At 64.0% G+C, this 56,848-nt stretch carries 50 protein-coding genes (1 of these 50 running past the window's edge); 35 read left to right on the forward strand and 15 right to left on the reverse strand.

The genetic code is table 11. The features are described 5' to 3' along the window. The 6 genes from FJ957_RS04295 to FJ957_RS04320 all read left to right on the forward strand — a co-directional run. Window positions 1-637, forward strand: partial view of an autotransporter assembly complex family protein gene (locus FJ957_RS04295; protein ID WP_140828863.1) — the 3' end only. Its footprint begins 1,292 nt before the window's first position; 637 of the gene's 1,929 nt are visible here — the last part of the coding sequence; the start codon falls outside the window, past its left edge; it ends in the stop codon at window positions 635-637. 2 nt (window positions 638-639) lie between these two features. Continuing rightward, window positions 640-6,693, forward strand: coding sequence for a translocation/assembly module TamB domain-containing protein (locus FJ957_RS04300; protein WP_140828865.1), 6,054 nt, complete (start codon window positions 640-642; stop codon window positions 6,691-6,693). 278 nt (window positions 6,694-6,971) lie between these two features. Continuing rightward, the gene (locus FJ957_RS04305; protein WP_140828867.1) at window positions 6,972-8,630 is read left to right on the forward strand and encodes an ABC transporter substrate-binding protein; all 1,659 of its coding nucleotides are present in this window, start codon (window positions 6,972-6,974) and stop codon (window positions 8,628-8,630) included. Between the two features lie 149 nt (window positions 8,631-8,779). Beyond that, window positions 8,780-9,814, forward strand: a complete 1,035-nt coding sequence (locus tag FJ957_RS04310; RefSeq protein ID WP_140646109.1) for an ABC transporter permease — start codon at window positions 8,780-8,782, stop codon at window positions 9,812-9,814. 12 nt (window positions 9,815-9,826) lie between these two features. Then, the gene (locus FJ957_RS04315) at window positions 9,827-10,984 is read left to right on the forward strand and encodes an ABC transporter permease (protein ID WP_140646108.1); all 1,158 of its coding nucleotides are present in this window, start codon (window positions 9,827-9,829) and stop codon (window positions 10,982-10,984) included. 50 nt (window positions 10,985-11,034) lie between these two features. Beyond that, window positions 11,035-13,365: an ABC transporter ATP-binding protein gene (locus tag FJ957_RS04320; RefSeq protein ID WP_140828869.1), complete on the forward strand. Its 2,331-nt coding sequence runs from the start codon at window positions 11,035-11,037 to the stop codon at window positions 13,363-13,365. Window positions 13,366-13,407: 42 nt separating this feature from the next. Here the strand turns inward: FJ957_RS04320 and FJ957_RS04325 are convergent, their stop codons facing one another. Continuing rightward, window positions 13,408-13,998 carry a transglycosylase SLT domain-containing protein gene (locus FJ957_RS04325; RefSeq protein WP_140828871.1) on the reverse strand — a complete coding sequence of 197 codons (591 nt, stop codon included), beginning with the start codon at window positions 13,996-13,998 and terminating at the stop codon, window positions 13,408-13,410. A gap of 211 nt (window positions 13,999-14,209) precedes the next feature. Here FJ957_RS04325 and FJ957_RS04330 point away from each other — a divergent pair, with 211 nt between their 5' ends. Next, window positions 14,210-15,748: a trimethylamine methyltransferase family protein gene (locus tag FJ957_RS04330; protein ID WP_140828873.1), complete on the forward strand. Its 1,539-nt coding sequence runs from the start codon at window positions 14,210-14,212 to the stop codon at window positions 15,746-15,748. A gap of 65 nt (window positions 15,749-15,813) precedes the next feature. Continuing rightward, the gene (locus tag FJ957_RS04335; RefSeq protein ID WP_140828874.1) at window positions 15,814-18,240 is read left to right on the forward strand and encodes an FAD-dependent oxidoreductase; all 2,427 of its coding nucleotides are present in this window, start codon (window positions 15,814-15,816) and stop codon (window positions 18,238-18,240) included. A 52-nt stretch (window positions 18,241-18,292) separates the two neighbouring features. On the opposite strand, the gene FJ957_RS04340 is transcribed toward FJ957_RS04335, so the two are convergent. After that, window positions 18,293-18,682, reverse strand: a complete 390-nt coding sequence (locus tag FJ957_RS04340) for a DoxX family protein (protein WP_140828876.1) — start codon at window positions 18,680-18,682, stop codon at window positions 18,293-18,295. 180 nt (window positions 18,683-18,862) lie between these two features. Between FJ957_RS04340 and FJ957_RS04345 the strand changes: the two genes are divergently transcribed. Further along, window positions 18,863-19,369 carry a hypothetical protein gene (locus FJ957_RS04345; RefSeq protein ID WP_140829552.1) on the forward strand — a complete coding sequence of 169 codons (507 nt, stop codon included), beginning with the start codon at window positions 18,863-18,865 and terminating at the stop codon, window positions 19,367-19,369. 30 nt (window positions 19,370-19,399) lie between these two features. Here the strand turns inward: FJ957_RS04345 and FJ957_RS04350 are convergent, their stop codons facing one another. Beyond that, the gene (locus FJ957_RS04350; protein ID WP_140828878.1) at window positions 19,400-20,176 is read right to left on the reverse strand and encodes a VOC family protein; all 777 of its coding nucleotides are present in this window, start codon (window positions 20,174-20,176) and stop codon (window positions 19,400-19,402) included. A gap of 266 nt (window positions 20,177-20,442) precedes the next feature. On the opposite strand from FJ957_RS04350, the gene FJ957_RS04355 reads away from it, so the two are divergent. From FJ957_RS04355 to FJ957_RS04385, 7 genes are all read left to right on the forward strand, one after another. Continuing rightward, entirely contained in the window at window positions 20,443-21,159 is a 717-nt protein-coding gene (locus FJ957_RS04355; RefSeq protein WP_140828880.1) for a gamma-glutamylcyclotransferase, read from the forward strand. Window positions 21,160-21,272: 113 nt separating this feature from the next. Then, a complete protein-coding gene (locus FJ957_RS04360; protein WP_140828881.1) occupies window positions 21,273-22,637 on the forward strand; it encodes an NAD(P)-dependent oxidoreductase in 1,365 nt (454 codons plus the stop codon). A 2-nt stretch (window positions 22,638-22,639) separates the two neighbouring features. Beyond that, the gene (gene preA / locus FJ957_RS04365) at window positions 22,640-23,953 is read left to right on the forward strand and encodes an NAD-dependent dihydropyrimidine dehydrogenase subunit PreA (RefSeq protein ID WP_140828883.1); all 1,314 of its coding nucleotides are present in this window, start codon (window positions 22,640-22,642) and stop codon (window positions 23,951-23,953) included. A 621-nt stretch (window positions 23,954-24,574) separates the two neighbouring features. After that, window positions 24,575-25,093 (forward strand): Rrf2 family transcriptional regulator, encoded by a 519-nt coding sequence (locus tag FJ957_RS04370; RefSeq protein ID WP_140828885.1) that lies wholly within the window; start codon window positions 24,575-24,577, stop codon window positions 25,091-25,093. Window positions 25,094-25,130: 37 nt separating this feature from the next. Beyond that, window positions 25,131-25,589, forward strand: coding sequence for a carboxymuconolactone decarboxylase family protein (locus FJ957_RS04375; protein WP_140828887.1), 459 nt, complete (start codon window positions 25,131-25,133; stop codon window positions 25,587-25,589). A gap of 63 nt (window positions 25,590-25,652) precedes the next feature. Next, window positions 25,653-26,030 (forward strand): DoxX family protein, encoded by a 378-nt coding sequence (locus FJ957_RS04380; RefSeq protein ID WP_140828889.1) that lies wholly within the window; start codon window positions 25,653-25,655, stop codon window positions 26,028-26,030. 91 nt (window positions 26,031-26,121) lie between these two features. Beyond that, a complete protein-coding gene (locus FJ957_RS04385) occupies window positions 26,122-26,616 on the forward strand; it encodes a DUF3592 domain-containing protein (protein ID WP_140828891.1) in 495 nt (164 codons plus the stop codon). A gap of 12 nt (window positions 26,617-26,628) precedes the next feature. Here FJ957_RS04385 and FJ957_RS04390 read toward each other — a convergent pair whose 3' ends face one another. Then, complete coding sequence (locus tag FJ957_RS04390) at window positions 26,629-27,351, reverse strand: SDR family oxidoreductase (protein ID WP_140828892.1); 723 nt, start codon at window positions 27,349-27,351, stop codon at window positions 26,629-26,631. Next, entirely contained in the window at window positions 27,348-28,193 is an 846-nt protein-coding gene (locus tag FJ957_RS04395) for an SDR family oxidoreductase (protein ID WP_140828894.1), read from the reverse strand. Before FJ957_RS04395 ends, FJ957_RS04390 begins: the two co-directional genes overlap by 4 nt. A gap of 102 nt (window positions 28,194-28,295) precedes the next feature. Here FJ957_RS04395 and FJ957_RS04400 point away from each other — a divergent pair, with 102 nt between their 5' ends. Further along, window positions 28,296-29,168, forward strand: coding sequence for a helix-turn-helix transcriptional regulator (locus FJ957_RS04400; RefSeq protein WP_140828896.1), 873 nt, complete (start codon window positions 28,296-28,298; stop codon window positions 29,166-29,168). 248 nt (window positions 29,169-29,416) lie between these two features. Here the strand turns inward: FJ957_RS04400 and FJ957_RS04405 are convergent, their stop codons facing one another. Next, complete coding sequence (locus tag FJ957_RS04405; protein ID WP_140828898.1) at window positions 29,417-30,046, reverse strand: TetR family transcriptional regulator C-terminal domain-containing protein; 630 nt, start codon at window positions 30,044-30,046, stop codon at window positions 29,417-29,419. A 239-nt stretch (window positions 30,047-30,285) separates the two neighbouring features. Between FJ957_RS04405 and FJ957_RS04410 the strand changes: the two genes are divergently transcribed. Beyond that, a complete protein-coding gene (locus tag FJ957_RS04410) occupies window positions 30,286-31,614 on the forward strand; it encodes an aspartate aminotransferase family protein (protein ID WP_140647603.1) in 1,329 nt (442 codons plus the stop codon). A gap of 428 nt (window positions 31,615-32,042) precedes the next feature. Here FJ957_RS04410 and FJ957_RS04415 read toward each other — a convergent pair whose 3' ends face one another. Then, window positions 32,043-32,681, reverse strand: a complete 639-nt coding sequence (locus FJ957_RS04415; protein ID WP_140784129.1) for a TetR/AcrR family transcriptional regulator — start codon at window positions 32,679-32,681, stop codon at window positions 32,043-32,045. A 120-nt stretch (window positions 32,682-32,801) separates the two neighbouring features. On the opposite strand from FJ957_RS04415, the gene FJ957_RS04420 reads away from it, so the two are divergent. The 3 genes from FJ957_RS04420 to FJ957_RS04430 all read left to right on the forward strand — a co-directional run bounded on the left by FJ957_RS04420 (window position 32,802) and on the right by FJ957_RS04430 (window position 36,048). Next, window positions 32,802-34,052: a Zn-dependent hydrolase gene (locus tag FJ957_RS04420; protein WP_140828900.1), complete on the forward strand. Its 1,251-nt coding sequence runs from the start codon at window positions 32,802-32,804 to the stop codon at window positions 34,050-34,052. A gap of 164 nt (window positions 34,053-34,216) precedes the next feature. Further along, entirely contained in the window at window positions 34,217-35,668 is a 1,452-nt protein-coding gene (gene hydA, locus FJ957_RS04425; protein WP_140828902.1) for a dihydropyrimidinase, read from the forward strand. 2 nt (window positions 35,669-35,670) lie between these two features. Next, on the forward strand, window positions 35,671-36,048 hold the full coding sequence (locus tag FJ957_RS04430) for a hypothetical protein (RefSeq protein ID WP_140828904.1): 378 nt from the start codon (window positions 35,671-35,673) through the stop codon (window positions 36,046-36,048). Between the two features lie 17 nt (window positions 36,049-36,065). Here FJ957_RS04430 and FJ957_RS04435 read toward each other — a convergent pair whose 3' ends face one another. Beyond that, complete coding sequence (locus FJ957_RS04435; protein ID WP_181180494.1) at window positions 36,066-36,476, reverse strand: cupin domain-containing protein; 411 nt, start codon at window positions 36,474-36,476, stop codon at window positions 36,066-36,068. A 113-nt stretch (window positions 36,477-36,589) separates the two neighbouring features. Here FJ957_RS04435 and FJ957_RS04440 point away from each other — a divergent pair, with 113 nt between their 5' ends. From FJ957_RS04440 to FJ957_RS04460, 5 genes are all read left to right on the forward strand, one after another. Continuing rightward, window positions 36,590-37,381: an ABC transporter ATP-binding protein gene (locus tag FJ957_RS04440; protein WP_140828908.1), complete on the forward strand. Its 792-nt coding sequence runs from the start codon at window positions 36,590-36,592 to the stop codon at window positions 37,379-37,381. Between the two features lie 392 nt (window positions 37,382-37,773). Beyond that, window positions 37,774-38,652 carry an ABC transporter permease gene (locus FJ957_RS04445; RefSeq protein WP_140828910.1) on the forward strand — a complete coding sequence of 293 codons (879 nt, stop codon included), beginning with the start codon at window positions 37,774-37,776 and terminating at the stop codon, window positions 38,650-38,652. Beyond that, complete coding sequence (locus FJ957_RS04450; protein ID WP_140828912.1) at window positions 38,649-39,803, forward strand: ABC transporter permease; 1,155 nt, start codon at window positions 38,649-38,651, stop codon at window positions 39,801-39,803. Before FJ957_RS04445 ends, FJ957_RS04450 begins: the two co-directional genes overlap by 4 nt. 39 nt (window positions 39,804-39,842) lie before the next feature. Continuing rightward, entirely contained in the window at window positions 39,843-40,814 is a 972-nt protein-coding gene (locus tag FJ957_RS04455; protein WP_140828914.1) for an ABC transporter substrate-binding protein, read from the forward strand. 168 nt (window positions 40,815-40,982) lie between these two features. Continuing rightward, window positions 40,983-41,420 (forward strand): CHRD domain-containing protein, encoded by a 438-nt coding sequence (locus tag FJ957_RS04460; protein WP_140706426.1) that lies wholly within the window; start codon window positions 40,983-40,985, stop codon window positions 41,418-41,420. Between the two features lie 67 nt (window positions 41,421-41,487). Here the strand turns inward: FJ957_RS04460 and FJ957_RS04465 are convergent, their stop codons facing one another. From FJ957_RS04465 to FJ957_RS04475, 3 genes are all read right to left on the reverse strand, one after another. Then, complete coding sequence (locus tag FJ957_RS04465; RefSeq protein ID WP_140828915.1) at window positions 41,488-43,137, reverse strand: thiamine pyrophosphate-binding protein; 1,650 nt, start codon at window positions 43,135-43,137, stop codon at window positions 41,488-41,490. Next, on the reverse strand, window positions 43,134-44,306 hold the full coding sequence (locus tag FJ957_RS04470; protein WP_140828916.1) for a CaiB/BaiF CoA-transferase family protein: 1,173 nt from the start codon (window positions 44,304-44,306) through the stop codon (window positions 43,134-43,136). The genes FJ957_RS04465 and FJ957_RS04470 overlap by 4 nt, the downstream gene beginning before the upstream one ends. An 81-nt stretch (window positions 44,307-44,387) precedes the next feature. Continuing rightward, on the reverse strand, window positions 44,388-45,320 hold the full coding sequence (locus FJ957_RS04475; protein WP_140828917.1) for an alpha/beta hydrolase: 933 nt from the start codon (window positions 45,318-45,320) through the stop codon (window positions 44,388-44,390). 246 nt (window positions 45,321-45,566) lie between these two features. Between FJ957_RS04475 and FJ957_RS04480 the strand changes: the two genes are divergently transcribed. The 5 genes from FJ957_RS04480 to FJ957_RS04505 all read left to right on the forward strand — a co-directional run bounded on the left by FJ957_RS04480 (window position 45,567) and on the right by FJ957_RS04505 (window position 51,123). Further along, complete coding sequence (locus FJ957_RS04480; protein ID WP_140828918.1) at window positions 45,567-46,580, forward strand: ribonuclease; 1,014 nt, start codon at window positions 45,567-45,569, stop codon at window positions 46,578-46,580. Between the two features lie 396 nt (window positions 46,581-46,976). Then, window positions 46,977-48,626, forward strand: coding sequence for an energy-dependent translational throttle protein EttA (gene ettA / locus FJ957_RS04490; RefSeq protein ID WP_140828919.1), 1,650 nt, complete (start codon window positions 46,977-46,979; stop codon window positions 48,624-48,626). 40 nt (window positions 48,627-48,666) lie between these two features. Further along, window positions 48,667-49,434, forward strand: a complete 768-nt coding sequence (gene tam / locus FJ957_RS04495; RefSeq protein ID WP_140828920.1) for a trans-aconitate 2-methyltransferase — start codon at window positions 48,667-48,669, stop codon at window positions 49,432-49,434. Window positions 49,435-49,542: 108 nt separating this feature from the next. After that, window positions 49,543-49,878, forward strand: a complete 336-nt coding sequence (locus tag FJ957_RS04500) for a hypothetical protein (protein WP_140647584.1) — start codon at window positions 49,543-49,545, stop codon at window positions 49,876-49,878. Between the two features lie 123 nt (window positions 49,879-50,001). Beyond that, on the forward strand, window positions 50,002-51,123 hold the full coding sequence (locus FJ957_RS04505) for a beta-ketoacyl-ACP synthase III (RefSeq protein WP_140828921.1): 1,122 nt from the start codon (window positions 50,002-50,004) through the stop codon (window positions 51,121-51,123). A gap of 143 nt (window positions 51,124-51,266) precedes the next feature. Here FJ957_RS04505 and FJ957_RS04510 read toward each other — a convergent pair whose 3' ends face one another. Continuing rightward, window positions 51,267-51,833, reverse strand: a complete 567-nt coding sequence (locus tag FJ957_RS04510; protein WP_140828924.1) for an isoprenylcysteine carboxylmethyltransferase family protein — start codon at window positions 51,831-51,833, stop codon at window positions 51,267-51,269. Here FJ957_RS04510 and FJ957_RS04515 point away from each other — a divergent pair. Further along, window positions 51,819-52,049: a hypothetical protein gene (locus FJ957_RS04515; protein WP_140828927.1), complete on the forward strand. Its 231-nt coding sequence runs from the start codon at window positions 51,819-51,821 to the stop codon at window positions 52,047-52,049. The two genes, FJ957_RS04510 and FJ957_RS04515, sit on opposite strands and share 15 nt — an antisense overlap. Then, window positions 52,016-52,645: an MOSC domain-containing protein gene (locus FJ957_RS04520; RefSeq protein ID WP_140828929.1), complete on the forward strand. Its 630-nt coding sequence runs from the start codon at window positions 52,016-52,018 to the stop codon at window positions 52,643-52,645. Before FJ957_RS04515 ends, FJ957_RS04520 begins: the two co-directional genes overlap by 34 nt. A gap of 169 nt (window positions 52,646-52,814) precedes the next feature. On the opposite strand, the gene FJ957_RS04525 is transcribed toward FJ957_RS04520, so the two are convergent. The 3 genes from FJ957_RS04525 to tsaA form a co-directional block, all read right to left on the reverse strand. Beyond that, complete coding sequence (locus FJ957_RS04525; protein WP_140828931.1) at window positions 52,815-53,654, reverse strand: SDR family oxidoreductase; 840 nt, start codon at window positions 53,652-53,654, stop codon at window positions 52,815-52,817. A 145-nt stretch (window positions 53,655-53,799) separates the two neighbouring features. Next, a complete protein-coding gene (locus tag FJ957_RS04530; protein WP_140828934.1) occupies window positions 53,800-54,114 on the reverse strand; it encodes a DUF2293 domain-containing protein in 315 nt (104 codons plus the stop codon). Continuing rightward, complete coding sequence (tsaA, locus tag FJ957_RS04535; RefSeq protein WP_140828936.1) at window positions 54,111-54,617, reverse strand: tRNA (N6-threonylcarbamoyladenosine(37)-N6)-methyltransferase TrmO; 507 nt, start codon at window positions 54,615-54,617, stop codon at window positions 54,111-54,113. Before tsaA ends, FJ957_RS04530 begins: the two co-directional genes overlap by 4 nt. Window positions 54,618-54,756: 139 nt before the next feature. Between tsaA and FJ957_RS04540 the strand changes: the two genes are divergently transcribed. Both FJ957_RS04540 and metF read left to right on the forward strand, forming a co-directional pair. After that, window positions 54,757-55,764 (forward strand): metalloregulator ArsR/SmtB family transcription factor, encoded by a 1,008-nt coding sequence (locus FJ957_RS04540; RefSeq protein ID WP_140647576.1) that lies wholly within the window; start codon window positions 54,757-54,759, stop codon window positions 55,762-55,764. After that, window positions 55,764-56,681: a methylenetetrahydrofolate reductase [NAD(P)H] gene (gene metF, locus FJ957_RS04545; protein WP_140828938.1), complete on the forward strand. Its 918-nt coding sequence runs from the start codon at window positions 55,764-55,766 to the stop codon at window positions 56,679-56,681. The genes FJ957_RS04540 and metF overlap by 1 nt, the downstream gene beginning before the upstream one ends. Window positions 56,682-56,848: the final 167 nt, after the last annotated feature.

Raw genomic sequence — 56,848 nt, forward strand, 5'->3', positions numbered from 1 at the left:
TTATTCGAAGATCACCGACGCCTTCGGCAAGCATACCTATCTGATCGCCAGCGTGCCGTTGCAATATGTCTATGACAGCCGCGACAACAAGCTGAACCCGACCAGGGGGTTCCGCTTCCTCGCGTATGCCGAGCCGAGCTACGACATATTGAACGGCGCGACCTTCCTGAAGCTGAAGGGCGAGGGCTACACCTACCAGTCGCTCGACACGGCGAGCAGGTTCGTGCTCGCCGAACGCGCGACGCTCGGCTCGATCGTCGGCACCGGGCTGCAGAACGTGCCCGCCGACCGGCGCTTCTATTCCGGCGGCGGCGGCTCGGTGCGCGGCTATTCCTACCAGGGCATCGGCCCGAAGGATATCGACGGCCAGCCGATCGGCGGTCTCTCCTTCTTCGAAACCTCGGTCGAGATGCGCATCGGCGTCACCGACACGATCGGCATTGTCCCGTTCGTCGATGCCGGCACGGTCTCGACCAAATCCTTCCCGGATTTCTCGGATGTGAAGGTCGGCGCCGGCGTCGGCCTGCGCTACATCACGCCGTTCGGGCCGCTGCGCATCGACGCGGCCGTGCCGCTCAACCGCGATCCGGGCGATCCGCATTTCGGTATCTATGCCGGCATCGGTCAGGCGTTCTGACGATGAAGATTTTCCGGCGCATCCTCCGCATCTTCTTCTACACGGTGCTGATCCTGCTGGTGGTGGCGATCGGCGCGCTTGTCGTTCTGACCGGAACCGAAGGTGGCCGCCAGAACCTCGCCGGCCTGATTTCGAAGGTGGCTTCGAACGAGGACCGCAAGGTGACGGTCGCGGGTATCGAAGGCATCTGGTCGGGCGCATTGAGGGTCGACCATGTGGTGCTGGAAGACCGCGCCGGGCCCTGGATGGTGGCGCGCAAGGTGGCGCTCGACTGGTCGCCGACGGCGCTGCTTTCGTGGAATTTCAATGCCGATCGCTTTGCCGCCGAGCGCATCGAACTGGCGCGGCTGCCACAGCCAAGCCAGCATCCATCACAGGGCGGCTCGACGAGCCTGCCAGTTTCGATCGACGTCAAGCAGATCGACCTGCCGGAGATCGCGCTGGGACAGGAGCTTGCCGGCAGCGGCATCGCCGAACTGGCCGCCAAGGGCTCGCTCAAGGCGGATCCATCGCCGCTGGCGATCGAAAGCGTGCTGAACGTAAGCCGTCACGACGGCAGAGAGGGCAATGTCGACGCCAAAATCCATTTTGCGCCGGCCGACAACAAGCTCGACCTCGATCTCAAGGCTTCGGAGCCGGCGGGCGGCATTATCGCCAACCTGCTCAAGCTGCCGGATGCGCCGCCCGTCAACATCGTGGTTTCCGGCAGCGGACCTTTGGCCAACTGGAGCGGCGTCGGCACCTTCATGGTCGACGGCCAGATCATCAGCCAGTTGACCGGCCGGCACCAACTCACCGACAAGGGCCACCGCATCGAGGCCAAGGGCGACGGCCAGTTCGAAGGGTTCCTGCCGGAGAAGATAAAGGCGCTGTTTGCCGGCAAGACGAGCTTCGACCTCGCCGGAACGGCGACCACGTCGGGCGGGGTCGATATCGAACGCGCTACCATAGAGAGCGATGCGGTGCATGGCGCCGCGACCGGCAATGTCGATCCGAAGGGCGCCAGCGACCTCTCCGTCGATCTCTCCGCCAAGGACAAGCCGGTCACTATCGATGTCGGCAACAGCGCTGCACCGATCCTGGTCGCGGTCGAAAAGGCAACGGTGCGCGCCTTTGGCGACGGCAAGGCGCCGATGGTCGATATCGGTACGTCGCTTGCCTCGGTGGCCGTCGGCGGGACCCAGCTCAACAACATTACGGGCGAGATCCATTCCGACGGCTTCGATATCGAAAACCGCAGCGGCCCGGTCAGCATCAAGCTCGCGGCCGCCGGCCTGAAGACGGACGTCGCGACGCTGGCGCCGCTGGTGACCGGCAAGCTCACCGCGGATCTCTCCGGCACGATCAGCCGCGAGACCGTGACCATCGAGAAAGGCACCTTGCGTAGCGATGCGCTCAACGCCGCGCTGACGGCGGGCGTGTCGCTCGCCGATTTGTCGATGACGCTGAAGATGAATGCCGACGCCGTCTCGAAGGCATTGCCGCCGCAGATCAGCTCGCTGCTCGGCGAGCGGGTGAAGTTTTCGGCGACCGCGACCCGCGACCCGCAGGGCGCGTTCGCCGCCAACTCGCTGGAGATCAGCTCCGGCTCGCTCAGCGCCAGCGGCACCGGCAGCATGCAGGGCTCGGACATCCAGGCCAGCGTCAGGGGCACGTTGGGCGACGTCTCGCCGCTGTCGTCGCTCGCCGGCACGCCGCTTGCCGGCGGGGTCAACTTCGCGCTGAGCGCGAGCGGTCCGCGTTTGGCGCCGGATTTCACGGTGTCGGCCGACAGCGCCAGCCTGACGGCCGCTGGCCGGACGGTGAAGGACATCAAGCTCTCGGCCAAAGGCAAGGCCGACATCGCCAATCCGTCGGCCGACATCTCGCTGACCGGCAGCGCCGAGGGGCAGGCGCTCGATATCGAGGCCTCGCTGGTGACCGCCGACGGCAATCGCTCGATCAAGGGGCTGAGCCTGGCGCTTGGCGACAACAAGGTTTCGGGCGATCTCGCGCTCGACGACAAGTTCCTGCCGCTCGGCACTTTGACGCTTGCCGTGCCCGACATCGGGCCGCTTGCCGCCCTGGCCAATCAGACCGCGACCGGCGACATCAACGGCACGATCGCCTTTGCCAAGGAGGGCGAGGCCCCGACCGTTACCATCAATGCGGCCAGCACGTCGATCGCGCGCGGCGAGCTGGCGGCAAAGACGATCACCGTCAACGCGCTGATCGCCAACTACCTGAAGGGGCCCGCGATCTCGGGCACGATCAAGGCCGACAGCGTGACCTCCGGCAGCACCGTCATCAGCGGCATCGGCATCGATTTGAAGCGCGACGGCGACTGGACGAACTTTACCGGCGGCGCCACGGCGTCCGGCATTCCGGCCACAGCCACCGGGCGGGTGAAGATCGCCAACGGCACGACGAGCGTTGAAATCGCTTCCGGCGAGGCGACGGTGCGTGGCATCAAGGCGGCCATCGCCGAACCATCCAGCCTTTCCATCGCTGACGGCGTGACCTCCATCGAGAAGCTCGCCCTCAATCTCGGCGGCGGTTCGGCGACCGTTTCCGGCAGCGCCGGTCAGACCCTGGACTTGACGGCAAGCCTCGCCGACCTGCCGGTGGCGCTCGCCAATGATTTCGTGCCCGGCCTCGACGGGGCGGGAACGGTGGAGGGCACGGCGCACGTCACGGGTCCGTCGTCCAGCCCCGACGTTCAGTTCAATGCCAAGGTGGCGGGCGCCGAAACCAGCCAGACCCGCCAGGCCGGGCTCGGGCCGCTGGATCTGGACGCTGCCGGCAGCTATACGCTGGCGGGCGGCGTGGCCCTGGACCACGCCACGCTTTCGGGCCAGGGGATTTCGGGCAAGGCCGCCGGCACCTTGAACCCCAACGGCGCCAGCGATTTCTCCCTCGACCTTACCTCATCCGGACCCAGCCTGCCGTTGACGGTCGGCAGCGCCCAAAGCCCGGTCAAGATCGCGGTCCAGTCCTTGTCGGCAAGGATGGCGGGCGAGAGCACGCAAGCGCGGCTCGATGTGTCCGCGATCCTGCCTTCCATTGCCGCCAGCCAGGCGAAGGTGGACGGTCTCACCCTGGTGCTGCATTCGGATGCCTTCGACCTCAAGGGGCGGGCAGGTCCGGTCTCCGGCACGGTATCGGTGGACAGGATCGGCCTCGACAATCCCATGATCGCGCCGCTGATCGCCGGCAAGGTCACGGCCAAGGTCAATGGCCGCTTGACTACCGATGCCGTCGCCGTCAACAGCGGCTCCTTGAAAAGCGACGCGCTCAACAGCCAGGTCGCGGGACGGATATCGCTGGGCGACGGCGCGGTCGACCTCAATCTGAAGGCCGATGTCGCTTCTTCGGCCCTGCCGGCGGCGGTGCGCGGCATGCTTGGCGAGAGCGCTGCGTTGAGCGCCTCGCTGAAGCGCGATGCCAATGGCAATGTCAATGTCGACGGGCTGAAGCTGAATTCGGGCGCGCTCACCGCCGATGGCCAGGCGAGCCTTGCCGACAGCAAGCTGGCCGCCGGGATCAGAGGCGCGTTGAACGACGTTTCAGGGCTCTCGAAAGACGCCAAGGGCGCCATTGCCTTTGCCCTGAATGCGCAAGGCCCGGTCACCGCGCCCGACCTGTCGATGACGGTGAGCAGCGACCGGCTTTCGGTGGCGGCGCGCGAGATCACCGGGCTGAAGCTGACGGCCACCGGCAAGGCCGACGCCGCCAATCCGGCGGCCAATGTACAGCTCACCGGCAACGTCGCCGGACAGAACCTCGAAGGCAGCGCGGTGCTCGCCACGACCAATGGCAGCCGCGCCATCAACGGGCTTCTGCTGTCGCTCGGTCCGAACAAGATCTCCGGCGACCTCATCCTCGACGATGCCTTCGTGCCGGTCGGCACCGTTTCGCTCGACCTGCCCGATGTCGGGCCGCTCGCCGCGCTGGCCCTGGAAAAGGCCGAGGGCAATGTGCGTGGCACGATCGCTTTCACCAAGGCGGCCAACGGACCCAACGTCGCGGTCAAGGCGAACACCTCGGAGATCAAGCGCGGCGATCTCTCGGCCAGGAATGTCGCCATCGACGCGCAGATCGCGAACTATATGGCAGCACCCGTCATTGCCGGCACGGTGCACGCCGAGAGCGTGACGTCCGGCGGGACCGCCATCACCGGCATCGATGTCGATCTCAAGCGCGACGGCGACTGGACCGGCTTCTCGGGTGGCGCCACCGTCAAGAATATCCCTGCGAAGGCGGCCGGGCGGGTGAAGGTCGCCAACGGCACGACGACCATCGAGCTCGCATCCGGCCTGGCGACGGTGCAGGGTATCAAGGCGGCGATCGCGCAGACCTCGACCGTGACCATCGCCAACGGGGTGACGACGCTCGACCGGCTGGTGCTCAACCTCGGCGGCGGCACGGCGATGGTGACGGGCAAGGTCGCGCAGGCGCTCGACATAAATGCCAACCTGGCGAGGGTGCCGATCTCGCTCGCCAACAGTTTTTCGCCGGGTCTCGACGCGGCCGGCTCGATCTCGGGCGCGGTCAAGGTCACCGGTGCCCCGGCGTCCCCCTCGGTCGCCTTCAACATCGATGCTTCCGGCGTGCAGACCTCGCAGACACGTAACGCCGGCCTCGGCGGCATGAATGTGTCGTCGTCGGGAACCTTCGCCGGCAACAAGCTCGCCTTCGACGCCAACATCAGCGACGGCGCCGGCCTCGGCCTTAAGGGTGGCGGCACGGTTGCGACGGCAGGCACGCCCACCTTGGCGCTCGACTTCAACGGCAAGGTGCCTTTTTCCTTCCTTGCCGCCAAGCTCGCCGCTCAAGGTCTGGCGCTCAACGGCACCGCCAATGTCGATGTGCAGGTGCGTGGCCCTGCATCCGCGCCGGTGATCAGCGGCAAAGTCACGACATCCGGCTCGCGCCTTATCGATGCCCGCTCCGGCCTGGCGGTCAACGATATCGCCGCCGACGTCGCGATTGGCGGCGGCGTCGCCAGGATCAACCGCTTGACCGGAAAGCTGTCGACGCGCGGCAACCTGTCGGCGAGCGGCACGGTGGGCATCACGCCGGCGCAAGGTTTTCCGGCCGATCTGTCGGTCAAGCTCACCGACGGCCGCTACACCGACGGCCGGGTGGTGACCGCCAATCTTGGCGGCGACCTGACCGTCAAGGGCCCGCTCGTCTCGGCGCCGGTGATCGCCGGCACGATCAACCTGGCGAGGACGGTCATCACCGTCCCGGAAAAGCTGCCGGGCTCGCTTTCGGCGCTGGATGTCAAGCACAAGAACGCGCCGGCTTCGGTGCGCGCGCAGGACAAGGCGCTGCGTCCGGCGACGTCCAGCGGCAGCAGCAACGGCGGCAGCGGCCTGACGCTCGACGTGACGGTCAACGCGCCGAACCAGATCTTCATCCAGGGCAGGGGCGTCGATGCCGAACTCGGCGGCTCGCTGAAGTTGACGGGCTCTGCCTCGGCGCCGCAGGCAGTCGGCACTTTCACCTTGCAGCGCGGACGGCTGATCATCCTCTCCAAGCGGCTGACCTTCACCGAGGGCACGATCGGGTTCCAGGGTTCGCTGGTGCCCTATCTCAACATGACGGCGACCACGACGACGAGCAGCGCCACGGTCACGATTCTCGTGTCGGGCGAGGCGACCAATCCGAAGTTCACCTTCTCCTCGGTGCCGGCGCTGCCCCAGGACGAGGTGATGGCGCAGCTCATCTTCGGCCAATCCATGTCCAAACTGTCGCCGCTGCAGATCGCGCAGCTTGCGAGCGCCGCCGCGCAGCTGGCTGGCGTCGGCGGCTCGACGTCGTTGCTCGAGAACCTGCAAAGCGCCATCGGCGTCGACGATCTCGACGTGACGACGGACGAAAAGGGCGGCACAGCGGTTTCGGCCGGCAAGTACCTCAACGACCGCACTTATGTGACCATACAGAAGGGCGACAAGCCGGGCTCCGGCAAGGCCACGATCGACCTCAATGTCGGCCGCGGCGTGAAACTGCGCGGCGAGGCCAACGACGCCGGCGAAGCAAAGGGCGGCGTCTTCTACGAACGCGAATATTGACGCTGCGCGGCCCTTCCAAGCCGAACCGAAGCGGCCGCTCGCCGCGGCCACAGAGCCCCTATCCTCATAAAATGTATTGATTTAATCGCCCGCGACGAATTTTTGGAAAATCCGCCTCACGCTAACAAATTTGCGTCAAGACTGTCGCTATCGCGCGAACCGTATTGCAACCAAAGATGCACATTCCCTAACATGTTCCCACTTCACACCGTGTTTTGACATCACGGCCTGGATGCGGAATGTTACACAAGGCGGAAAGCCAACAATGGGAGTAAGTCATGGCAATCTACAAGAGCAATGGTGACCGTGTTCCGGATCACATCCTGAAAATGGCCGAAGAAGCCAAATCGGGCGGCGTGGACCGCCGCGAGTTTCTGGCTTTGGCAAGCGTCTTCGGCGCATCGACGGCAATGGCCTATGGCATGCTCGGCCTCGCCGCGCCTACCCCGGCCCGGGCCGAGGACGTGCAGGGCAAGAAGGGCGGCGTGATCAAGGTCGCGATGTCGGTCAAGGATCCGAAGGATCCGCGCACCGCCGACTGGTCCGAAATCTCCAATGCCGAGCGCCAGGCGCTCGAGCCGCTGGTGAAATACACCAAGGAATATACCTTCGCGCCGTACCTGCTGGCGAGCTGGGACATCAATGACGACGCCACGGAATACACGCTGCATGTGCGGCCGGGCGTCGAGTGGAACAATGGCGACAAGTTCACCGCCGACGACGTGATCTACAATTTCAACCGCTGGGCCGATAAGGGCGCGGAAGGCAATTCGATGCCTGGCCGCCTCGGCAGCCTCGTCGACGACACGACCAAGAAGCTGCGCGACGGCTCCGTCGTCAAGGTCGACGACATGACGGTCAAGCTCAAGCTGTCCAAGCCCGACATCGCCATCATCCCGAACCTGTGCGATTACCCGGCGCTGGTCGTGCACAAGACCTTCGACGAGAAGGGCGCCAACTTCAAGAACTGCCCGATCGGCACCGGTCCGTTCGAGCTGGTCTCCTACGATGTCGGCCAGAAGGTGGTCTACAAGCGCCGCGAGACCGGCAAGTGGTGGCAGGGCGAGGCCTTCCTCGACGGCGTCGAGTTCATCGATTACGGCACCGATCCGGCGGCGACCGTCTCGGCTTTCGAGTCGGGCGAAGTTCAGACCAACCACGAAACCACCGCCGACTACATCAAGATCATCGCGGATGTCGGAGCGCCGGTTTCGGAAGTCGTGACGGCAGCCACGGTTGTGTCTCGCTTCAATGTCACCAAGAAGCCCTATGACGACCAGAAGGTTCGTCAGGCGATGTTGCTTGCCGTCGACAATGCCACCGTGCTGCAGCTCGGCTACGGCAATGCCGGCACGCCGGCCGAAAACCACCATGTCGCGCCGATCCATCCGGAGTATGTCAAGCTGCCAGAGGTCAAGCGCGACATCGCCAAGGCCAAGCAGATGCTGACGGAAGCCGGCGCGATCGATTTCGAGCACGAGCTGATCAGCAACGACGAGGACTACCACAAGAACACCACGGACGCGATCGCGGCCCAGCTGCGCGAGGCCGGCATCAAGGTGAAGCGCACCGTGCTGCCGAGCTCGACCTTCTGGAACGACTGGACGAAGTATCCGTTCTCGGAAACCAACTGGAATATGCGTCCGCTGGGCATCCAGGTCATCGCCATCGCCTACCGCACCGGCGAAGCCTGGAACGAGACCGCTTATGCCAACCCGGACTTCGACAAGAAGGTGAACGAGGCGCTCGGCATCGCCGATGCGGAGAAGCGCAAGGTTGTGATGAAGGACATCGAGCAGATGCTGCAGGATTCCGGCATCATCATCCAGCCTTACTGGCGCAAGCTCTACATCAACATCAAGCCCGAGGTGAAGAACCACTCGATGCACCCCACCTACGAGCACGACTTCGGCAAGGTCTGGCTCGACCAGGCGTGATCCATGGCGCGATGAATACGAGGAGCCGCGGCCCCTCGTATCTCAAGCTTCGTCGCCGCTGCATCTCCTGCGGCGGTGGCGGGGCCTCATCCGCTTTTCGAAACAGGGTTGAACCTATCTGACCCCAACCCGGCCGGCAGGGGGCGCGCATGTTCTCATTCATCGCCAGACGCATCGGCACCATACTGCTCACGATGCTGTGCCTGACGCTGGTCGTGTTCTTTCTCGTCAATCTCGAGCCCAATCTCAAGAAACTGGCGATCAGCCAGACCGAGATGCACACGCCCGCCGATCAGCTTGAAAGCTGGCTGGTCAACCATGGCTACCGGCAGAATTTCTTCGTGCGCTACGGCCAGTGGCTGGGCGTCCTGCCGAAGCATCCGATCACCGATCCGGCGACCGGCAAGACGACGCAACGCTTCTCCTTCTGCAACGACCCGATCGAGCCGACATTCTCCGGCGTTCTGCAGGGCGATTTCGGTTGCTCGACCAAGTTCAAGACGACGGTCGGGGCCAAGCTTTTCCCGGCCCTCGGCGCCACCGGATTGCTGATGTTCTGGGTGCTGGCGGTGATGGTGCCGATCTCGCTGCTGATCGGCATTCTCGCCGGCATGCGCGAAGGCTCGCGAACCGACCGTGTGCTGTCCGTGGCCTCAATCGCCTCGACGGCGACGCCCGAATATGTGTCGGGCGTGATCTTCACGGTCATCTTCGCCTCCTGGCTAGGCTGGCTGAACGGTTCGGCCGCGTCCGCCAGCCAAGGCATCACCTTCTACAATTTCACGCTGCCGGTGATCACGCTGGCGATCTATGGCATCGGCTATATCGCGCGCATGACACGCGCCTCGATGGTCGAGGTGATGACGCAGCAATATATCCGCACCGCCCGGCTGAAGGGCCTGTCCTTCAGCAGCGTGGTCATCAAGCATGCGTTGCGCAACGCGCTGATCGCACCCTTCACCGTCATCATGCTGCAGTTCCCGTGGCTGCTGACCGGCGTCGTCATCGTCGAGGTGATGTTCCGCTACCAGGGTTTTGGCTACACGCTGGTCGAAGCCGCCGGCAACAACGACATCGATCTGCTGCTCGGCTGCTCGCTGGTCTCGGTGTTCATCGTGCTGATCACGCAGCTCATTTCCGATGTCGGCTACGCGTTTCTCAATCCGCGTATCAGGGTTCAGTAGAGGGCAGGGCCGATGCAAACCGAATATATCAGCGCCTTCGACGTGGTTATCGGCGTGCTCTGGCGGTTCTGGCCGGTGTGGGTCGGGCTCATCCTGGTGATGGGCGCCAGCTTTACCTACAAGAAGCGGCTCGGTCTCTACGGCCAGCTCTTCGACAGCGGCGTCGGCATCGCCGGCGTCTTCATCTGCCTGTTCTGGCTGTTCACGGCGATCTTCGCCTCGACCATCTCGCCCTTCGACCCGTTGGCGCAGATCTCGGTGATGAAGGACACGCTGCCCGGCGCGATCGAGCCGGCATCGAAGCTCGTCTATTACTTCGGTGGCGACAAGCTTGCCCGCGACGTGTTCTCGCGCATGGTCTATGGCAGCCAGATCGTGCTGATCATCGCACCGGCCGCCACCGGCTTCGCGCTGATGGTCGGCATCACGCTCGGCCTGCCGGCCGGTTACTATGGCGGCAAGATCGACACGCTCTTGTCGTTCCTTGCCAATCTGGTGCTGGCCTTCCCGGTGATCCTTCTGTTCTACCTGCTGGTGACGCCGGGCATCATGGACACGCCGATCCCCTATGCGATGGCGGGATTGTTCTTCCTGTTCCCGATCATCTTCTTCAGCGTCCTGTTTTGGACGCGGTTCAAAAACCGGCCGGATCGGCTCTATATCCTGCTTGGCATCACGCTGGTCGTCGGCGGCTGGATCTATGCGGGCCTCGTCTTCGACAAGGATCCGTTCCACATCGTCCACATCGATCCGAACCAGCTCAACATCTTCGTGGCGGTGGTGTTCGCTTCCAGCCCCGGCGTGTTCCGCATCGTGCGCGGTCTGACCATGGACATCAAGACGCGCGACTATGTTGCGGCGGCGCAGACGCGCGGTGAATCGCCCTGGTACATCATGCTGTGGGAGATCCTGCCCAATGCGCGCGGTCCGCTGATCGTCGATGCCTGCCTGCGTATCGGCTACACGACGATCCTGCTCGGAACGCTCGGCTATTTCGGCCTGGGCCTGGCACCGGAAAGCCCCGACTGGGGCACCGCGATCAAGGACGCCAGCCGCCTCTTGCGTTCCTTCATCCACCCGGCGCTGCCGCCGACGATCGCGCTGATGTCGTTCGTGCTGGGGCTGAACCTGTTGGCGGATTCGCTGCGTGAACAGTCGATGAAGGATTGATGGCGGGGCTTTCGGCCCCATCTTCCAAGAACCAAGGATTGGAGCGACCCATGAACGAGGCAGTTCGAGATCCAGGCAAGCCGACCAATGGGCCGATCATCGAGATCGAGAACCTCTCGATCTCCTTCTTCACCCGCAAGGGCGAGATCCCGGCCGTGATGGATTTTTCCTGCACGGTCATGCCCGGCGAGGCGATGGGCATCGTCGGCGAGTCCGGCTGCGGCAAGTCGACCGTGTCGCTCGGCATCATGCGCGACCTTTCCAACATCGGAAAGATCGTCGGCGGCAAGATCAAGTTCCAGGGCAAGGATATGGGCGAGCTCTCCGAGGAGGAGCTACGCTCCATCCGCGGCAACAAGATCGCCATGATCTACCAGGAGCCGATGGCGAGCCTCAATCCGGCGATGAAGATCGGCCAGCAGCTGATGGAAGTGCCGCTGATCCACGACAAGGTGTCGAAGGAAGAGGCGCATAGCCGCGCGCTGGAGATGGTGCGGGCGGTGAGGCTGCCCGATCCCGAGCGCATGATGCGCTCCTATCCGCACCAGCTGTCGGGCGGCCAGCAGCAGCGCATCGTCATCGCCATGGCGCTGCTTTCCAAGCCGGCGCTCTTGCTGCTCGACGAGCCGACGACGGCGCTCGACGTCACCGTCGAGGCCGGCATCGTCGAACTGGTCAAGGGGCTGGGTGAGAAGTTCGGCACATCGATGATCTTCGTGTCGCACAATCTCGGCCTCATCCTCGAGACCTGCGACAAGATCACGGTGATGTATTCGGGCGAGGCGGTCGAGACCGGCAAGATCAAGGACGTGTTCGACCGGATGCGCCATCCCTATACGCAAGGGCTGTTCCGCTCGATCCCGCTGCCAGGCGCGGACAAGAACTCGCGGCCGTTGATTTCCATTCCCGGCCAGTTGCCACTGCCGCATGAGCGGCCGAAGGGCTGCAATTTCGGTCCGCGTTGCCACCATTTCGTCGAGGGCGTCTGCAACGCCGCGGAAATCCCGATGGTCCCGGTCGACGGCCATGAGGGGCATTTCTCTCGCTGCGTGCGGTTCAACGAGATCGACTGGGAAGCGCTGCCGCCCGGCGCCAAGAAGGTCAACGAAAAGGTCGAGCCCGGCGCGCCGGTGCTCAAGATCGACGATCTCAAGAAATACTACAGGGTTGGCGGCAGCGAGGTGTTCGGCTCCAGCGAAGGCCGCGTCGTCAAGGCCAACGAGACGATCTCGTTCACCGCGCGCGAATCCGAGACGGTTGCGATCGTCGGCGAATCCGGCTGCGGCAAGTCGACACTCGCCAAGGTGCTTCTGGGGCTGGAGACCGCCAGTTCCGGCACGGTGACGCTGGGCAACAAGGAGATCCAGTCGACCGGCATCGAGAGACGCAATGTCGAGACCGTGTCTTCGATCCAGATGGTGTTCCAGAACCCGTTCGACACGCTTAACCCCAGCCACAGCGTCGGCTCGCAGATCATCCGAACGCTGGAGAAGTTCAAGGTCGGCAAGAATGTCGCCGAGCGGCGCCAGCGCATGCTGGAGCTGCTCGACCTTGTGAAGCTGCCGCGCGCCTTCGAGACCCGCAAGCCACGCCAGCTGTCGGGCGGCCAGAAGCAGCGCATCGGCGTCGCGCGCGCCTTTGCCGGCGACGCCAAGGTGGTGGTGGCCGACGAACCGGTCTCGGCGCTCGATGTCTCGGTGCAGGCGGCGGTGACCGAACTGCTGATGGATATCCAGCGCAAGAACAAGACGACGATGCTGTTCATCAGCCATGATCTGTCGGTGGTGCGCTACATCGCCGACCGCGTCGTCGTCATGTATCTCGGCTATATCGTCGAGCAAGGCACGACCGACCAGATCTTCTCGCCGCCTTACCATCCCTATACCGAGGCGCTGCTCTCGGCGATCCCGATCGCCGACACGAGCGTGGTCAAGAAGCACATCGTGCTCGAAGGCGACATCCCGTCGGCCATGAACCCGCCGACCGGCTGCCCGTTCCAGACGCGCTGCGGTTACAAGAAGCTGGTGCCGGACAATCTGTGCGAGACCAAGGTGCCGCCGGTCAAGAACCTCGGCGACGGCCATATGAGCCTGTGCTGGCTTTCGGACGACGTGCTGGCGAAGATGGAGCCGGTCATCAAGTTCGACAAGGACCATGCCGCCCATGAAGGCGTGCCGGATGATGCGCACGGCACTGGCCCGGGTTTTACAGGAACGGCGCCGAACCGCCCACGAGGCAAAACGGGCAGCGCGGAAGCCGACCAGATCGGGGAGGCCGTGGAGCAGGGCGAGGCCGGCATGCGAGCCCGTCGCCACGAAGTCCGCGACGAGACATCGGAAACCGGTGTTTCAAAGCCCAAGGACACGACAAGACGTCACTAGCCTTAAAGCGCGTCGCCTGAATCCACTTCAGCGCGACGCGCTTTAATTGCCGCACTGCCGCATCTGCGCGGCGTAGTCGCGGGCCATCTGGTCGGTGGCGCGCGCGTAGCCTTGAACGCCGGCGTCGCCGCGATTGCCGCGGCCGTAGGCGGTCCAGCCGAGATAGTAGGCCAGATAGAGATTGTAGGTGTCGTTGCGGGCGACGCCAAAGGTGTCGGCGGTCTTGGAGTGGTACCAGCCGACGAAGTCGATGGCGTCGGCAAAGCGCGTGCGGCGCGCCGTCCAGTTGCCGGTCTCGCTCTGATATTGCGACCAGGTGCCGTCGAGCGCCTGCGAGTAGCCCGTGGCGCTCGAGACATGGGTCCACGGGATGAAACCGAGCAACTTGGTGCGCGGCGGGCGGGCATTGCTCTTGAAGCCGGATTCCTTGCGCACCGTCGCCATCAGCACGGGGACGGGGATGCCGTATTTCTGCTCGGTCCGTTCGGCGGCGGACTGCCAGTTGTCGAACCAGCCGTCGTTCTGGTCGAAGACGGCGCAGACGTTGTTGATGTGGCTGGGCGCCGTCGCGCAGGCCGAAAGCGCCAACAGCACTGAGACGGCGACAATTTTACTAAAACTCGACCTACGCATTGGAAGACGAATAGGCCGAAATCATAAAAGGAGTCTTGCCAGGTTCCTTAACGCGGACCCGGAGGCACGAAAAAGCCGAATGCCGATATTACGACCATCAGCGTCGCTATTCTCTTCATTGTTTTTGAAAAATGCCGCCTTGGCTAAAATCCCGCCGGCAAATGGCGAATTCCTGACAGCTCGCAGGTGATGCCGGCGCTCTGATGCGCGCATGAGCGAACCAAGACGCAAGCGCGGTGCCGAGCGCACCAGCAACCGTGGGCCAGCGGCCATTCCACAACTGCCGCGGCGGCGAGTGGAGAATCCCTATCCGCCCATGGCACTGCTGTCGGCCGACCAAATCGAGGCCATCCACCAGGCGTCGATGCATATACTGGAGAATTTCGGCATCGAGGTGATGAGCGCGCGGGCGCTGTCGCTGTTCGAGCGCGCCGGCGCCAAGGTCGATCACGGCTCGATGAATGTGCGCGTCGATCGCGGCATGGTCGAGGCGGCGCTGAAGTCGACGCGCCCGGCCTACACGCTGACGCCCCGAAACCCGGACCACGCCATCCATCTCGGCGGCAGCACGATCAACTTCACGCTGGTGGCGGGGCCGCCCAATGTGCATGACATGGAGCGCGGCCGCCGCGCCGGCAACCTTGCCGACTATTCGGACCTCGTGCGGCTGGCGCAGCATTTCAACTGCATCCACATGCTGGGCAATCAGGTCTGCGCGCCGATCGAGCTGCCGGCGAACACAAGGCATATGGACACCTATTTCGCCAACCTGACGCTGACCGACAAATCTTTCCACGTCTCGGCGATCGGCCGGGGCAGGGCGCTTGACGGCATCGAGATGATGGCGATCGCGCGCGGGCTGACGCTTGATGAGATGCGCGACGATCCCGGCGTCAACACCATCATTTCGGTCAACTCGCCGCGCCGCTTCGACGAGATGATGGCGGAAGGGCTGATGACCATGGCCGAGTACGGCCAGTCGGTGGCGGTGACGCCGTTCACGCTGATGGGCGCGATGAGCCCGGTGACGCTGGCCGGCGCGCTGGCGCAGCAGAATGCCGAAGCGCTGTTCGGCATCGTGCTCACGCAGCTGGTGCGGCCCGGCGCGCCGGTGATGTATGGCGCCTTCACCTCCAATGTCGACATGAAGTCTGGCGCGCCCGCCTTCGGCACGCCGGAAAACACCAAGGCCAATATCGCATCAGGGCAATTGGCGCGGCGCTATGGATTGCCCTATCGCACGACGCCGGGCTCGGCCTCGAACGCGGCGGACGCGCAGGGCGCTTATGAAACGCTGATGGCTTTGTGGGGCGCGGTGCTCGGCCACGGCAATCTCGTCTACCATGCCGCCGGTTGGCAGGAGGGCGGGCTGACGGCTTCGTTCGAAAAGCTCATCATTGATGTGGAGATGATGCAGCACATGATGGAGTTCCTGCGGCCGATCGTGGTCGACGAGGCGGAGCTTGCCGTGGACGCCCTGGGCGCGGTGCCGACCGGCGGCCATTTCTTCGGCGAGCCGCACACGCTGGAGCGCTACGCCACCGCCTTCTACCAGCCGATGCTTTCCAACTGGCAGAATTACGAGGCCTGGCAGGAGGCCGGCGCGCTCGACACGACGGCGCGCGCGACGCGGCTGTGGAAGAAAGCGCTGGAGGACTATGTCCAGCCGGCCATGGACCCCGCCGTGCGCGAGGCGCTCGAAGCCTATATGGCGCGCCGCAAGGAAGCGATCGGGCAGGGCGATCCGTGAGTCCCTTGGCGCAGCCTTTCTGATTCAATTTATCTCTTCAACGCATTGAATTAACGAGAAGAACCATGAAATCGCATGCAAAGGTCGTGGTCATCGGCGGCGGTGTCGTCGGATGCTCGGTGCTGTTCCATCTTGCCCGCCATGGCTGGACCGATGTCGTGTTGCTGGAGCGCGACGAGCTGACGTCGGGCTCGACCTGGCATGCGGCCGGTGGCATGCACACCATCAACGGCGACCCCAACGTCGCCAAGCTGCAGAAATACACGATTTCGCTCTACAAGGAGATCGAGGAGCTTTCGGGACAGGCGACGGGCGTGCACCTGACGGGCGGCGTGCTTCTGGCGGCGACCGAGGCGCGGCTCGACTGGTTGCGCGGCGTGGTGTCGAAGGGCCGCTATCTCGGCATCGATCTCGAGGTGATCTCGGCCAAGGAAGCCGCGGAATTGATGCCGCTCATCGATCCCAGCCAGTTCGTCGGCGCCGTGCGCAACAAGGAGGACGGCCATCTCGACCCGTCCGGCGTGACCCACGCCTATGCCAAGGCGGCGCGGAAACTGGGCGCCGAGGTCGAGCGCTTCACCAAGGTCGAGGACATCGTGCGCCGGCCCGACGGGTTGTGGCGTGTCATCACCAACAAGGGCGAGGTGGTGACCGAGCACGTCGTCAATGCCGGCGGGCTGTGGGCGCGCGAGGTCGGCCGCATGGTCGGGCTGGAACTGCCGGTGCTGGCGATGGAGCACATGTACCTGATCACCGAGGACATGCCGGAGGTCGCCGACTGGAACGCCAAGACCGGCACCGAGATCATCCATGCCGTCGACTTCGACGGCGAGCTGTATCTGCGCCAGGAGCGCGGCGGCATGCTGATGGGCACTTATGAGAAGGCCAACAGGGTGTGGTCGGAGTTCACCACGCCTTGGAATTTCGGCCATGAATTGCTGGAACCGGACATCGACCGAATCGCGCCGTCGCTGGAAGTCGGCTTCCGCCACTTCCCGGCCTTTGAGAAGACCGGCATCAAGCAGATCATCAACGGCCCCTTCACCTTCGCGCCGGACGGCAATCCACTGGTAGGGCCGGTGCGCGGCCTGCCGGGTTTCTGGGTCGCCTGCGGCGTCATGGCCGGCTTCAGCCAAGGTGGCGGCGTCGGCCTTGCGCTCTCCAACTGGATGATCGAGGGCGATCCGGGCGCCGACATCTGGGCCATGGACGTGGCGCGCTATGGCGACTGGGCGACGATGGCCTATACCAACGCCAAGGTGCGCGAGAATTATTCGCGCCGCTTCTCGATCCGTTTCCCCAATGAGGAATTGCCGGCCGGGCGCCAGCTCAAGACGACGCCGGTCTACGACCTGCTGTCGGCCAAGGGCGCGCAATGGGGCGTCTCTTTCGGGCTTGAGGTGCCGCTGTGGTATGCGCCCGCGGGCGTCAAGGATGAGTTCTCATGGCGGCGGTCCAACGATTTCGCCCATGTCGCCAATGAAGTTGCGGCGGTGCGCGGCGGCGTTGGCCTGTCGGAGATATCGAACTTCGCCAAATACAAGGTGACGGGCGAGGGCGCCTCAGCCTGGCTCGACCGTGTGTTTGCCTGCAAATTGCCGAAGCCCGGCCGCATGACGCTGGCGCCGATGCTGAAGCAAGACGGCAAGCTGATCGGCGACTTCACGCTCGCCAACGTTGGCGACGGCGAATGGTTCATCGCCGGCTCCGGCGTCGCCGAGCAATACCACATGCGCTGGTTCGAGGCGCATCTGCCCAAGGAAGACTCGGTACACATCGAGGCGCTGGGGCAGAAACTCACCGGCCTCGCCATCGCCGGACCGAAAGCGCGGGAGGTGTTGGCGAAAGCCAGCCGCGCCGACGTCTCCAATGCCGCATTCCCGTTCATGGCGGTGGCGCGGATGGATATCGGCATGGCGCCGTGCCTGGTCGGGCGCGTCAGCTATACCGGCGATCTCGGCTACGAGATCTGGGTGGCGCCCGAATATCAGCGCGCCGCCTACCAGGCGCTGCTGGCGGCGGGCGAGGAATTTTCGATCGGCCTGTTCGGCTCGCGCGCGCTCAATGCGCTGAGGCTCGAGAAGAACTACGGCTCATGGGCGCGCGAATACCGGCCGATCTACGGACCGCTCGAGGCCGGGCTCGACCGTTTCGTCGCCTATGGCAAGGATGCCGATTTCATCGGCAAGGCAGCGGCGCTTACCGAGCGCAGAGAGGGCGGCAAGCTTCGGCTGCGCAGCTTCATTGTCGATGCCACCGATGCCGACGTCATCGGCGACGAGGCGATCTGGCATGACGGCGTCGTGCTCGGCTGGGTCACGTCCGGCGGCTATGCGCATAATTCGAGGAAGTCGGTCGCCTTGGGCTATGTGCCCAAGGAGATCGCCGACAGACCGGACGGGTTCGAGATCGAGATCCTCGGCAAGCGCCATGCGGCGCGCATCCAGGCGGCGCCGCTGTTCGACGCCAATTTCGAACGGATGCGCGCCTGAGCGCTACGGCTTCGCCGATGCGCTTCAGATTCTTGGCTTTGTGCATGCTTTGTCAGCCGCGACGGTTGTCCAGCGCGAAGGCGCCTGGGCCGGCGAATATAAGATAGAGGAAGATGAAGCAGAAGGAGATCGCCAAGTCGCCGCCGTTGTTTACGGGGAAGAAGTCGCGCGGGAAGTGCGCCATGAAATAGGCGATGGCCATTTCGCCAGCCAGGAGGAAGGCGACCGGGCGGGTGAAGAGCCCGAGCGCCAGCAGGATGCCGCCGGCGAATTCGAGAATGCCGGCCGCCGTCGTCAGCCCGGTGAGGGCGTGCGGCTGAGCGCTGACCGGGAAGTTGAACAGCTTCTGCGAGCCATGTTCGATGAACTGCAACGCGGTCATGATGCGCAGCACGCCCAGCGCCTGCGGCCGGTACTGAGCAAGGCTCTCAAAAGGCTTCATCTGAACTCCATTTTACCCCCCGCCCGGCCATAAATTATCGCCGGGCAATGGACCACTCACTTCCCAGGACCCACCATCAACAATCGGTGAGTGAAAGTGGGTTTCACCTCCCAATAAATGTTCTCGCAATGGTTGCATATTTATCCCTATGGTTGTATTGATATGCCGAGACATCAAACCATGTGGGCCCGCTTTGCCATGAAAAAAATCCTCATCAGCCTATTCGCAATCTTTGCAGGCACCAGCTTCGCCGCGGCCGCTGACGGGGGCTGCGATGCCTTCAAATGGCCGGTTGCGCGCGAGCAGGCCCTGTTCCCAGCGGCGCCGGCCGCCCAGTCCGGCACCTCCCTGACGGTCGGGCAAGCGGTGGATTTCTCGCTCGAGGCCGTCGACACGGTCAGCTTTGAAGTGCCGCCGGAACGCGCACCGGCAGCGGGCACGTTCGGCGCGACGGCCAGCGTGGCCGTGCCGCCTGATGGCGAGTTGCAGCTCAGCCTGTCCGACGAGGCCTGGATCGATGTCGTGCAGGACGGTAAGACCGTAAAATCGGCGGCTTTCAGCGGCGTCAAGACCTGCCCGGGCATCCGCAAGAGCGTGCGCTTCAAGCTCGCCGGCGGCGCGGCGATCATCCAGATCAGCGGCGCAAAAAAGGCCGATCTGAAGGTGGCTGTGCTGACGCCGGAGTGATCCGGCGCCAGCCCATCCAAGCAGGCGCTGCTACCGCGTCGACGCCAGCAGTGCGAAATGCGCGCCTTGCGGATCCTGGCACTGGATGATCCACTGGCCGCTCGGCACGTCCATCGGTCCCATGATGACCTTGCCGCCATTGTCGGTGACGCGCTTGGCGGCGGCGTCGATGGCGTCGACGTTGAAATAAAACTGCCAGACGGGAACCGGGATTTGCGGCGGCTTGTTCATGATGCCGCCGCCGGATTCGGGGCCGGCGCCAAAAGTCTGGTAGATGCCCATCTCGCCCATGTCGAACTGGCCGGCGCTCTCCCAGCCGAACTGGCTGGAATAGAAGTCGAAGGCGGCTTTCCAGTCCGAAGTGTAGAGCTCGTGCCAGCCAACATGGCCGGGCGTGGTCGCCGGCACCGGCGGCTGTTCAGGCTGATTGGGCTGAAGGAACATGAAGGCCGCGCCTTGCGGGTCGGCGACGGCGGCGAAGCGACCGACGCCCGGAATGTCGTCCGGCGCGCGGTGCACCGCACCGCCGGCGTCCTTGAGCGCTTGCGTCGAGGCGTCGACGTCCTTGGTGTAGATGTAGCCCACCCAGGCCGGCGGCATACCCATCTTGGCGGGTTCCTCCGGCATCGTCATCAGCCCGCCGACGCCGCGCACGCTGGAATTCATCACGATGTAGCGCGGCATGCCAGGCGTCTTGTCGAAGGGCTCGGCCCGCCAGCCGACAACGGCGGTATAAAAAACCTCGGCGGCGTCGAGGTCGGTGGTCATCAGTTCGTACCAGAAGAAAGGTTGCGGGGATTTCGGCATGGTCGGTCTCCTCACCGGTTCAGGCAGCGATCGCGGTTCGATCCATCCTAGGACGATCCTGGCGACAGAAATCCGACATCTGGGCCGGAATTCGAGGATGGCAAGGCACCGGCGCATATCGCCTAGGGCGCGCAGCGGTTTTGCGAAGACGACTGCATCAAAGCGCGCCTCGCTCCGATCCGTTCCTGCGTGATGCTTTAGGATCCGCAATCTTGCGCGCCATGGGGTTTTCGACTTTGCTTGTTGCCGATGAGGGGTTTCGATCCATGCGCCACATGTCACTGACGCCGGAGCTTGTCGCTCTGTGCCATCGGGAGGAGGTCGACCCTGGCCCCAGCGGGGATTGGACACAGCTAAGCGACGATGATTTCCGGACGCTCGCCACGCGTCTTGCCGGCGAGGCCGATGAAGGTCCGCTCTGGGTGTTCGCCTATGGCTCGCTGATCTGGAAACCGGCCTTCGAGTCTGTCGAGCAGTTGCGCGCCTCGGCGCATGGCTGGCATCGCTCCTTCTGCCTGGATCTCGTGCGCTGGAGAGGCAGCGCCGAGCAGCCCGGACTGATGATGGCGCTCGAACGCGGCGGGCGCTGCGATGGCGTGATCTACCGCCTGCCGGACGGTGACAAGGCAGCCCAGATCGAAAGGCTGTTGCGACGCGAGATCGACGATCACGAAGCCGTCAGCTCGGTGCGATGGGTCCCAGTGCGCACCGTGCAAGGATCGTTCAGGGCGCTCGGTTTCTGGGTCGGCGTCACCGGCAGGGGGACGTCTCTCGGGCAGCCGCTGGAGAGCGTAGCAAAGATATTGGCGCGCGCGTGCGGCCATGTCGGTTCCGGCGCCGAATATCTCTACAACACCGTCAGCCACCTTGAGACATTCGGCATTCATGACCGCAACCTGTGGCGGTTGCAGCAACTGGTGGCGGACGAGATCCGGTCGATCCATGGCCACAAGGTCACAAGCCATGCCATAGCTATAACATGATTTCATTTGTCATGTTTTTAATTAGCCATTACAGTGGCTTGGCCGAAAATTGACCAATTGATAAAAAAATAAAATGTGCTAGCCTTCCCAAAACGACAACAAGGGGAGCTGGAATGGCGACGGGTCATTTCATCGAAGGCATTGCCGGCGGCCGGCTGTCTTCCGAGCAATATGCCGACAATTTTTCCGACCTGCATCCGCCGCTCGATCATCATGAGGCGCTGGTCGAATCCGATCGCTGCTACTTCTGCTACGACGCGCCGTGCATGAACGCGTGTCCGACTTCGATCGACATCCCGCTGTTCATCCGCCAGATCGCGACCGGCAATCCGCTGGGCTCGGCCAAGACGATCTTCGACCAGAACATCCTTGGCGGCATGTGCGCCCGCGTCTGCCCGACCGAGACGCTGTGCGAAGAGGTCTGCGTGCGCGAGGTGGCAGAGGGCAAGCCTGTGCAGATCGGCCGGCTGCAGCGCTACGCCACCGACGTCGCCATGAGCGAGGACAAGCAGTTCTACAAGCGCGCCGAGCCGACCGGGAAGAGCATCGCCGTGGTCGGCGCCGGGCCGGCCGGGCTGGCGGCAGCGCATCGCCTTGCCCGCCACGGCCATGACGTGACGATCCTGGAGGCGCGGCCGAAGGCTGGCGGCCTCAACGAATATGGCATCGCCGCCTATAAGAGCGTCGACGATTTCGCCCAGGCCGAGGTCGACTATGTCACCGCGATCGGCGGCATCGATATCCAGAACGGCAAGGCGCTCGGCCGCGACTTCCAGCTTGCCGACCTGATGCGTAACTACGATGCGGTCTTCCTCGGTCTCGGCCTTGGCGGCGTCAACGCGCTGCGCGCCGATGGCGAGGACGCCGATGGCGTCACCAATGCGGTGGAATTCATCTCGGAACTGCGCCAGGCGAGCGACCTTTCCAGCCTGCCGGTCGGCCGACGCGTCGTCGTCATCGGCGGCGGCATGACGGCGATCGATGCCGCGGTGCAGTCGAAGCTGCTCGGCGCGGAAGAGGTGACGGTCTGCTACCGGCGCGGCCAGGAGCACATGAACGCCTCCGGCTTCGAACAGGACCTGGCCGCCGCCAACGGCGTCACCATCCGCCACTGGCTGCAGCCGAAGCGCGTCCTTGCCGAGAACGGCAAGGTTTCCGCGATCGAGCTCGAATACACCGCGATCAGCGGCGACAAGCTCACTGGCACAGGCGAACGGCTCACGCTCGTGGCCGACCAGGTGTTCAAGGCGATCGGCCAGAACTTCGTGCCGGCATATCTCAACGGCAGCGGCGAGCAGATCGACCTCGAAGGCGGACGCATCAAGGTCGATGCGGAAGGCCGCACTTCGCTGGCAAAAGTCTGGGCCGGCGGCGACTGCATCTTCGGCGGCGACGACCTGACGGTTTCGGCGGTGGCTCAAGGGCGCGACGCCGCCGAGAGCATCCATCGGGCACTGACCTCTAACGGGAGGGCATGAGCATGGCAGACATCCGCAACAATTTCGTCGGCATCAAGTCGCCCAACCCGTTCTGGCTGGCCTCGGCGCCGCCGACGGACAAGGCCTACAATGTCATCCGCGCCTTCCAGGCCGGCTGGGGCGGCGTGGTGTGGAAGACGCTGGGCGAGGAGGGCCCGCCGGTCGTCAACGTCAACGGCCCGCGCTACGGCGCGATCTGGGGCGCCGACCGCCGCCTGCTCGGCCTGAACAATATCGAGCTGATCACCGACCGCGACCTGCAGGTCAATTTGCGCGAGATCAAGCAGGTCAAGAAGGACTGGCCCGACCGCGCCATCGTCGTCTCGCTGATGGTTCCCTGCGTCGAGGACGCCTGGAAGGCAATCCTGCCGGTGGTCGAGGACACGGAAGCCGACGGCATCGAGCTCAATTTCGGCTGCCCGCATGGCATGTCGGAACGTGGCATGGGCGCGGCCGTCGGCCAGGTGCCCGAATACATCGAGATGGTGGTGCGCTGGTGTAAGCAGAATACCCGTATGCCGGTCATCACCAAGCTGACGCCCAATATCACCGATGTGCGCAAGCCCGCGCGAGCGGCACTTGCCGGCGGCACGGACGCGGTGTCGCTGATCAACACCATCAACTCGATCACCGGCGTCGATCTCGACAGTTTCGCCCCGCAGCCGACCATCGATGGCAAGGGCTCGCATGGCGGCTATTGCGGTCCGGCGGTGAAGCCGATCGCCATGAACATGGTGGCCGAGATCGCGCGCGATCCCGAAACGCATGGCCTGCCGATCTCCGGTATCGGCGGCATCACCACCTGGCGCGACGCGGCCGAATTCATGGCGCTCGGCGCCGGCAACGTGCAGGTCTGCACCGCGGCCATGACCTACGGCTTCAAGATCGTGCAGGAGATGATCGCCGGGCTGGAGAACTGGATGGACGAGAAGGGACACGCCTCGCTCTCCGACATCATCGGCCGCGCCACGCCCAACGTCACCGACTGGCAGTATCTCAACCTCAACTATGTCGCCAAGGCGCATATCGACCAGGATGCCTGCATCAAGTGCGGCCGCTGCCACATCGCCTGCGAGGACACCTCGCACCAGGCGATCACCAGCATGGTCGACGGTGCCAGGCATTTTGAGGTTATCGAGGCCGAATGCGTCGGCTGCAATCTCTGCGTCAATGTCTGCCCGGTCGAAGGCTGCATCACCATGGAGCCGCTGGCCGCCGGCGTGATGGACCAGCGCACCGGCAAGCCGGTGTCGCCGATCTACGCCAACTGGACGACGCACCCCAACAATCCGATGGCTAAGGTGGCGGCGGAATAAGCTTGGGTTCCTCGCCCCACGCAGAGGGGAGAGGTGGCCCGGCGAAGCCGGGACAGAGAGAGGGGTCTTCGGGACGGCTGGACACCGCCGAGGCCCCAAATTGCCTGTTGCCATTCCTTGCGCCTCGTTTGCGGCTACGGCGTGCCACATTTCCAAGCGGCTGGCCTTTGGCGATAGCGTGCATGGCAGCTTGGCGCATGCATTGTCTTATGCAGCGCTGGTCGACCCCACTCCGTCTCGGCTTCGCCGAGCCACCTCTCCCCCGATCGACGGGGTAGAGGAAAGGCGCCAAGCTTTTTGCCGTCTACGCCCGTCCAGCAACGCTCCCTTCCTTTCCCTCCGGAGGGGGGAAAGGTGGCGCTGCGAAGCAGCGACGGATTGGGGGAACCACGTGGCAATCAAGCCTAGGCCTGATCAGTCGCGCCAGTCACAGAAGATGTGTGCATGGCCTAGCGCTTTGCGGGTGCGAGAAACCTTAGTTCGTCGAAGCGGCGTGTGTCGGAAATCACCAGACGTTGTCGCTCACATTGCCGTTGTTAATTGGCGAGCAATTCTCGTTTTACCTATTGCGGATAAAAATTATCCACGATATTCTCTATCCACGAACTGGAGATCAGTACGATGAAACTCGGAGAAGGCGTTGAGGCGGCCATCCATTGCGCGGCGACGCTGGCCAGCGTCGATGGCAACAGCACCATGCCTGGCGCCGCGCTCGCCGAGTGCTTCGGGCTGTCGCCGAGCTATCTCCTGAAACATCTCAACCAGCTCACGGCGGCGCGCATCCTGGAATCGGTGCCAGGGCCGGCGGGCGGCTATCGGCTGGCGCGGGCGGCGGAACAGATCACGCTGCTCGACGTCGTGCTGGCCGTCGAGGGACGGGAGCCGGCGTTCCGCTGCGGCGAAATCCGCCAGCGTGGCCCGGTCAAGATCGATGCCTCGGCCTATGTCAAACCCTGCGGCATCAACGCCGCGATGCTCAAGGCCGAGCGCGCCTATCGGGCAGCGCTCGCCGAAGTGAAGATTTCCGACATCGTGGCGGAGTATGCGGCCGAAGGCGATCCGCGATCCTATGCCGCCAGTTGCGCTTTCGTCGAGCGCCACCGGCGGCTCCAGAAATCCGCTTCGCCGAAGCAGATTTGAACCTCTAGACCATCCCAAGCCCGAAAGGAAAAAGACGATGAAACCGAGACTGCAGTTCTTTGCCAGGGCGCCCGAGATCATGAAGGCGGTGTCGGCGCTCAACAAGGCCGTCGACGAGTGCGGATTGGAAGCGAGCCTGCTGCATCTGATCAAGCTGAGGGCCTCGCAGATCAATGGCTGCTCTTGTTGCGTTGAAATGCACAGCCGCGAGGCGCGGCGCGACGGCGAGACCGAAACGCGGCTCTATCTGGTCGCTGCCTGGAAGGAATCGCCGCTGTTTTCCGAGCGCGAACGGGCCGCCCTTGCGTGGACCGAGGCGGTGACGCTGATCGCCGACAATGGCGTGTCGGACGAGCTCTACGCCCGCACGCTCGAGCATTTCTCGGAAGAGGAACTGGTCAAGCTCTCTGTCGCGCTCGGCATGATCAACACTTGGAATCGGCTCTGCATTCCGTTCCACGCCATCCATCCGATGCCGTCGGCCAAGGCCGCCTAAGGATATCCATCGATAGCGTGGGCCTGCGACGGGCTCGCGCTTTTCATTTTCAGGATCAACGACATGTTTGCGAATTTTCAGAACGAGATTCTGGTTGCGGCGCGGCTGCTGCTGGGCGGTGCTTTCGTCTTTGCCGGCCTGCGCAACATCCAGAACAGAAAGCTGGTCGCTTCGTTGATGGCCGCGCGTGGCGTGCCGCAGGCGGCACTGGCTCTGTGGCTGGGCATCGTGCTGCAGGTCGTTGCCGGCGCGCTGGTGATCGCCGGTCTTTGGACCGCTTTGGCAGCCGCCGCGCTGATCGTCTTCCTCATCGTCGCGACGCCGATGTTCCACAATTTTTGGGACCATCAAGGGGCGGACCGCGCCTCCCGCATCAACGGTGTCGTCAGCAATGTTGGGCTGGGTGGAGGCTTCCTGGCGCTGGTCGTGAACTATCTCTGACCCAACGGCCAGCGCAATCGATGGCCGGCGTTAATCGCTCCGTCGCGATTGTCCTGTATGAAAGCCGCGGATTGGCGCGGGTGGAGCGGCGATGGAGCAGGGCTGGACAGCATTTTGGGCGCGCGTCTCGGAAGCCTTCCATCAGGCGCTGTTTCCGTTCCGGGCAATCGCCGAAGCCTTGGGCGGGCATCCGAGCGACATCCAGATCTGGTGCTTTCTCTGCGGCGCCTTCTTCCTGGTGCTCGTCGCCATACAGACCTATGGCGATGCCGTGCTCAGGCGACGCGGCGTCTTGGCCGCCGGCAGGGTCATAAGCATCGACAAGTCGAGCGACGGGCCGGATACACCGGTTATCGAATTCGCCGACCGAGAGGGCAAGATGTGGCGTTTCGACTCGAGCCTGCCGGTCTACAAGACGACCAGGACCGTCGGCGCGCCGGTCGAGGTGATCTACGATCCGCTTCACCCGAAGCGGGCACGCGAGGTGGGCCGCCGCCTGACGAAGGCGATCCACCTCCTTGTCTGGTACGCGGTCGTTATCGGGCTGATGCTGCTCGCCTTCCTGCCTGGTTTCCTTCCCAATTGATCCATTTGCCGCTCAGGCGGCGTAGCGCAGGCCGCCGTCGCAAGTCAGCACCTGGCCGGTCATGAAGCCGTTGGAGACCAGGAAGGCGATCGCCTCAGCGACGTCCTCGGCGCGGCCGATGCGGCCGACCGGTGTCTTGCCGGCATATTCGGCAAACACAGCCTGCCGCTGATCGTCCGGCAAAAAGTCCCACCAGGGCGTGTCGATGACGCCGGGCGCCACGACGTTGACGCGCAGTGGCTTCAGCTCGACAGCCAGGATTGGCCCGACGGTGAGCAGCATGCCGTTGATGGCGCCGATACCGGCGACGCCGGGCGCTGCAATCTGCGCCGAGACGGCCGAGATGAAGGTGACCGATCCGGCCTTGTTCATGGTCGGCAGGGCCGCCTGCAGACAGGACAATTGCGGCCGGATCTTTTCCTCGACGCCACTGCCGATATCGGCGAGGTCGAGCGTCGCGAACGGCCCCAATCCCTTGCCGCCGCTCGCGGCGAGGACAAGGTGATCGAACGGCCCGAGACCGTCGAAGAAATGCCGAACCTCGTCCGGCTTCGTCGCGTCGAACGCGGCTTTGCCGACGGTGCCGCCAAGGGCCTTCCACGCGCCTTTGAGCTTCTCCTCGTTGCGGCCGGTGATGGTAACTTTCATGGTGGGGCTGGCCAGCCGTTTGGCCGTGGCAAGGCCGATGCCGGATGAGCCGCCGATGATGACGCAGTGTTCGATGGTCTCGCTCATGAATGTTGTTCCTTGGATTTGGAGGATGGAAGCTCGATCAGTTCGACGCTCAAGGTCCGCAGGCGGCGGCGGGCTTTCTCGTCATAGGCCTGCGCGTCGGCGCGCGATTCCCGCTGGCCGTCGAAATAGCGGCCGCTGCGCCCTTCGAGCGCGGGCGACGTCGCGAGGTTGAGAATGGCGTCGGCGCCGGTCTCGACCGAGCTCCACGGCGTGACGCCGGCCTGCCGGACCATGGTCGTGTCCATGTAGCTAGCCGGGTGCAAGGCGTTGACGCTGACGCCGGCGCCGTCGAGCTGCTGAGCCAGGTCGACGGTGAACAGGATCTGCGCCAGCTTGCTCTGGCAGTAGGCGCGCACGCCGCTGTAGCCATGCGTCAGCATCACGTCGTCGAAATCGATCGCATGCTGGCCGGCCGAGGCGACATTGACGATGCGCGCCGGCGCGCTTGCCTTGATGAGCGGCAGGAGTTCCGAGGTCAGCAGGAAACCGGCGAGATAGTTGACGGCGAAGCGCAGTTCATAGCCGTCGGCGCTGACCTGCCGCTTCGCGCCCTGGCCGCCGGTGCCGACGCCGGCATTGTTGATCAAGACGTCGATCCGGTCGGTCTTTGTTCGCACCGCTTCGGCGAGGCGGTGCACCTCGGCAAGCGAAGCGAGGTCGGCTGCGAGAAATTCGGCTTTGCCGCCTTTTGCCTCTATGGCGGCCGCGGTCGCCTTGCCGCGGCCTTCGTCGCGGCCGTGCACCAGCACGCGCGCGCCGGCCGCGCCGAGCCGCTCGGCGACCACGTGGCCGACGCCGTCGGTCGAGCCGGTGACGAGAATGGTCTTGCCCTTGAGTTCCATGTCAGAGCCTCCTTGTGCTGCTCTGAACGCAAAGATGGGACACGGCGCGTATCTCAAACAGTTCAAACTTTATCCTGGTATCGGTACTGCTATAATAGGTGCATGGATGCCATCGCCCATTCTCCCGAAGACCATCGCCGGCGCGAGCTCGGCGCCTTCCTGCGTTCCCGCCGCGAGCGGCTTTCGCCCTCGGAGACCGGCATCGCTGCCGGTCAGCGGCGGCGCACGCCCGGGCTGAGGCGCGAGGAAGTGGCGATGATCGCCGGGGTCGGCACGACCTGGTACACGTGGCTTGAGCAGGGCAGGGACGTGCGTCCTTCGGTCGAGGTGCTGTCGGCGCTCTGCCAGGCATTGCGGCTCGACGGCGCCGAGCAGCGGCATTTGTTCACGCTCGCCGGCCGCCAGCAGCCGGAGCAGCGGCGCATCGTTGCGGGGAAGGTCGAGGGGCCCCTGCTGCACATGCTGCAGAGCCTGGTCCTGCAGCCCGCCTATGTCGTTGGCCCGCGCTGGGACGTGTTGGCATGGAATGACGCGGCCGTCGCCATCTTCGGCGACTACGGCCTGCTGGAGGGCAACGCCCGCAACATCATCCACGGGGTCTTCACCGATCCGCACCGGCGGCATCTGCTGGTGGACTGGGAACAGCTGGCGCGCGCGACCCTTGCCGCGTTCCGCGCCGAGAGCGCGAAATACACCGGCGATCCGGACTTCGAGCGGCTGATCGCGCTGATGATGCGCTCAAGTCCCGAATTCCGCGAGTGGTGGCCGCAACGCGATGTGGTGCACCGGCTCTCCGGCCTGAAGCATCTGCGCCATCCGATCGCCGGCGCCATGACGTTCGAGCATATGAGCCTGTCGATCGACGACGGCTCGGACATGCGATTGATCGTCTACACGCCGCTTGCCGAGCAGAACTCGGTTGTGAAGCTGCAGAAGCTGCTTGAGGGGCTTCCGGGCGAACGGCGCAGCGCGTGAGGTTCGCTGACGGCACGTCTCGGCTTCGTCATCCACGGGCGCAGCGGGAGCGAAGCGGACGCGGAGACCCGAGGATCCATTCCGTTACTTTTGCGATGGAGTGCAGCGGTGCAGAATTCTGCACCGTAGCGGCGCTCCGAGGTCACGGAATGGATCCTCGGGTCTGCGTCGCTTCGCTCCTTGCTCCGCCCGTGGATGACGAAGTGTTGGACGCTTCGGCTAATCTCCATGGGTCGGCAGGTCGTTCGCTAGCCCTTCGGCTTCAGCCCATCCAGGAACAGCTGCTCCAGGAAGCGCGCGGCGTCCTCGAAGCGCCCGTCGCCGCCGCGATCGACGCCGAGCACGGCGCGGACCTGGACGTCGAAATCGGCATAGTGCTGCGTCGTCGCCCAGATCGAGAAGATCAGGTGCCAAGGATCGGTGCGGGCGATCTTGCCGGCGCGCATCCAGCCCTTGATGACGGTGGCCTTCTCGTCGACCAGGGTCTTCAGCTCTCCCTCCAGCATCGGCTTGATGCGCGGCGCACCCTGCAGGATCTCGTTGGCGAAAAGCCGGCTTTCGCGCGGGAAGTCGCGCGCCATCTCGAGCTTCCTGCGGATGTAGCTTCTGAGCTCCGTCAGCGGGTCGCCGATGTCGTCGAGCTCGCGCAAAGGCGCCAGCCAGGTGTCGAGCAGGCGCTGCATCAACGTCTCGTGAATGTCTTCCTTGCGGCGGAAGTAATAGAGAAGGTTCGGCTTCGACATGCCGGCGGCTTCGGCGATCTGGTCGATGGTCGAGCCGCGAAAACCGTTGGCGGAGAAGACTTCGAGCGCGGCTTCCAGGATGAGCTCGCGCTTTTCCTGCTGGATGCGGGTGCGGCGGGGAGCGGAGCTTTCCATCGTGTCCGTCATCCTTGCAGGCCGTCTTCGCGTGGGCTCTCTGGACCAATTGTCTGGACCAGTTTTTCCCTGGGCTGTGGAGCGCGATTTCGATGCCGCATTTCCGCTAGTAATCCCTTGACCGCCGACAGGCGGCACTAACGTTTGTCCAACCGGTCAAAATTTTGCGTAGCACGAAAACGCAGCAAAGACCAAGCGTTGGCCGCACCGAAACACGCTTACAAGGGGAAGTCTTGGTCATGTCCAACCGGCTGAAAGTCACGCCGAACGATCTCAGCGCATTCTGGATGCCGTTCACGGCAAACCGGCAGTTCAAGCAGGCGCCGCGCATGTTCGTGTCCGCCAAGGACATGCACTACACGACCAGCGACGGCCGCAAGGTGCTGGACGGCACCGCGGGCCTGTGGTGCGTGAACGCCGGCCACTGCCGGCCGAAGATCACCGAGGCTATCCAGAGCCAGGCCGCCGAGCTCGACTATGCGCCGGCCTTCCAGATGGGCCACCCGATCGTGTTCGAACTGGCGAACCGCCTGGTCGACATCGCGCCCAAGGGCATGGACCATGTCTTCTTCACCAACTCCGGTTCGGAATCGGTCGAGACCGCGCTCAAGATGGCGATCGCCTATCACCGGGTCAGGGGCGAGGGCTCGCGCACCCGCCTCATCGGCCGCGAGCGCGGCTATCACGGCGTCAATTTCGGCGGCATTTCGGTCGGCGGCATCGTCTCCAACCGCAAGATGTTCGGCACGCTGCTCGGCGGCGTCGACCATCTGCCGCACACGCACCTGCCGGAGAAGAACGCCTTTTCGAAAGGCGTGCCGGAACATGGCGCGGAGCTCGCCAACGAGCTTGAGCGTCTCGTCACCCTGCATGACGCCTCGACCATCGCCGCCGTCATCGTCGAGCCGGTCGCCGGCTCCACCGGCGTCATCCTGCCGCCGAAGGGCTATCTGCAGAAACTTCGGGAAATCTGCACGAAGCACGGCATATTGTTGATTTTCGATGAAGTGATCACCGGCTTCGGCCGTCTCGGCGCGCCGTTCGCGGCCGACTATTTCGGCGTCACGCCGGATATCATGACCACCGCCAAGGGCGTGTCGAACGGCGTCATCCCGATGGGCGCGGTCTTCGTCAAGAAGGAGATCCACGACGCCTTCATGACCGGCCCGGAGCACATGATCGAGTTCTTCCACGGCTACACCTATTCGGGCAATCCGATCGCCTGTGCCGCGGCGCTCGGCACGCTGGACACCTACAAGGAAGAGGGCCTGCTGACGCGCGGCGAGGAACTTGCGCCTTACTGGGAAGATGCACTGCATTCGCTGAAAGGCGAGCCGCATGTCATCGACATCCGCAACATCGGCCTGATCGGCGCGATCGAGCTGGCGCCGATCGCCGGCAGCCCGACCAAGCGGGCGTTCTCGGCTTTCGTGAAGGCGTTCGAGCGCGGCGCGCTGATCCGCACCACCGGCGACATCATCGCGCTGTCGCCGCCGCTGATCATCACCAAGGGCCAGATCAACGAACTCATCGACCATGTTCGCGATGTGCTGAGGTCGATCGACTAGGAAGCTCGGGAATGGCCTCTGCGAAGCGCGAAGCAGCTTTGGAAAAGGAAAGGCAGTCTCTTGAGGCTGCCTGTTCCGCTGCCTTGCTGGTTGCGCTTCGCGATTGCGCGGATGGCAGATGGGGGCTGTTCGGCCAGAACGAAGGAACGCTTCCCGCCCCCTGGAAAGCCGGTATTTGCCGGAAAGTGCAAAGCGACTCGCCGCGATAGGCGACGAGCTTGTCGTGGTCCGGGAAGAAATGGGTTTTGTCGACCTGTTTGCGCCCATGCGGCGACTGGCTGAACTGAGGGCGGAACGCGGGCCTAATCGGCCAGGGGAGCCGCGGCTGGCGCAAATGTTCCTCGATGAATTGAAGCCCTAGCACGAGCTTGCAAAGCACGCAGGCAGGTGGCACCGACCTGATCGTTTGCTGTTGCGATGGCAGTCAATCAGGCCGGTTGCGCGCCGATGCCTGTCAGGATCACCCGCTTGATGTTTTCCTTGGCTTCCCGCCATTGCCGGTCGGAGAGCGACTTGCCGCCGTTCAGTGTCTCGATCTGGTGGCCGAAATCGGCGTAGTGCTGGGTCGTGGCCCAGAGCATGTAGAGCAGATGACGCGGGTCCACCGGGTCCATCTTGCCCTCTTCGATCCAGCGCCCGATGATCTCGACGCGGCCGTCGGTCCATTCGCGCAAAGTCGATTCCATATAGTCCTGAAGCACCGGCGCGCCGTGCATCACTTCCGAGGCCCAGACCTTCGACCCGTCCGGGTGGCGGCGCGATATTTCCATCTTGGCGTCGATATAGGCGCTGATGCCGTCAACCGGGCCGCGCGCGGCGTCGAAGCAATTGGCCGCCTGCAGCCAGATCTCGAAAATATTCTGGACGACGGACCGGTAGAGCTCCTCCTTGGTGGCGAAATAATAGTGGAGATTTGCCTTTGGCAGCCCCGCCAGATCGGCGATCAGCTGCATCGTGGCGCCGCCGAACCCTGCCTCCGCGAACACCTTTTCAGCGGCGAGCAGGATGGCTTTTTCATTCTCCCGCCTTATATCCTGTCTCCGCATGGGACGGGTGGGCTCGGTCATGTCTCCCCCAAGATTCTCGTTGACCGCTTGGTCAGCTTGTGTAGTCTGAAAGCTGACCATACGGTCAGGATGCAAACCACTCAAGGGGCGACAAGACCCCTGGTGAAAATGGGAACGCAAATGGCCGCACCCGGCGAAAATCTGCGAATCAATTCAGACCGTTTATGGGATTCCATCATGGAGATGGCGAAGATCGGCCCCGGCATTGCCGGCGGCAACAATCGCCAGACCGTGACCGACGAGGACGGCGAGGGCCGCCATCTTTTCAAGCGCTGGTGCGATGCCGCCGGGCTCGAAATGGGCGTCGACGAGATGGGCACCATGTTTGCCCGCCGCGAGGGCACCGATCCCAGCCTGCCGCCGGTCTATGTCGGCAGCCATCTCGACACGCAGCCGACCGGCGGCAAATATGACGGCGTGCTCGGCGTTCTGGGCGGGCTGGAGGTCGTGCGTTCGCTCAACGATCTCGGCATCAAGACGAAACATCCGATCGTCGTCACCAACTGGACGAACGAGGAAGGCGCGCGCTTCGCGCCGGCGATGATGGCGTCCGGCGTGTTCGCTGGCGTACTCGACCAGGCCGACGTCTACGAGCACACCGACAAGAACGGCAAGAAGTTCGGCGAAGAGCTCGAGCGCATCGGCTGGAAGGGCAGCGAGAAGGTCGGCGACCGAAAGATCCATGCCTTCTTCGAGCTGCATATCGAGCAGGGGCCGATCCTCGAGGACGAAGGCATCGACATTGGTGTCGTCACCCATGGGCAGGGCCTCAAATGGCTGCAGGTGACGCTGACCGGCAAGGAAGCGCATACCGGCTCGACGCCGATGCCGAAGCGCCGCAATGCCGGGCTCGGCATGGCGCGCGTCATCGAGTTGGTGCATGAGATCGCCATGGACTACCAGCCCGACGCCGTCGGCGCGGTCGGCCATATGGAAGTCTATCCGAACTCGCGCAACATCATTGCCGGCCGCACGGTCTTCACCATCGACATCCGCTCGCCCGAGAAGGAGGTACTCGACGCCATGGATGGCCGGATCCGTGAAGGCATCGACACGATCTGCGACGCGCTCGACATCAAATACAAAATCGAGCAGGTCGGCCATTTCGATCCGGTCACCTTCGACAAGAACTGCGTCAAGGCGATCCGCGACGCCGCCGAGCGGCTGGGTTACTCGCATCGCAACATCGTCTCCGGCGCCGGCCACGACGCCTGCTGGATCAACCGCGTCGCGCCGACCGCGATGGTGATGTGCCCCTGCGTCGACGGGCTCAGCCACAACGAGGCCGAGGAGATCACCCGGGAATGGGCGGCCGCCGGCGCCGATGTGCTGTTCCACGCGGTTGTCGAAACGGCGGGAATCGTCGAATGACCGACTAGAGCAATCGCCGTTTCACGGAAACGCCGACTGCTCTATCTCTTTGTTTTAACGCAATTTCGGACGGAAAACCGCTTCACACTTTTCCTGAAATTGCTCTGGACCAATCACCTCGCAACACCGCTCGCAAAGAAGCGCGAAAGAACAGGGGAACAGATATGACCAAAGTCATCCGGAACGGCACCGTCGTCACCGCCGACCGCACGTGGAAGGCCGACGTGCTGATGCAGCACGGCAAGATCGTCGCCATCGGCTCGAACCTGCATGGCGATCATGAGTTCGATGCGACCGGCTGCTATGTCATGCCGGGCGGCATCGATCCGCATACGCATCTCGAAATGCCGTTCATGGGCACCTATTCGGCCGACGATTTCGAATCCGGCACGCGCGCGGCTCTTTCCGGCGGCACGACGATGGTGGTCGATTTCTGCCTGCCGGCGCCGCAGCAGTCGCTGCTGGAGGCGCTGCAGATGTGGGACAACAAGACCTCCAAGGCATCGTGCGACTATTCCTTCCACATGGCGATCACCTGGTGGGGCAAGCAGGTGTTCGACGAGATGGCTCAAGTTGTCGACCGTGGCATCACCTCGTTCAAGCACTTCATGGCCTATAAGGGCGCGCTGATGGTCGACGACGACGAGATGTATGCGTCGTTCCAGCGCTGCGCCGATCTCGGCGCGCTGCCGCTGGTCCATGCCGAGAATGGCGATGTGGTCGCCGCACTCTCGCAAAAGCTGCTCGCCGCCGGCAACAACGGCCCCGAGGGCCATGCCTATTCGCGTCCGCCGGAAGTGGAAGGCGAGGCGACAAATCGCGCCATCATGATCGCCGACATGGCGGGTGTGCCGCTCTATGTCGTGCATGTCTCGTGCGAGCAGAGCCACGAGGCTATCCGCCGCGCGCGCCAGAAGGGCATGCGGGTGTTCGGCGAGCCGCTGATCCAGCACCTGACGCTCGACGAGAGCGAATATTTCGACAAGGATTGGGATCATGCGGCGCGCCGCGTGATGAGCCCGCCCTTCCGCAACAAGCTGCATCAGGATTCGCTGTGGGCCGGCCTGCAGGCCGGATCGCTGCAAGTGGTGGCGACCGATCACTGCGCCTTCACCACCAAACAGAAGCGCAACGGCGTCGGCGACTTCACCAAGATCCCGAACGGCACCGGCGGGCTCGAGGACCGCTTGCCGGTTCTGTGGACGAGAGGCGTCAACACCGGGCGGCTGACGATGAACGAGTTCGTCGCCGTGACCTCGACCAACATCGCCAAGATCCTCAACATGTATCCGAAGAAGGGCGCGATCGTCGAAGGCGCCGATGCCGACATCGTGGTCTGGGATCCGAAGCGCAAGAAGACGATCTCGGCCAAGAAGCAGCAGTCGGTGATCGACTACAATGTCTTCGAAGGCGTCGAGGTGACGGGCCTGCCGCGCTTCGTCTTCTCGCGCGGCGAACTGTCGATCGAGGAGGCGGACATCAAGGCCAGGGCCGGCCATGGCGAGTTCGTCGCCCGCGAGCCGAACGCCGCGGTCAACCGGGCGCTGTCGACCTGGAAGGAGATTTCCGCGCCGCGCAAGGTGGAGCGAACCGGCATTCCGGCCACCGGGGTCTGACCATGCGGGCTCCTTACCTGCTCCTGGCGGTCGCCGCGATGCTGGACGCTGGCCATGCCCAGGCGGCGGGCATAGACCTGACCAAGCCTTATGGCGACAAATATGGCTGCATCAACCGGAACGGCCAGGCGGTCGCCGCCGACAAGATGCTGCTTTTGACCGACAAGGAACTGATCACGGCGGCCAGCGCCTGCACCTTCAGCGACAGCCAGGCGCAGGCCGATGGATCGCTGGTGATGACGGCAAAATGCGAGGCGGAAGGCGAAGAGGGGCAGGCGCCGACCAAGTTCACCATCAAGCGCAGCGCGAAGAACGCGAAGAAGCTGGTGGTGGCCGATGAAGACGGCAATGTGATGGGCGAAGTCTCCCGGTGCAAGTAACGGCGGTCCCACCAGCCTCAGGCGACCAGAGCATCCAGTTCCGGCAGCAGGACGACGCTCTCCTGCTCGTTGGGATCGGTGCGGGCAATGACGGCCGAGGACGGGGCGTTGCTCAGATTGGCCGGCAGATGCGGCACGCCCGCCGGAATGTAGAAGAGGTCGCCGGCCTTGACGACGATATGATGCTCGAGCCGGTCGCCGTACCATGTGTGGACTTCGCCGGAGAGCACGTAGATGGCCGTCTCGTGGCTTTCATGCATATGCGCCTTGGCGCGGGCGCCGGGCGGCATGGCGAGAAGATGCATGCAGATGCCGGACGAGCCGACGGTTTCGGCGGCGATGCCGGCGAAATAGCTCAGCCCCTGCTTGCCCTGATAGGTGCTTTCGGGGCGAACGAGATGACAAGTGGGTTTAGGCGACATCGGCAAGGCTCCGGGCGGCGTCGATCGGGTGGGACAGGACGAGTGGAAAGCAACGCTATCATAAAATCAACCGGATTGCGGACAGCGCGGCAGCGGCTGCGAGAGGCAGGCTGCAGCCAATGACCGAACAGCCGCCAGCCGTCGTTTCGGCAAGCAAGCTCGGCCTCACCTTCCAGACCAATGACGGTCCGGTGCAGGCGCTCTCCAATGTCGATCTGACCATCCGCAAAGGCGAATTCGTCTCCTTCATCGGCCCGTCCGGCTGCGGCAAGACCACCTTGCTGCGCGTCATCGCCGACCTGGAGAAGGCGACCGCCGGGGCGATCTCCGTCAACGGCATGACGCCGGAGCAGGCGCGCGAGAAACGCGCCTATGGCTATGTCTTCCAGGCGGCGGCCCTGTTCCCGTGGCGCACCATCGAGCGCAACGTGGCGCTGCCGTTGGAGATCATCGGCCTCAGCCAGGTCGAGCAGACCGAGCGCATCAAGCGCACGATGGAGTTGGTCAACCTTTCCGGCTTCGAGAAGAAATACCCTTGGCAGCTTTCCGGCGGCATGCAGCAGCGCGCCTCGATCGCACGCGCGCTCGCCTTCGATGCCGACCTGCTTTTGATGGACGAGCCGTTCGGCGCGCTGGACGAGATCGTGCGCGACCATCTGAACGAACAGCTTCTGGAACTATGGGAGCGCACCAACAAGACGATCTGCTTCGTCACCCATTCGATCCCCGAGGCTGTGTATCTCTCGACGCGCATCGTCGTGATGTCGCCGCGGCCCGGCCGCGTCACCGACGTCATCGAATCGACGCTGCCGAGGAAGCGGCCGCTCGACATTCGCGAGACGCCGGAATTTCTGTCGATCGCGGCGCGCGTGCGCGACGGCTTGAGGGCTGGGCACAGCTATGATGATTGAGGGGGACGAGTTTCCTCCTCTCCCTACCGGGGAGAGGGTGGCCGGAGCGAAGCGGAGGTCGGGTGAGGGGGCGCGCAACCGCGCCTTCGTCATCCTAGGGCGGAGCAGGCACGCCACCGCGCATGTCAAGGAAGCCGGCCATCGCGATTTCGTCATCCTAGGGCGTAGCGACGCGAGGCGGAGCGCAGACCCTAGGATCCATTCCGTGATGCTGGTCGAAGGGTCAAAACGATGCAGAATGGCCGCTAAACGCCGCAGGGCGAAAGGTGCCTTGTTCCGCACCGTTGCGGAGCGGAGGGGTAACGGCATGGATCCTAGGGTCTGCGCCGCGTCGCTTCGCTCCTTGCTCCGCCCTAGGATGACGAAGGCGTGTGGCCCGCGAGGCGTCGTGAATGGATAGCTTCCGTTCGAAAATCATCCCCGTCACCACCATCCTCGCCGGCGTGGTGGTGCTTTGGTATGTCTTTGCCGTCATCCTCAACGCGCCGTTCCAGCGCGACCTCGACCGCCGAGCCAAGGAGACGCCCGGCACCGTCGAGTTCATCGGCAAGACGCTTTCGCAGCCGAAGCCGACGTTGCCGGCGCCGCACCAGGTGGCGGTGAACTTCTTCGAGAACACCTTCCTGCGGTCCGTCACCTCGAACCGCAGCCTGGTCTACAACGCCTGGGTGACGCTGTCCTCGACGCTGCTCGGCTTTGCCTTCGGCACGGCGCTCGGCATCGTCATTGCGGTCGGCATCGTGCATGTGGCGACGCTCGACCGCAGCCTGATGCCCTGGATCATCGCGTCGCAGACCATTCCGATCCTGGCGGTGGCGCCGATGATCATCGTGGTGCTGGCGGCGATCGGCATCACAGGCCTGATCCCCAAGGCGCTGATCTCGACCTACCTGTCGTTCTTCCCGGTGGCCGTCGGCATGGTGAAGGGCCTGCGCTCCCCCGAGCTCATGCATCTCGATCTTATGCATACCTATAACGCCAGCGCCTCGCAGACATTCTGGAAGCTCAGGGTGCCGGCCTCGGTGCCGTTCCTGTTCACCTCGATGAAGGTGGCGGTGGCGGCAAGCCTTGTCGGGGCCATCGTCGGCGAGCTGCCGACCGGAGCGGTCGCCGGTATCGGCGCGAAGCTGCTCGCCGGCGCCTATTACAGCCAGACCATCGATATCTGGTCGGCCCTGGTTGCGGGCTCGATCGTCGCGGCGCTGCTGGTGATGGTCGTCGGCATTGCCGGCCGCCTCGTCGACCGCGCCATGGGCGGGAGGCCGGCATGAGCTGGTTGAAACCGTCCTGGCAACCGGTGCTGGCGATTGCGCTGTGCCTCATCGCCTTCGCGCTCGGCGCAATGTCGAAGCCGGAAGCCGCCGCGCTGGCGGAGCCGGCCGCAACGCTGGCCTATCCCTATATGGGCGCGAAGGGTTTGATCATCGGGCTGTTGCTCATCGCGGCACTGGTCTCGATAGTGCGGCTCACGCCGATCGTTGAGGCTATTCTGCTGTTCGTCGGCGCCCATGCCGCAGCCTGGCTTTTGATCAAGGGCATAGCCGGTTTCGAAGGCACGGCGCTGGCGCCGTATTTCCTGCTGCTTGCCGCCGCCTGGCTGCTTGCCTGGCGCTGTGTCGCCTTGCTGTCGTCACTACGCCCCGCGCAGGGCTGGGCGAAGACTGCGCTGCGCCTGGTCATCCCGGCGATCTTCGGCGCCTGGATTCTGATCATCTGGGAAGCGGTGACGCGCGGCGCCGGCATCCCCTTCATCCTCCTGCCGCCGCCGAGCGCCATCGGCGCGCGTATCGCCAACTCGCTGCCGGTCCTGGGGTCGGACGTGCGCCAGACGATCTTCAAGGCGGTGCTGATCGGCTACATCGTCGGCAATCTCGCCGGCTTTATCGTCGCCATCCTCGCCGACCGCGTGCCGTTCCTGCGGCGCGGCCTGCTGCCGATCGGCAATATGGTTTCGGCGCTGCCGATCATCGGCGTCGCGCCGATCATGGTCATGTGGTTCGGCTTCGACTGGCCGTCCAAGGCCGCGGTCGTCATCATCATGACCTTCTTCCCGATGCTGGTGAACACGGTCGCCGGGCTGGCCGCATCCGGGCATATGGAACGCGACCTCATGAGCACTTATGCATCGGGCTATTGGCCGACCTTGCTCAAGCTCAGGCTGCCGGCCGCAATGCCGTTCATCTTCAATGCGCTGAAGATCAACTCGACGCTGGCGCTGATCGGCGCCATCGTCGCTGAGTTCTTCGGTACGCCCGTGGTCGGCATGGGATTCCGCATCTCTACGGAAGTCGGGCGGATGAACATCGACATGGTGTGGGCCGAAATCGCAGTTGCAGCACTTGCGGGTTCGGTCTTTTATGGCGTGGTCGCTCTCATCGAGAGAGCCGTCACGTTTTGGCATCCCTCTGTCCGAGGTGGATAGGGGCGGTGGGTTTGGGTGCTAACTTCAGAGGGTAATAACATGAAAAGACTGCTGATTTCTGCTTTGGCCGGCGCCATGTCGCTGGCCGCCTTCCAGGCGATGGCCGCCGACAAGGTGACACTGCAGCTGAAATGGGTCACGCAGGCCCAGTTCGCCGGCTACTATGTCGCCAAGGCCAAGGGCTTCTATGATGCCGAAGGCCTCGACGTCGACATCAAGCCGGGCGGTCCCGACATCGCACCCGAGCAGGTGATCGCCGGCGGCGGCGCCGACGTCATCGTCGACTGGATGGGCGGGGCACTCGCCGCCCGCGACAAGGGCGTGATGCTCGTCAACATCGCCCAGCCGTTCAAGAAGGCGGGCATGGAACTGGTCTGCCCCAAGGATGGACCGATCAAGACGGAAGCCGACTTCAAGGGCCACACGCTCGGCGTCTGGTTCTTCGGCAACGAATATCCGTTCTACGCCTGGATGAACAAGATCGGCCTCAAGACCGATGGCGGCCCTGACGGCGTCACCGTGCTCAAGCAGAGCTTCGACGTGCAGCCGCTGATCCAGAAGCAGGCCGACTGCATTTCGGTGATGACCTATAACGAATACGGCCAGGTGCTGGATGCCGGCTACAAGCCGGAAGACCTCACCGTCTTCAACTACTCCGCCATGGGCAACGACCTGTTGGAGGACGGGCTCTATACGCTCGAGGAGAAGCTCAAGGATCCGGCCTTCGAGGACAAGATGGTGCGCTTCGTGCGCGCCTCGATGAAGGGTTGGAAATACGCCACGGAGAACACCGACGAGGCGGCTGGCATCGTCGTCGACGCCGGCGGCCAGGACGAGAACCACCAGAAGTTCATGATGAAGGAAGTGGCCAAGCTGATCGACAATGCCGACGGCAAGCTGATCCCGGCCGCTTACGAGCGTACCGCCAAGGCGCTGCTCGACCAGAAGATCATCAGCAAGGAGGCGAGCGGCGCCTACACGACCGCGATCACCGACAAGGCGATCAAGTAAGCTCCGTTCTCGACGCGGAAGCTGGAAAGGGGCGGGCGACCGCCCCTTTTTCTTTGGGGTCGCGGTAAAATAATTGTGTGCCGGGATACATCCGGGCACCCAACCGTTGCATTGATGCATCCGCGCGTCGGGGAGCCGTGCAGGATGCTGCAACCAACGGAGGTTCTCATGCGCATCCTATCCGTGCCGATGCTTTCGGCCCTGGCCGTTTCGACCGCCTTCCTTCTCGCATCGCCGGCCATGGCCGAGACGATGAAGTTCAAGGCGACGCTCGACGGCAGCCAGCAGAGCCCGCCCGTGACCACCAAGGGCAAGGGAACCGCCACATTCACCTTCGACAGCACAAGCAAGAAGCTCAGCTGGAACGTCAAATATTCCGGCCTTAGCGGCCCTGCCGTGGCCGCCCATATCCACGGGCCGGCGGACATGGGCGCGAACGCGGATCCGGTGATCCCGTTCAAGAAGCTGAAGAGCCCGATCAAGGGGTCGGCGACGCTGACCGACGCGCAAGCGGCCGACCTCGAGGCCGGCAAATACTACGTCAACGTCCACACCGCCAAGAACAAGGACGGCGAGATCCGCGGCCAGATCGAGAAGGCGATGTAGCGCCCGATAGGATCGCGATCAATTCGGACGTCGGCGCAAGGAGCTCTGCCTATGCCTTTGTCGACGCTCAAGCCTTCTCACGGATTTGCGTCAGTGTGCGGGTCGGCGTGATCGCCTCGGGATCGAGCTTGATCTCGACGATCGCCGGCTTGCCGCTGGCGCGCGCTCGCTCGAAGGCGGGCGCGAAGTCGGCGGTCTTTTCGACCGTTTCGCCATGGCCGCCATAGGCGCGGGCCAGCGCAGCGAAGTCCGGGTTCTTGAGGTCTGTGGCGACGACGCGGCTTGGATATTCCCGCTCCTGATGCATGCGGATCGTGCCGTAAATGCCGTTGTTGACGACGATCACGACGATCGGCAGGTCATACTGGACAGCCGTCGCGAACTCCTGGCCGTTCATCAGGAAGCAGCCGTCGCCGGCGAAGGCAACCACGGTGCGATCCGGGAACAGCGATTTGGCGGCGACCGCGGCCGGCGTGCCGTAGCCCATCGAGCCGGACGTGGGCGCCGCCTGCGTGCCGAAGCGGCGGGAGCGGTAGAAGCGATGCACCCAGGTGGCGTAGTTGCCGGCGCCGTTGGTGAGGATGGCATCCTCCGGCAGGACCTTTCCCAGATAGTCCATGATCGGGCCCATCTGGACTGGGCCAGGGCCGGTCTGGGGCGGCGTCGACCATTCGAGATAGGCGGCGTGCGCGTTTTCCGTTTCGGCCGCCCAGGTGGGCTTGGCCGTTGGCCTGCGCTTGGCGAAAGCCTCGACGAAGGCGGCGGGCGAAGCGTTGATCGCCACTGTCGGCCGGTAGACGCGGCCGAGCTCGCCGGCATCGGCATGGATATGCACCAGCGCCTGGTCGGGGTAGGGGCTCTTCAGCAGCGTGTAGTCGGAAGACGGCATCTCGCCCAGGCGGCCGCCGAGTAAGAGCACGACATCGGCCTGCTTGATCCGCTCCGCCAGCTTCGGATTGATGCCGATGCCGACATCGCCGGCGTAGTTCGGATGGAGGTGATCGAACAGCATCTGGCGCCGGAAGGAGCAGCCGACCGGCAGCGACCAGGTCTCCGCGATCATGCGCATATGCGCCACGGCTTCCTCGTTCCAGCGCGTGCCGCCCAGAATGACGAAAGGACGCTTGGCATTGCTCAGCAACATCTCCAGCGCATCGAGCTCGGCCTCGCCTGGACGCGTCTCGACAGGCGTGTGCGGCAGCGCTTCCGGAGCCTCGACCTCGCTGGTCAGCATGTCTTCCGGCAGCGAGATGACCACAGGGCCCGGGCGGCCGGAGGTCGCGACCGCGAAGGCGCGGGTGACGAATTCCGGAATGCGCGCGGCATCGTCGATCTCGACCACCCATTTGGCGATGTCGCCGAAGAAGCGCTTGTAGTCCACCTCCTGGAACGCCTCGCGCTCCTTGGCGTGGCTGGCGACCTGGCCGATGAACAGGATCAGCGGCACCGAATCCTGCATGGCGATATGGATGCCGGCCGAGGCATTGGTGGCGCCGGGGCCGCGGGTGACGAAGCAGATGCCGGGCTTGCCGGTCAGCCGACCCTGGCAGTCGGCCATCATCGCGGCGCCCCCTTCCTGGCGGCAGACGATGGTGCGGATCGAAGAGTCATGCAGCGCGTCGAGCACCGCGAGATAGGATTCGCCCGGAACGCAGAAGATGCGGTCGGTGCCGTTCGCTTCGAGCGCCTCGACGATCAGTTGTCCGCCTGTCTTCATTTTGCTCTCTCCAATTCGGCAAGGATTTCGTCCGTGTGCTCGCCAAGGCGCGGCGAAGGGCGCTCATAGACGAGCGGCGTGCCCGACATCACCATCGGCGCGCGCACCGAGGGCAGGCGATTGCCGTGGCCGTCGTCGAGGTCGAGCCGCATGCCGCGCGCGATGGTCTGCGGATCGGCGAACATCTGCCCGATCGTGTTGATCGGGCTCGCCGGCACGCCGGCGGCTTCCAGCTTCGCCAGCAACGGATCGCGATCGAACGCCGCCAGCGTCTCGACGATCCGCTCGCGCAGCTTCACGCGGTTGGCGACGCGGGCAGGGTTGGTGGCGAAATCCGGATTGGCGGGCAGGTCGGCGATGCCGACGGCGGCGCAGAACTTGCCGAACTGCCCGTCATTGCCGACCGCGAGGATGATGTGGCCGTCCCTCACCGGCAGGACTTCGTAGGGGGCGATGTTCATATGCGCATTGCCCATCTGCACCGGCGACTTGCCCGAGACCAGATAGTTGAGGTTCTGGTTGCCGAGCGCCGAAATCTGGCTGTCGTAGAGCGCCATGTCGACATGCTGGCCCTCGCCGGTCTTTTCGGCATGGCGAAGTGCTGCCTGGATGGCGATCACCGAATAGAGACCGGTGAAGAGATCCGAGATGGCGACGCCGGCCTTCTGCGGCTCGCGGCCGGGCTCGCCGGTGATCGACATCATGCCGGCCATGGCCTGGATGATGAAATCGTAACCCGCGCGGGGAGCGTAGGGCCCATTCTGGCCGAAGCCTGTGATCGAGCAATAGACAAGCCGCGGATTGATCGCCTTCAGGCTTTCGTAGTCGAGGCCGTATTTCTTCAGGCCGCCGAGCTTGAAGTTTTCGATCAGCACGTCGGCCGTGGCGATCAGCCTGCGCAGCGTCTCGGCACCCTCGGGCTTGGAGAAATCGACGGCGATGGAACGCTTGCCGCGGTTGCAGGCATGGTAATAGGCGGCCGAAAGGTTCTCGCCGTCATGGCTCATGACGAAAGGCGGACCCCATTTGCGGGTATCGTCGCCGCCATCCGGACTTTCGACCTTGATGACATCGGCGCCGAGATCGGCCAGCAATTGCCCGGCCCAGGGACCGGCCAGGATGCGGGCAAGTTCGATAACGCGGATGCCTTTCAGCGGAGGGGCGGTCATGGATCACCGTGTTCTAACGAAACGCAGGCTCTAGCAACACGCACCGGCCGTGTCACGACCCATACGATAGGCCACGCCGGATCAGGATTTCAGCACGCTGTCGGCCCAAGCGGCGAAATCATTCATGACGGAGTCGCGGTTGATCTCATTCAGGCTTTCATGGCGGGTTTCCGGATAAACCTTTGAAACCAGATTCGAAAAGCCCAATGCCCGGATGCGCTTTGCCAGGTGATGGACGGCCTTGCCGTAGTCCGACGCGGGGTCCTTTTCGCCGCCGACAAGGTTGACGAAGAGATCGCACCGGACGCCGGCAAAGCTCTGGTCCTTGCTGCCATGAAGCGCCATGGTGACCACATCGCGCCACATCGAGACCGACGCATCCCAGCCGCAGAGCGGATCGGCGATATATTTGTCGACCTCGACCGGGTCGCGCGACAGCCAGTCGAACAAAGTCCGGTGGCCGGGCACCGCCTTGCCCCAGGCCTGGAAGGTGAGCTTGGGCAAAAGCCGAGACGGCACGTCGGAGCCCAGCCGCATCCGCTCCCAGCCGAGGATGCCCAACGCCAGCTGACCGAGCAGGCCCTGCGAGAAATTGCCGTTCCAGATCGCTGCGGCATGGACACGCTCGGAGTGGCGCAGGACAAAGTTCAGCGCGATAGATGCGCCGAGCGAATGGCCGAAGATGATGACCGGCAAGCCGGGATGCTCGGCCGCGATCAGGTCGTGAACGGCATCGACGTCGGCGATCACCTTGGCGATGCCGTCGCCGTCGGCGAATTTGCCGAGCGGCGCGTCGGGCGCCTTCGTCGCGCCATGGCCGCGATGGTCATGGGCATAGACGTGGAATCCGCGTGGCCCCAGGAAATCGGCAAAGCGGGCGTAACGCGCCGCGTGCTCGGCCAGGCCATGGTTGATCTGGACCACGGCGCGCGGATTTCCGGCGGCTTCTTTCACATAAAGGTTGAGGTCGGCCCCGGTCGGTGAAGCCAGCCTGGTCTCTCTGTCGAATGGCATGTCTCGCTCCCTCGGCGACTGTTGGGCGAGGCGTTTGCCGGCGTCAAGAGGATGAGCGCGCTTGCCGAGATGCTACGCCGGCAATCCGTCATCTTGCAGAGGCACTCAGGGCACTTGCGAATACGCCGACGGAAGCGCTCAGCTGGGGATTGTTTTTTCGCGCGGTGAAAAAGATCGCAATTCTGACACGCCGGCTGTTCTAGTGTGACGAATCCAATACGGTTCAATGATCGCCGGGAGAGCGGGATGCGGGTTTGGGCATTGTGGGGTTCGATGGTGCTGACGACGCTGGCCGGTGCCGGCACGGCGCATGCCGACGTCAAGATGAGCGGCACCTTCGTGGCCGACAGCGGCTGTCCAGCGACGCTGGCCATCAAGAGTGGCAAGAACCCCGGCAATGTCTCGACCGAGGCCGGCAAGAGCTACGAGCTGCTTGCCGGCAACAAGGACGAGCCCACGCACTACCTCATCCAGGTGCCGGGTGCCGATCCCGAGCGGCGCTGGGTGAAGATCAGCTGCGGCCATGTCACCGGCGGCGGCGCGTCGGTCACGCCGGCGCCTGCCGGCCAGACCAAGCCGTCATCGTCTGCCTCCGGAAAACCCGAATATGTCTTTGCGCTGAGCTGGCAGCCGGCTTTCTGCGAGACCAAGGCAAGCAAGCCCGAATGCAAGGCCCAGAACGCGAGCGAGTTCGACGCCTCGCACTTCACGTTGCATGGGCTGTGGCCGCAGCCGAACGGCAATTTCTATTGCCAGGTCTCGGCGAGCGACAAGGCCAATGACAATCCGTCGCATTGGGCAGATCTGCCGCCGGTCGATCTCGACGCAAAGACGCGTGCCGAGCTCGACCAGGTGATGCCGGGCACGGCTTCCAGGCTCGAGCGCCACGAATGGATCAAGCACGGCACCTGCTACGGCAAGAGTCCGCAGGACTATTTCTCAGACGCGCTGAACCTGATGCGGGCGGTGAACGCCTCGGCGGTGCGCGACCTCTTCAACAAGAACATCGGCAAGCAATTGACCTCGGACCAGATCCGCGGCGCCTTCAACGAAGCCTTCGGTCCCGGCGCAGGCGACCGCGTGCGCGTGTCCTGCCTGGTCGACCCGTCGAGCGGCCGGCGCCTGATCGGCGAGATCACGCTCGGCTTGTCCGGCCCGATTGGCCCGGATAGCAGGCTCGCCAATCTCCTGATGGCGTCCGCGCCGACGGCCAAGGCCGGCTGCCCGAAGGGCACGGTCGACGCGATCGGCTTTCAGTAGGCGGCAATTAATTCCTTGATCAGGCCGTTCTTTTGTCAGGCCGATCTGGGGGCCGCCTGCAGGATGATCGCCTCGCTGCCGGGCTCGCCGACCCACGCGGTCGCGGCCGCTAAGCTTGACCTTGTAGAGGCGCTGGTCGGCCAGCGCGAAGATGTCGGCGAGGCAGCGCGTCGTCTCGCCGACGGTGGAGACGTTTTGAACGCGAATGGTTAACCACTGATTTCACGCTACGGCCGGCGGCGGCGAAAAGCCGTGGGCGGAGTCGGGGGCGCAAACCGGCGAATCCGCACCGTTTGGCCGCCGGCGTGCCGAAAGCGATTGCCGTTCGGCGCTTCATCGCCTACATAGCGCGCAACCCCCATCCACCTTGACACTTCAGTTCCAGGGAAAGCGCGCGTGGCTCGCCAGTTCATCTATCACATGTCAGGCCTGTCGAAGGCCTATGGCACCAAGAAGGTGCTCGATAATGTTCACCTGTCCTTCTATCCGGACGCCAAGATCGGCATTCTCGGCCCCAACGGCTCGGGCAAGTCGACGATCCTGCGCATCATGGCCGGGCTCGACAAAGAGTTCCAGGGCGAGGCGTGGCTGGCCGAGGGCGCAACCGTCGGCTATCTCCCTCAGGAGCCGCAACTCGATCCAAACAAGACCGTGATGGAAAACGTCATGGAAGGCGTCGCCAGGAAGACGGCCATCATCGAGCGCTACAACGAACTGATGATGAACTATTCCGACGAGACGGCCGATGAGTCGGCCAAGCTCCAGGACGAGATGGATCGCCTGAACCTGTGGGACCTCGAGCAGCAGGTCGAGATGGCGATGGACGCGCTGCAGTGCCCGCCAGGCGATTCCGAGGTGACGAACCTTTCAGGCGGCGAGCGCCGCCGCGTCGCGCTTTGCCAGCTTCTGTTGCGCCAGCCGGATCTGCTGCTGCTCGACGAACCGACCAACCATCTCGACGCCGAAACCACGGCATGGCTGGAAAAGCACCTGCGCGACTATCCGGGCTCGGTGCTGATCATCACCCACGACCGCTACTTCCTGGACAACGTGACCGGCTGGATCCTCGAGCTCGATCGCGGCCGGGGCATTCCCTACGAGGGCAACTACACCAAATATCTCGACGCCAAGGCCAAGCGCCTGATCCAGGAAGGCCGCGAGGACGACGCTCGCCAGAAGTCGATCTGGCGCGAGCGCGAATGGATCCAGTCCTCGCCCAAGGCGCGTCAGACCAAGTCCAAGGCGCGTATCAAGGCCTATGAGGAGTTGGTCGAGCAGTCGCAGAACCGCAAGCCGACCGACACGCAGATCGTCATCCCGTCGAGCGAGCGTCTGGGCAACGTCGTCATCGAGGTCGAAGGCCTCAACAAGGGCTTCGGCGACGAGCTTTTGATCGAGAACCTGTCGTTCAGGCTGCCGCCGGGCGGTATCGTCGGCGTCATCGGCCCGAACGGCGCCGGCAAGACGACGCTGTTCAAGACCTTCACCGGCCAGGAAAAGCCGGATGCGGGCACCGTGCGCATCGGCGAGACGGTCAAGCTCGGCTATGTCGACCAGAGCCGCGATGCGCTCGATGGCAACAAAACCGTATGGGAAGAAATTTCCGGCGGCGCCGAAATCATCAAGCTCGGCAAGCACGAGATCAACAGCCGCGCCTATTGCTCGTCCTTCAACTTCCGCGGCGGCGACCAACAGCAGAAGGTCGGCAACCTCTCCGGCGGCCAGCGCAACCGCGTCCACCTGGCCAAGATGCTGAAGGGCGGCGGCAACGTGCTTCTGCTCGACGAGCCGACCAACGACCTCGACACCGAAACGCTGGGCGCGCTGGAAGACGCGCTGGAAGCCTATGCCGGTTGCGCCGTCATCATCAGCCACGATCGCATGTTCCTTGATCGTATGGCGACCCACATGCTCGCCTTCGAGGGCGACGCGCATGTCGAATGGTTCGAAGGCAATTTCGAGGAATATGAGAAGGACAAGCTGCGTCGCCTGGGCGCCGAAGCGGCGGCCCCGCACCGCATGACGCACAAGCGGCTGACGCGGTAGCATCAGTCCGCAGGGACGGCGAACAGGGCGAGGTTCTCACATGACCGACTGGTCCGCCGTCCAGTATCTGAAGTTCGAGGATGAGCGCACGCGGCCCGCGCGGGATCTGGCGGCGCAAGTGCCGGTCGATTTTCCGCGCCGCGTCGTCGATATCGGTTGTGGGCCGGGCAACTCGACCGAGCTTCTGGTCGAGCGCTGGCCGGATGCTCAGGTCAGCGGCTTCGACACCTCTCCCGACATGATCGAGAAGGCGCGGGCGCGGCTGCCGAATGTCAATTTCGAGCTGGCGGATGCCGCCGGATGGCACCCCGAACATCCGGTCGACGTCATCTTCGCCAATGCCGTCTTCCAGTGGCTGCCGGAACATCCGGCGGTGTTCCAGCGGCTGATGGGGCTATTGGCGCCGGGCGGCGCCTTGGCCGTTCAGATGCCGGACAATCTCGGCGAAGCCTCGCACCAGCTGATGCGCGAAACCGCTGCGGAAGTGCCGTTTGCGGCCAAGCTCAAGGGTGCCGCGCGCGGACCACTGCCGCCGGTGTCCTTCTACTACGATCTTCTGTCGCCGCTCGCCGACCGTCTCGACATCTGGCACACTATCTACAACCATCCGCTGGCCGATGCCGAGGCGATCGTCGAATGGGTCAAGGCGACCGGCCTGAAGCCCTTCCTCGATCCGCTCGATGCGGATGAGAAGAAGCTGTTCCTCGACAGCTATACCGCCAAGATCGCCAAGGCCTATCCAAAGGCGGCGAACGGCAAGGTGCTTCTGCGCTTCCCGCGGATATTCATCGTCGCCAAAAGAGTCTAGGTTCCCCCGCTTCCGAGGCGCTTGACCGGTTCGCGCCGTCATGGGCATTTCATCCATCTGGACGATGGTCGACGATCCCACAGGGGACCACGGGGCAGGGGGTGAGCGATGACATTGGGCAAGACGGGTCTCGCATGCGGCCTGTGCATGACCGCGCTGATTTCTTTTTCCATCGCCGCCGAGGCCAAGCCGGCACGCTGCTTCACCACGGATGACGGCTATTATCCTTGCAACTACAAGGCCTTGGACGGCGAAGGCAGCTTCCGCGTCTCGGCACCGGGCTATCCTACGATCACGCTTGAAATCGACCAACCGGGCTTTGCCTTCGGATATGCCAGGTTCGGCAGCCGCAACCGATCGCTGCCCGGGCAGTTCGTGCGCAGCCGCGACGACGGCGCCTGCTGGAACAATCCGCAGACCAACACCAAGGTCTGCGCCTGGTGAACGTCTACCGGGAAGCCCGTGATTTAAGCTGGCATAAACCGGGCAAATGCGACAAGGGTTGCGCCGGGCCATTTCCGCGCCCACATCAAAGCCCGTCACGCCCGGGCCTCGGATGGATTGGACATGCATCGCGTCATCATCAGCGGCATCGGCGCCGAAATCCCTGAACCCGTCATCACCAATGAAGAGCTGGTCGAAAGCTTCAACAGCTGGGTCGACACCGAGAATGCGCGCCGCGCCGACACCGGCGAACCGCTTTTGCAGAAATCGGACAGCGACTTCATCGTGCACGCCTCGGGCGTGAAGAGCCGCCATGTCGTCGAGCGCGAGGGCATCCTCGATCCGACCCGCATGTCGCCGCGCATTCCGGCACGGCCGGACGACGCGCTGTCATTGGAGGCGGAGTTCGGCATCGCCTCGGCCAGGAAGGCACTTGCCCATGCCGGGGTCGACGGATCGGACATCGACCTGGTGATCTGCTCGGCCTCGCATCACCAGCGGCCCTATCCGGCCATCGCCATCGAGATGCAGGAGGCGCTTGGCACCAAAGGCGCCGGCTTCGACATGGGGCTTGGTTGCTCTTCCGCCGCTGCGGCGCTGCATGTCGCCGTCAACCTGGTGAGAGCGGGGGCGCACAAGCGCATCCTGGTGTCGACGCCCGAAATCATCACCGGCCATCTCAACTTCCGCGACCGGCAGACGCATTTCATCTTCGGCGACGCCTCGGTCGCCATGGTCGTCGAGGGACTGGCGCAGGGCGAAAAGCGGCCGGGGCGTTTCGAGGTGCTCGACACGCGCACCTGGACGCAGATGTCGAACAACATCCGCACCAATCTCGGCTACCACACGCGCACGGCCCAGGACGATCCCTACATGATCAACCTGGAAGGCAACCTCATCAAGCAGGTCGGCAACAAGGTGTTCAAGGAAGTCACCGTCGCCGGCCAGAAATTCATCGTCGAATTCCTGGCCGAGCACGGGCTGACGCCGGAGGGCATTCGGCGCTTCTGGCTGCACCAAGCCAATGCGCGCATGAATGCGATGATCCTGAAATTGTCCTTCGGCCACGACGTCGACCATGACCGCGCGCCGATGGTCTTGGAGCGGCTCGGCAACACGGCCGGCGCCGGCGCGATCGTGGCGCTGTCGGAGAACCATGCCGACATGAAGGCCGGCGATTTCGGCCTGATCTGCGCTTTCGGCGCCGGCTATTCGATCGGCGGCGCGCTGTTGCGCATGCTTTGAGGATGTGTTGAAATTCAGATCAGGCCGAGTCGAAAACATCGGGTTTAGAGAACCGGAGCGGAGCGTACTTAAAGTACGTGAGCACCGGAAGCGCAGGAACCCGTTGTTTGCAGACCGGGCTCATCTGAATGTCAGCACATCCTTCAGGCCGGCGCGAACGGTACCAGCATCGGCACGCGCCTGGCGTAATCGTCATAGGCCGGGCCGAGCTCGCCGCGCAGGAAGCTCTCTTCCAGCCTCGCCTTGACGACGACGCCGACGAGGAGCAGGGCGGCGCCGGCTATGCCCCAGACCGTGCCCTTGACCGCCATGGTGGCAAGGACCGAAAGCATTAGGCCGGTGTAGATCGGGTGACGGACGAGGCCATAGGGGCCGGTATCGATCACCCGATGATCGGCCTTGGCGGTGACGTTGGCCGACCACAAGCGGCCGAGATGCAGCCGGGCCCACCAGGCGAAAGCGATGCCGATGGCGATCAGGGCGACGCAGATCCAGGCTTCGGTGAGCGTCGGCATCCAGAGCCGCAGCCGACCGACATAGCCGTGCGCCGGCACGAACAAGAGGACGGTGCCGGCCAGCCAAAGCATCCGGTAGCGTGCCTCCGACTTGAGATCCGCGCGCTTTTGCGCGGGGGCGGCCCAGGAGGCGGCAAGAAGCCAGGACACCAGCCAGAACAGCCAGAGTGCGGCGACAGCTTGTCCAACCTGCATGATCGAACCTTCCCGATTGCGCGCGTGACCGTCTATGCAACCGTCGCGGCAGCATTGCGGCCTGCGGCGCCCGACGAAAGGGGGATTTGCGGTAAGAAGGTCGTGATCGCCATCAAGCGGCGTGATCGGATCATCAGCGCTTTCGACTGGACCGCATTCTTCGGCACCATTAGACCAATGGCATGCAGGAAACGAACCTGGAACTTTTTCCCGTAGCGGAACCGGCGGTCGACATCGTGCCGGGCCGCCAGCTGACGGCAAAGGCAGCGGCGCTCTATGCCGCGCCGCACGATCATTTCGAGACGAGGGCGATCGAGGAGTTGCGACTCGGCTTCGACGGCATCGCGGGCGACTTCCATGGCGGAACGACGCGGCGTTCCGGCGGACGCGAGCCCTGGTACCCGCGCGGCACCGAGATGCGCAACGAGCGGCAATTGTCGCTCGTCGCGGCGGACGAGCTTGCCATCGTCGCCCAGCGCATGGGGCTCGATGAGATCAAGCCGGAGTGGATCGGCGCCAACCTCCTGGTCGAAGGCGTGCCGCAGCTTTCGATGCTGCCGGCCGGCTCGTTGCTGTTCTTCAAGGGCGGGGTGACGCTCAAGGTCGACGGGCAGAACAAGCCTTGCCGCGTTGCCGGACAGTCGATCGCCGAGCATGTCGGCGCCGCGGATCACAATGCCACCGCGCTGCTCTTTCCCAAGGAGGCGAAACGGCTGCGCGGCCTTGTCGCCTGGGTCGAGAAGCCGGGCGTCATCAGGGCCGGCGAGGAGATCTCGGTACGGGTGCCGGAGCAGTGGATTTACCCGGCTTGAGACATGCTGATATTCAGGTGAGGTCGGCCTGCGAACGGCAGTTTCCTGCGCTTCCGGTACTCACGTGCCCAAACGCACGCTCCGTCCGGTTCTCGGAACCCACCGTTCTCGACTCGCCCTGACCTGAATCTCAACATCCCTCGGCGGGCTTAGGTACCGCTAAAGAGTGTTAGCTCTTCCGGTTCTTGTTGGCGCCCTGCGCCATCACCGAGACATGGTCCCACTTTTCCCAGGTGGCGATGCGGCTGGCGTATTCCTGCCTGATCATCGGCAGGCCGCCATCGCCGAAGAAGACCCTGAGCGGCGGCTCGGCGGCATCGACGATCGCCAGCATCGCCGGGCCGGTCGCCTGCGGATCGCCGGCCGTGGAACGGCTGCGGCGCTCGGCCATCGCCGCGCGAACCGGCTCATAGACATCCAGCGGCTTGGAGACCTTGGCCGACGGCCCCGCCCAGTCCGTCGAGAAACCGCCTGGCTCAACCAGGGTCACATGGATGCCGAACTCCGCGACTTCGAGGCTGAGCGACTGACTGAAGGCTTCCAGCGCCCATTTCGAGGCGTGGTAAAGGCCGATCGAGGCGAAGGCGTTGATGCCGCCGATCGAGGATATCTGGATGATGTGGCCGGAGCGCTGCGCCCGCATGATGGGCAGCGCGGCTTGCGTCACCCAAAGCGCGCCGAAGACGTTGGTCTCGATCTGGTCGCGCGCTTCCTGCTCGGTGACTTCCTCGATGGCGCCGAAATGGCCGTAGCCTGCATTGTTGATGACGACGTCGAGCCGACCGAAACGCTTGTGCGCTTCGGAAATCGCGGCGTCGACCGCTTGTTTGTCGGTGACGTCGAGCTCAATGGCGGCGATGCTGTCGCCATATTTTTCGACGAGACCGGCGAGTGTGCCGGCATCGCGGGCGGTGGCGGCGACGTGGTCGCCACGGGCGAGCGCGGCCTCGGCCCAGACGTGGCCGAAGCCCTTGGACGATCCGGTGATGAACCAAACCTTATCAGTCATGATGCGCTGTCCTTGCCCAGAGGGCGATGAATTCGGAGGAATAAACGGAGGAATCTCCGTTTATCCCATGTACGGCGCCGCCGCCGTTTTTCCAGAGACGGCACCCGAATTAATTGGCGGGATGCGGCGTAGAGGGCCCAGGCGCCTATTCGTCCTCGTCGTCTTCCTCGAGCAACCGTGTCGCCCGCCAGTGGGTAAGCACCTCATTGGTCCGCCCGATCACGAAGAAGCGCGCCGAATCCCGGTCGTAGCCTTCGGCCAGCAGCTTTTCGTAGTCGGTATGGACATGGCGGACATGGGCGATGGTGGCCAGCCACACCGCGATCGTCGGCGGCAGGGTCTTCATGTGCACGGAACCGGCGTCGGCGCGGATCTTTTCCATGTCGGCATAGGGCGCAAGCGGCAAGAGCGCGGTCAGCGCCTTGGCGATGGCGCGGCGGCGGCCGGTGGGAGCGCTCATTTCTCGTCGCGCCCGGCGATGGTCGCCTCGGGAAATGCGTCGGTCGACGCGTAGTAGGGCTTTATGTCGATGACCGGCGTGCCGTCGAGCACATCGATGGCATCGATCTCAAGCCGGCCGGCCTCGATGTCGAAAGCGACGAGCTTGGCCACATGCAGGCCGACAGGGTTCGGCCGGGCAGGGGAACGCAGCGAGAAAACGCCTTTCGGTTCAGCGGCATGGCGGGGTTTCTGCACAATCAGATTCCGCGGCGCGTGCTGGAGCCAGGACAGGATGACGATGTGGCTGGCGCGTTCCAGGTTTTGCAGCCCCGGGCGGTAGGGCTCGTCGATCAGTATCGTCGCGGCGCGCCCGGTTTCGCGGGCGGCGCGCATGTTCTTCGGGCACTCCTCGCGGACCGCCCAGGGCGAGACAATGCGGCCGATGAAGACGACATGGCCGTCCGGCCGCAACTCCGCCGGGTCGGCCGCAAGAAGCGTTTCACCTTGGCGCGTCTCAAACATCCTGTTTATCCCCGGAAGACCCGTTTGCCCGGCGCGGATCGCGGCTGCGCCATTTTCTTGTCCGGAAGCGACATAGCACTTGCCAGGGTTCCAAAATCGACATAAACATATCTTTATATCTTTCAACGAGAACCCGCTCATGCATGTCTCGCTCGACACAATGGTAGATACATTGAAGGCGGCGGCCGAATCCAGCCGGCTGCGCATCCTGGTGCTGCTTTCGCGCGGCGATCTTACCGTCTCCGACCTCACGGAGATCCTTGGACAGTCGCAGCCGCGGGTCTCGCGTCATCTGAAGCTGCTGCTCGATGCCGGGCTGATCGGCCGCTACCAGGAAGGGTCCTGGGCCTTCTTCAGGCTGACCGATACGGATAATTCGCGTGATTTCGTACAGCGTCTGGTCTCGGCCATAAGAGAGGCCGATCCGCAGGTGGTGCGCGATCTCGAGCGTTTGGCGGCGGTGAAGCGCAAAAGGCAGGACCGGGCCGCCGAATATTTCTCCGAGAATGCCGCGAGCTGGGATCACATCCGCTCGCTGCATGTGCCGGACCGGGCGGTGGAAGCGGCGCTCATCAAGCTTGTCGGCAAGCGGCCGTTCCAGTCGATGCTCGATCTCGGCACCGGGACCGGCCGGCTGCTCGAAATCTTTGCGCCGCTCTACCGGCGCGGCGTCGGCATCGACATGTCGCGCGAGATGCTGACCGTGGCGCGCGCCAATCTCGACAAGGCCGGTATCGCCAATGCACAGGTGCGCCAGGGCGATATCTTCTCGCCGCCGGTCGAGCGCAACGCCTTCGACCTCGTCACCATCCATCAGGTGCTGCACTATCTCGACGATCCGGCCCGGGCGATCGCCGAAGCGGCGAGGCTGCTGCGGCCATCAGGCCGACTGATCGTCGTCGACTTCGCGCCACACGCGCTTGAATTCCTGCGCGACCAGCACGCTCACATGCGGCTCGGCTTTTCCGACCGGCAGATTTCGGAGTGGTTCGGGGAGGCCGGCCTCGACCTCGAGGACAGCCAGGAATTCGAGCCGCGTGGCGGCAACGAGGCAAGGCTCACCGTCAAGCTCTGGCTCGGCCGGGACCGCCGGCTGCTGATCGCCGATCCATCCAACGATTCCTTGCCAGTAAGGGAAACAGCCTGATGAACCAGTTCCGCTTTTCCCGCCGTCCCGACATCGGCGACAAGGTCAGGGTCTCGTTCGAATTCTTCCCGCCGAAAACCGACGAGATGGAAGCGAGGCTCTGGGACACGGTCACAAGGCTGGAGCCGCTCAAGCCGAAATTCGTCTCGGTGACCTATGGCGCCGGCGGCTCGACTCGCGAGCGCACGGCGCGCACGGTCAAGCGCATCCTCAACGAGACGTCGCTGACGCCCGCGGCGCATATGACCTGCGTCGATGCCGCCCGCGATCAGGTCGACACGGTCATCCGCGAATTCGCCGACATGGGCGTCAAACGCTTCGTGGCATTGCGTGGCGATCCGGCGGCCGGTGTGGGGACAAGCTACCGTCCGCATTCCGACGGCTACGCCAATGGCGCCGAACTGGTCGGTGCGCTGAAGAGCGTCGGCGATTTCGACATCTCGGTCTCGGCCTATCCGGAGAAGCATCCGGAAAGCCCGGACTTCGCCACCGACATCGACATGCTGAAGCGCAAGGTCGACAACGGCGCGACGCGGGCGATCACCCAGTTCTTCTTCGACAACGACCTTTACGAGCGCTATGTCGAGCGGGCGCGCCGCGCCGGCATCTACATCCCGATCGTGCCGGGTATCCTGCCGGTGCACAATTTCACCCAGGTCGCCAATTTCTCGTCGCGCTGCGGGGCGCTGGTGCCGGCCTGGCTGGCCGAGCGTTTCGAGGGGCTGGAGAACGATCCGCAGACGCATGCGCTGGTGGCCTCGGCCGTGGCGGCCGAGCAGGTGCTCGACCTTGTCGAGCGCGGCGTCGGCGACTTCCATTTCTACACGATGAACCGCGCCGATCTCGTCTTTGCCGTCTGCCACATGATCGGCATCCGCTCGCATGAGGTGGAGGTGGCCGGTTCGGCCGCGGCTTGAGCCCGGCGGGAACGGAAAAGGCCGGGTAGAACCCGGCCTTTTCGAACTGTTTGGACTATTCTCGGTGCTGGTCTTCCCGGCTTTGGCGGGTCAGGGAAGAACGCCTATGATAAGGGCACCGATGAATGCGAATGCGGCACAAATCATCAAAGCGTTGATCGGCCTCG

This window comes from Mesorhizobium sp. B2-4-6 (assembly GCF_006442775.1).
In the GTDB taxonomy this organism is placed as follows: Bacteria; Pseudomonadota; Alphaproteobacteria; order Rhizobiales; family Rhizobiaceae; genus Mesorhizobium.

Bases quoted from the DNA above. Each gene is read 5' to 3' on its own strand.
- FJ957_RS04300 (WP_140828865.1), top strand. From the start codon at position 640: ATGAAGATTTTCCGGCGCATCCTCCGCATCTTCTTCTACACGGTGCTG.
- FJ957_RS04305 (WP_140828867.1), top strand. From the start codon at position 6,972: ATGGCAATCTACAAGAGCAATGGTGACCGTGTTCCGGATCACATCCTG.
- FJ957_RS04310 (WP_140646109.1), top strand. From the start codon at position 8,780: ATGTTCTCATTCATCGCCAGACGCATCGGCACCATACTGCTCACGATG.
- FJ957_RS04315 (WP_140646108.1), top strand. From the start codon at position 9,827: ATGCAAACCGAATATATCAGCGCCTTCGACGTGGTTATCGGCGTGCTC.
- FJ957_RS04320 (WP_140828869.1), top strand. From the start codon at position 11,035: ATGAACGAGGCAGTTCGAGATCCAGGCAAGCCGACCAATGGGCCGATC.
- FJ957_RS04325 (WP_140828871.1), bottom strand. From the start codon at position 13,998: ATGCGTAGGTCGAGTTTTAGTAAAATTGTCGCCGTCTCAGTGCTGTTG.
- FJ957_RS04330 (WP_140828873.1), top strand. From the start codon at position 14,210: ATGAGCGAACCAAGACGCAAGCGCGGTGCCGAGCGCACCAGCAACCGT.
- FJ957_RS04335 (WP_140828874.1), top strand. From the start codon at position 15,814: ATGAAATCGCATGCAAAGGTCGTGGTCATCGGCGGCGGTGTCGTCGGA.
- FJ957_RS04340 (WP_140828876.1), bottom strand. From the start codon at position 18,682: ATGAAGCCTTTTGAGAGCCTTGCTCAGTACCGGCCGCAGGCGCTGGGC.
- FJ957_RS04345 (WP_140829552.1), top strand. From the start codon at position 18,863: ATGTGGGCCCGCTTTGCCATGAAAAAAATCCTCATCAGCCTATTCGCA.
- FJ957_RS04350 (WP_140828878.1), bottom strand. From the start codon at position 20,176: ATGCCGAAATCCCCGCAACCTTTCTTCTGGTACGAACTGATGACCACC.
- FJ957_RS04355 (WP_140828880.1), top strand. From the start codon at position 20,443: ATGCGCCACATGTCACTGACGCCGGAGCTTGTCGCTCTGTGCCATCGG.
- FJ957_RS04360 (WP_140828881.1), top strand. From the start codon at position 21,273: ATGGCGACGGGTCATTTCATCGAAGGCATTGCCGGCGGCCGGCTGTCT.
- preA (WP_140828883.1), top strand. From the start codon at position 22,640: ATGGCAGACATCCGCAACAATTTCGTCGGCATCAAGTCGCCCAACCCG.
- FJ957_RS04370 (WP_140828885.1), top strand. From the start codon at position 24,575: ATGAAACTCGGAGAAGGCGTTGAGGCGGCCATCCATTGCGCGGCGACG.
- FJ957_RS04375 (WP_140828887.1), top strand. From the start codon at position 25,131: ATGAAACCGAGACTGCAGTTCTTTGCCAGGGCGCCCGAGATCATGAAG.
- FJ957_RS04380 (WP_140828889.1), top strand. From the start codon at position 25,653: ATGTTTGCGAATTTTCAGAACGAGATTCTGGTTGCGGCGCGGCTGCTG.
- FJ957_RS04385 (WP_140828891.1), top strand. From the start codon at position 26,122: ATGGAGCAGGGCTGGACAGCATTTTGGGCGCGCGTCTCGGAAGCCTTC.
- FJ957_RS04390 (WP_140828892.1), bottom strand. From the start codon at position 27,351: ATGAGCGAGACCATCGAACACTGCGTCATCATCGGCGGCTCATCCGGC.
- FJ957_RS04395 (WP_140828894.1), bottom strand. From the start codon at position 28,193: ATGGAACTCAAGGGCAAGACCATTCTCGTCACCGGCTCGACCGACGGC.
- FJ957_RS04400 (WP_140828896.1), top strand. From the start codon at position 28,296: ATGGATGCCATCGCCCATTCTCCCGAAGACCATCGCCGGCGCGAGCTC.
- FJ957_RS04405 (WP_140828898.1), bottom strand. From the start codon at position 30,046: ATGGAAAGCTCCGCTCCCCGCCGCACCCGCATCCAGCAGGAAAAGCGC.
- FJ957_RS04410 (WP_140647603.1), top strand. From the start codon at position 30,286: ATGTCCAACCGGCTGAAAGTCACGCCGAACGATCTCAGCGCATTCTGG.
- FJ957_RS04415 (WP_140784129.1), bottom strand. From the start codon at position 32,681: ATGACCGAGCCCACCCGTCCCATGCGGAGACAGGATATAAGGCGGGAG.
- FJ957_RS04420 (WP_140828900.1), top strand. From the start codon at position 32,802: ATGGCCGCACCCGGCGAAAATCTGCGAATCAATTCAGACCGTTTATGG.
- hydA (WP_140828902.1), top strand. From the start codon at position 34,217: ATGACCAAAGTCATCCGGAACGGCACCGTCGTCACCGCCGACCGCACG.
- FJ957_RS04430 (WP_140828904.1), top strand. From the start codon at position 35,671: ATGCGGGCTCCTTACCTGCTCCTGGCGGTCGCCGCGATGCTGGACGCT.
- FJ957_RS04440 (WP_140828908.1), top strand. From the start codon at position 36,590: ATGACCGAACAGCCGCCAGCCGTCGTTTCGGCAAGCAAGCTCGGCCTC.
- FJ957_RS04445 (WP_140828910.1), top strand. From the start codon at position 37,774: ATGGATAGCTTCCGTTCGAAAATCATCCCCGTCACCACCATCCTCGCC.
- FJ957_RS04450 (WP_140828912.1), top strand. From the start codon at position 38,649: ATGAGCTGGTTGAAACCGTCCTGGCAACCGGTGCTGGCGATTGCGCTG.
- FJ957_RS04455 (WP_140828914.1), top strand. From the start codon at position 39,843: ATGAAAAGACTGCTGATTTCTGCTTTGGCCGGCGCCATGTCGCTGGCC.
- FJ957_RS04460 (WP_140706426.1), top strand. From the start codon at position 40,983: ATGCGCATCCTATCCGTGCCGATGCTTTCGGCCCTGGCCGTTTCGACC.
- FJ957_RS04465 (WP_140828915.1), bottom strand. From the start codon at position 43,137: ATGAAGACAGGCGGACAACTGATCGTCGAGGCGCTCGAAGCGAACGGC.
- FJ957_RS04470 (WP_140828916.1), bottom strand. From the start codon at position 44,306: ATGACCGCCCCTCCGCTGAAAGGCATCCGCGTTATCGAACTTGCCCGC.
- FJ957_RS04475 (WP_140828917.1), bottom strand. From the start codon at position 45,320: ATGCCATTCGACAGAGAGACCAGGCTGGCTTCACCGACCGGGGCCGAC.
- FJ957_RS04480 (WP_140828918.1), top strand. From the start codon at position 45,567: ATGCGGGTTTGGGCATTGTGGGGTTCGATGGTGCTGACGACGCTGGCC.
- tam (WP_140828920.1), top strand. From the start codon at position 48,667: ATGACCGACTGGTCCGCCGTCCAGTATCTGAAGTTCGAGGATGAGCGC.
- FJ957_RS04500 (WP_140647584.1), top strand. From the start codon at position 49,543: ATGACATTGGGCAAGACGGGTCTCGCATGCGGCCTGTGCATGACCGCG.
- FJ957_RS04505 (WP_140828921.1), top strand. From the start codon at position 50,002: ATGCATCGCGTCATCATCAGCGGCATCGGCGCCGAAATCCCTGAACCC.
- FJ957_RS04510 (WP_140828924.1), bottom strand. From the start codon at position 51,833: ATGCAGGTTGGACAAGCTGTCGCCGCACTCTGGCTGTTCTGGCTGGTG.
- FJ957_RS04520 (WP_140828929.1), top strand. From the start codon at position 52,016: ATGCAGGAAACGAACCTGGAACTTTTTCCCGTAGCGGAACCGGCGGTC.
- FJ957_RS04525 (WP_140828931.1), bottom strand. From the start codon at position 53,654: ATGACTGATAAGGTTTGGTTCATCACCGGATCGTCCAAGGGCTTCGGC.
- FJ957_RS04530 (WP_140828934.1), bottom strand. From the start codon at position 54,114: ATGAGCGCTCCCACCGGCCGCCGCCGCGCCATCGCCAAGGCGCTGACC.
- tsaA (WP_140828936.1), bottom strand. From the start codon at position 54,617: ATGTTTGAGACGCGCCAAGGTGAAACGCTTCTTGCGGCCGACCCGGCG.
- FJ957_RS04540 (WP_140647576.1), top strand. From the start codon at position 54,757: ATGCATGTCTCGCTCGACACAATGGTAGATACATTGAAGGCGGCGGCC.
- metF (WP_140828938.1), top strand. From the start codon at position 55,764: ATGAACCAGTTCCGCTTTTCCCGCCGTCCCGACATCGGCGACAAGGTC.